Here is a 57,671-nt window from a genome sequence, read left to right as displayed (position 1 = left end):
CCGTGCACTCGGCGGTCGCCCTGCTCACCCTCACCACCGCCCGCTCCCGCGCCCTCCAGGGCGCCGAGCAGCGCCTCGGCGCGGCCGTGCTGCGGATGCTGCTCGCGGGCCAGCCCGACCATGCCCGCGCGGTCGCCGGGGACCTCTACGGCGGACTGCTCGACGCCCCCTTCCGGCTGCTCATCGCCGAGGGCCAGGACCCCTCGGCCACGGCACTCCTGGCCGACGCCCTCGACACCGCCGCCGACCGGGCGGGCGAGACCCTGCTGATGGTCCCCGAGGGCGAACGGCTCCTGGTGCTGGCCGCCGACGGCGGAGCCGCGGTGACCGCCTGCCAGGCGTACGCCGAGGCGCAGGACGAGCTGACCCCGCGCGAGCCGGCCGCCGCCCAGGCGAGTGATGTCGTGGTGGGCATGTCCGCACCGGCCGGCCCGGTCGCCGTGTCCGCCGCGTACAAGCAGGCCGAGCAGGCGCTCTCGGTGGCCCGCCGCCGGGGCCGGGCCCTGGTCGAGCACGCGGAGCTGGCCACCGGGTCCGTGCTGCCGCTGCTCGCCGACGACGCGGTGCGGGCCTTCGCGGACGGGATGCTCCGCGCGCTGTACGAGCACGACGCCAAGGGCAGGGGCGATCTGGTCGCCTCGGTGCGCGCCTGGCTCTCGCACCACGGCCAGTGGGACGCGGCCGCCGCCGACCTGGGGGTCCACCGGCACACCCTGCGGTACCGGATGCGGCGGGTGGAGGAGATCCTCGGGCGCTCGCTGGATGACCCGGACGTCCGGATGGAGCTGTGGCTCGCCCTGAAGGTCACCGCATCCCCCGGGGCCTGACCGCCGGACAGGGCCTGGCCAGTAAGGCGCACCCCGGCCCCGCTCTGCTCCACACAGGACAAACGCCAGGCGGCCCCGGCGGCCCTACCGTGGGGGCCGACACACCCCACGCCATCGAAGGGCCGGACCTCCATGACCTCCACCCACGCCTTCTGGCTGGCCGGCCGCCAGGCCACCGGCGAGGAAAGCTTCGACGTCACCAACTCCTGGGACGGGCGCCTCGTCGCGACGGTCTCCGTCCCGACCGAGGCCCAGGTCGAGGAGGCCGTCGCCGCCGCGCACGCCGTGCGCGAGGAGTTCGCCGCGACCCCGGCCCACGTCCGCGCCGCCGCGCTCGACCACGTGGCCCGCCGGCTGTCCGAGCGCACCGAGGAGATCGCCCGGCTGATCTCCGCCGAGAACGGCAAGCCCGTCAAGTGGGCGCGCGGCGAGGTCGGGCGGGCCGTGTCCGTCTTCCGCTTCGCCTCCGAGGAGGCCCGCCGGTTCAACAGCGGCGAGGCCCAGCGTCTGGACACCGACGCGGGCGGCACCGGCCGCCTCGGCCTCACCCGGCGCTTCCCGCGCGGCACGGTCCTCGGCATCGCGCCCTTCAACTTCCCGCTGAACCTGAGCGCCCACAAGGTCGCCCCGGCCATCGCCGTCGGCGTCCCGATCATCCTCAAGCCGGCCCCGGCGACGCCCGTCTCCTCGCTGGTCCTGGGCGAGCTCTTGGCCGAGACGGACCTCCCGGCCGGCTCCTGGTCGGTGCTCACGGTCCCCAACGACCGGATGCCCGCCCTGGTCCAGGACGAGCGGCTGCCCGTGATCTCCTTCACCGGGTCCGCCCCCGTCGGCTACGCGATCATGGACTCGGTGCCCCGTAAGCACTGCACGCTGGAGCTCGGCGGCAACGGCGCCGCCGTCGTCCTCGGCGACTACGCCTCCGACGAGGACCTGGACTGGGCCGCGACCCGTATCGCGACCTTCTCCAACTACCAGGGCGGCCAGTCCTGCATCTCGGTCCAGCGCGTCATCGCCGACGCCGCCGTCTACGACCGGCTGCTGCCGAGGATCGTCGCCGCGGTGGAGGCCCAGGTCACCGGCGACCCGTCCGACCCGGCCACGGACGTCGGCCCGCTCGTGGACGAGGCCGCCGCCCGGCGCGTCGAGTCCTGGGTCGACGAGGCCGTCGCGGCGGGCGCCCAGCTCCTCGCGGGCGGCAAGCGCGACGGGTCCACGTACGCCCCGACCGTCCTCGCCGGACTGCCCGACGGTGTCACCCTCGCCACCGAGGAGGTCTTCGGGCCGGTCCTGTCCGTGCGGAAGGTGAACGGCGAGGCCGAGGCGTTCGCCGCCGTCAACGACTCGCAGTACGGGCTCCAGGCGGGCGTGTTCACCCATGACATCCAGGCCGCCTTCCGCGCCCACCGCGCGCTGGAGGTCGGCGGCGTGATCATCGGCGACGTCCCCTCGTACCGCGCCGACCAGATGCCGTACGGCGGAGCCAAGCAGTCCGGCGTGGGCCGCGAGGGCGTCCGGTACGCGATGGACGACTACACCTACGAACGCGTCCTCGTCCTCACGGGCCTCGCGCTCTGACACCCACGCGGGCGCATGCCGCACCCGGCGGCGGGCAGTTGAGTGGCGCCCGACCCGATCGGCGCCCGCGGGCTGGCCGGGGTGGCAGGAATCGGGTACATACGGACGAGTAGAACCGGACAGGTACGCACGGGCGGACGGACTCCGCCGCCCGTGCGCCTGCCGGGTCCGCCCACCCGACGACGCGGCGAGGTGAGCCCTCATGTCCGCTCCATCCGCACAACAGCCCACGCCCAAGGTCACCGAACGCGAAGCGCGCCAGGTCGCCGAGGACGCCCGGGAACAGGACTGGCGCAAACCCAGCTTCGCCAAGGAGCTCTTCCTCGGCCGCTTCCGCCTGGACCTGATCCACCCGCACCCGCAGCCCGCCGGTGAGGACGTCCGGCGCGGCGAGGAATTCCTCGCCCGGCTCCGCGAGTTCTGCGAGACCCGGGTCGACAGCGCCCTCATCGAACGCGAGGCGAAGATCCCCGACGAGGTCGTGCGCGGTCTCAAGGAGCTCGGCGCGCTCGGCATGAAGATCGACGTCAAGTACGGCGGTCTCGGCCTGACCCAGGTCTACTACAACCGGGCCCTCGCCCTGGCGGGCTCCGCGAGCCCCGCGATCGGCGCCCTGCTCTCCGCGCACCAGTCGATCGGCGTGCCGCAGCCGTTGAAGACCTTCGGAACCCAGGAGCAGAAGGACACCTTCCTGCCCCGGCTGGCCCGTACCGACATCTCGGCGTTCCTCCTCACCGAGCCGGACGTGGGCTCCGACCCGGCGCGGCTCGCCACCACCGCCGTCCGGGACGGGGACGACTACGTCCTCGACGGGGTGAAGCTGTGGACCACCAACGGAGTCGTCGCGGACCTGCTGGTCGTCATGGCCCGCGTCCCGAAGTCGCCCGAAGGCAAGGGCGGCATCACCGCATTCGTGGTCGAGGCGGACGCCCCCGGCATCACCGTGGAGCACCGCAACTCCTTCATGGGCCTGCGCGGCATCGAGAACGGCGTCACCCGCTTCCACCAGGTGCGCGTGCCCGCCGCCAACCGCATCGGGCCCGAGGGCGCCGGGCTCAGGATCGCGCTCACCACGCTCAACACCGGCCGGCTCTCGCTGCCCGCGATGTGCGTCGGTTCCGGCAAGTGGTGCCTGAAGATCGCCCGCGAGTGGTCCGCCGTCCGCGAGCAGTGGGGCAGGCCGGTCGCCCGGCACGAGGCGGTCGGCTCCAAGATCGCCTTCATCGCCGCGACCACGTTCGCCCTGGAAGCCGTGGTCGACCTCGCCTCGCAGATGGCCGACGAGGACCGCAACGACATCCGCATCGAGGCGGCGCTCGCCAAGCTGTACGGCTCCGAGATGGGCTGCCTGATCGCCGACGAACTGGTCCAGATCCGCGGCGGACGCGGCTTCGAGACCGCCGCGTCCCTCGCCGCCCGGGGCGAACGGGCCGTGCCCGCCGAGCAGATGCTCCGCGACATGCGGATCAACCGGATCTTCGAGGGCTCCACGGAGATCATGCACCTGCTGATCGCCCGCGAGGCCGTCGACGCCCACCTCAAGGTCGCCGGCGACATCATCGACCCCGACAAGCCGCTCTCCGCGAAGGCGAAGGCGGGCGCCAACGCGGCCGGTTTCTACGCGAAGTGGCTGCCCAAGCTCGTCGCGGGCCCCGGCCAGCTGCCCACCACCTACGCCGAGTTCAACCCGGCCGGCCACCCGGACCTGGCCACGCATCTGCGGTACGTCGAACGAGCCTCGCGCAAGCTGGCCCGCTCCACGTTCTACGCGATGTCCCGCTGGCAGGGCCGGATGGAGACCAAACAGGGCTTCCTCGGCCGGATCGTGGACATCGGCGCCGAACTCTTCGCGATGAGCGCCGCCTGCGTCCGCGCCGAGCACCTGCGTGCCACGGACGACCACGGCCGCGAGGCGTACCAGCTCGCCGACGCCTTCTGCCGCCAGGCCCGCATCCGCGTCGAGGAGCTCTTCACCCGGCTCTGGTCCAACACCGACGACCTCGACCGGCGCGTCGTGGAGGGCGTCCTGTCCGGCACGTACGGCTGGCTGGAGGAGGGCGTGGTCGACCCGAGCGGCGAGGGCCCCTGGATCGCCGACGCCACCCCCGGCCCCTCCACCGAGGAGAACGTCCACCGCCCGGTCCGCTGAGCCCCCGAGCCGTTACCGGCGGGGCGCGTCCAGTCGCTGGACGCGCCCCGCCCGCATGCCCCGGTTCACGGCAGGATGGACGCCCGTGACCGTCATCCATGTCCCCGGCTCCAAGTCCGTCACCGCGCGCGCCCTCTTCCTGGCCGCCGCCGCGAACGGCCGCAGCACGCTCGTACGCCCGCTGAGCTCCGACGACACCGAGGGCTTCGCGGCCGGTCTGGCCGCGCTCGGCTACGAGGTCGAGCAGGAGGCGGACGCCTGGCACATCACCGGCCGCCCCGCCGGGCCCGCCGCCACCGAGGCCGACGTCTACTGCCGTGACGGGGCCACCACCGCCCGCTTCCTGCCGGCCCTCGCGGCGGCCGGCGCCCGCGGCAGCTACCGCTTCGACGCCTCCGCGCAGATGCGCCGCCGCCCCCTCGCCCCGCTCACCGAGGCCCTGCGCACCCTCGGCGTCGACCTGCGCCACGAGGAGGCCGAGGGCCACCACCCGCTGCGCATCGAGGCCGCGGGCATCAAGGGCGGCGAACTCACCCTGGACGCCGGGCAGTCCAGCCAGTACCTCACCGCCCTGCTGATGCTCGGCCCGCTCACCGAGACCGGGCTGCGGATCACCGTCACCGACCTCGTCTCCGCGCCCTACATCGAGATCACCCTCGCGATGATGCGCTCCTTCGGCGCCCGGGTCACCCGGAGCGGCCCCGACGGCACCGTCTTCACCGCGGAGCCCGGCGGCTACCGCGCCACCACCTACGCCGTCGAACCCGACGCCTCCACCGCGAGCTACTTCTTCGCCGCCGCCGCCCTCACCGGCCGCGAGGTCACCGTCCCCGGACTCGGCGAGGGCGCCCTCCAGGGGGACCTGCGGTTCGCCGAGGTCCTGCGCCGCATGGGCGCCGACGTGCACATGACCGCCGACTCCACCACGGTCCGCTCGACCGGCACCCTGAGCGGCCTCACCGTCAACATGCGCGACATCTCCGACACCATGCCCACGCTCGCCGCGATCGCCCCCTTCGCCTCGGGGCCCGTCCGCATCGAGGACGTCGGCAACACCCGCGTGAAGGAGTGCGACCGGCTGGAGGCGTGCGCGGACAACCTGCGGCGCATGGGCATCACCGTCACCACGGGCCCCGACTGGATCGAGATCCTGCCGGGCACGCCCGCGCCCGTCGAGATCGAGACCCACGGCGACCACCGCATCGTCATGTCGTTCGCCGTCGCCGGTCTGCGCACCCCCGGCATCACGTACGACGACCCCGGCTGCGTACGCAAGACGTTCCCCGGCTTCCACGAGGCGTTCGCCGCCGCCACCGGCTGAGGCGGAACGCGGGGACGGGGACACGCACGGGTCAACCCGGGACACCCTGTCCCCGCACACAGCGGGAGCGGCGACAATGGGGCGCATGACCGACAGCCCCGCCCCTCTCGCCGACCCGCACCTCGTCTTCGACGCCGTGGAAGGACGCCGGGATCTCGTCATCCTCGGCTCCACCGGGTCCATCGGCACCCAGGCCATCGACCTGGTGCTGCGCAACCCCGACCTCTTCCGCGTCACCGCGCTGTCCGCGGCCGGCGGCCGGGTCGCGCTCCTCGCCGAGCAGGCCCGCCTGCTGAAGGTGCGCACCGTCGGCGTCGCCTCGCCCGAGGCCGTACCCGCCCTCCGCGAGGCGCTGCGCCAGGAGTACGGGGCGGGCGAGCCGGTCCCCGAGATCCTCGCCGGACCCGACGCGGCGACGGAGCTGGCCGCGAGCGACTGCCACACCGTGCTCAACGGGATCACCGGCTCCATCGGCCTCGCCCCGACCCTGGCCGCCCTCAAGGCGGGCCGCACCCTGGCGCTCGCCAACAAGGAGTCCCTGATCGTCGGCGGCCCCCTGGTCAAGGCGCTGGCCGCCCCGGGGCAGATCATCCCCGTCGACTCCGAGCACGCCGCGCTCTTCCAGGCGCTCGCCGCCGGCACCCGCGCCGATGTGCGCCGTCTCGTCGTCACCGCGTCGGGCGGCCCCTTCCGCGGCCGCACCCGGAGCGAGCTGGCCGAGGTCACCCCGGAGCAGGCCCTCGCGCACCCGACCTGGGCCATGGGGCCGGTCATCACCGTGAACTCGGCCACCTTGGTCAACAAGGGCCTCGAAGTCATCGAGGCACACCTGCTCTACGACATCCCCTTCGACCGCATCGAGGTCGTCGTCCACCCGCAGTCGTACGTGCACTCCATGGTCGAGTTCACCGACGGCTCCACGCTCGCCCAGGCCACCCCGCCCGACATGCGCGGCCCCATCGCCATCGGTCTCGGCTGGCCCCTGCGCGTCCCCGACGCGGCGCCCGCCTTCGACTGGACGAAGGCGTCCACCTGGGAGTTCTTCCCGCTGGACACCGAGGCCTTCCCGTCCGTCGGTCTCGCCCGGCACGTCGGCGCGCTGGGCGGCACCGCGCCCGCCGTGTTCAACGCGGCCAACGAGGAGTGCGTCGACGCGTTCCTGTCCGGGAAGCTGCCCTTCAACGGCATCATGGACACGGTCACCGCGGTGGTGGGCGAACACGGCACACCGGAATCGGGAACTTCTCTCACCGTCGCGGACGTACTCGAAGCGGAGACCTGGGCGCGGGCCCGGGCCCGGGAACTCTCGGCCAAGGCCATTGCGGAGGCACGCGCATGAGCATGACGACGATCCTGCTGACGATTCTCGGCATCGCCGTCTTCGCGTTCGGTCTGCTCTTCTCCATCGCCTGGCACGAACTGGGCCACCTCTCCACCGCCAAGCTCTTCGGCATCCGCGTCCCGCAGTACATGGTCGGCTTCGGCCCCACCATCTGGTCCCGCAGGAAGGGCGACACGGAGTACGGCATCAAGGCCGTCCCGGCCGGCGGCTACATCCGGATGATCGGCATGTTCCCGCCCGGCCCCGACGGGAAGCTGGAGGCCCGCTCCACCTCGCCCTGGCGCGGGATGATCGAGGACGCCAGATCCGCCTCCTTCGAGGAGCTCCAGCCGGGCGACGAGGACCGCCTCTTCTACACGCGCAAGCCGTGGAAGCGCGTCATCGTGATGTTCGCCGGCCCCTTCATGAACCTCGTGCTGGCCGTCGCGATCTTCCTCGGCGTCTCCATGACCTTCGGCTTCCAGACCAACACCACCGAGGTCGCCGGCGTCCAGAAGTGCGTCATCCCGCAGAGCGCGGAGCGCACGACCTGCAAGAAGTCCGACGCGGTCTCCCCGGCCCAGGCCGCCGGGCTGAAGAAGGGCGACGTGATCGTCGCCTTCGACGGCGACCGCATCGACTCCTGGGACACCCTCTCCGACCGCATCCGCGACACCGTCGGCCCCGCCACCATCACGGTGGAGCGCGACGGGCAGGAGAAGACCCTGCACGCGGTCCTGCTGAAGAACGCCGTCCTCAAGAAGGACTCCCACGGCGAGGCGGTGGCCGGGAAGTACGTCACGGCCGGCTACCTCGGGTTCGAGGCGAACAGGGAGATCGTCCCGCTCTCCTTCGGTGACTCGGTCGTGCGCATGGGCGACATGATCGAGAACGGCGTCGACTCGATCATCGCCCTGCCGTCGAAGATCCCCGCCCTGTGGGACGCCGCCTTCAGCGACGGCGAACGCGCCGCGGACTCCCCGGTCGGCGTCGTCGGCGCGGCCCGGATCGGCGGCGAGGTGATGACGCTGGACGTTCCGGCCCAGAGCCAGATCGCGATGATGCTGTTCCTGCTGGCCGGCTTCAACCTCTCGCTGTTCCTCTTCAACATGCTTCCGCTGCTCCCGCTCGACGGCGGCCACATCGCGGGGGCCCTGTGGGAGGCACTGCGCCGGAACTCGGCCCGGGTCTTCAAGCGTCCCGACCCCGGCCCCTTCGACGTCGCCAAGCTGATGCCCGTCGCCTACGTGGTCGCCGGGGTCTTCATCTGCTTCACCCTCCTCGTCCTCGTCGCCGACGTGGTCAACCCGGTCAAGATCACCTGACCGGGGCCGGCCGGACCCGCCCGGTGCACCGCGCGTGACCGGCGGTGTGCGGGGTGCGTCCGGCGGGCCGACATTCCGTACGGGGCCGGACGCGGTGTGCTCCCGGCCGCCCCCGGTGACGTAACCTCGAAGGCCGGAGCCCGCCGATACCGGGACCTCGATCCACACCTTGGGGATGCTCAGCGCATGACTGCGATTTCTCTCGGAATGCCCGCCGTTCCGACCAAGCTCGCCGAACGGCGGGTCAGCCGGAAGATCCAGGTCGGATCGGTTGCGGTCGGCGGGGACGCGCCCGTCTCGGTGCAGTCGATGACGACGACCCGTACGTCCGACATCGGCGCGACGCTTCAGCAGATCGCCGAACTCACCGCCTCCGGCTGCCAGATCGTACGCGTGGCCTGCCCGACCCAGGACGACGCCGACGCCCTGAAGACCATCGCGTCCAAGTCGCAGATCCCGGTGATCGCGGACATCCACTTCCAGCCGAAGTACGTCTTCGCCGCGATCGACGCCGGCTGCGCGGCGGTCCGTGTGAACCCGGGCAACATCAAGCAGTTCGACGACAAGGTCAAGGAGATCGCGCGCGCCGCGAAGGATGCCGGCACGCCGATCCGGATCGGTGTCAACGCCGGCTCGCTGGACGCCCGGCTGCTCAAGAAGTACGGCAAGGCCACCCCCGAGGCGCTGGTCGAATCCGCGCTCTGGGAGGCGTCCCTCTTCGAGGAGCACGACTTCCGCGACATCAAGATCTCGGTCAAGCACAACGACCCGGTCGTGATGGTCAACGCCTACCGCCAGCTCGCCGCCCAGTGCGACTACCCGCTGCACCTCGGCGTCACCGAGGCGGGCCCCGCCTTCCAGGGCACCATCAAGTCGGCCGTCGCCTTCGGCGCCCTGCTCAGCGAGGGCATCGGCGACACCATCCGCGTCTCGCTCTCCGCGCCGCCCGCCGAGGAGGTCAAGGTCGGCATCCAGATCCTGGAGTCGCTGAACCTGCGCCAGCGCCGTCTGGAGATCGTCTCCTGCCCCTCCTGCGGCCGCGCCCAGGTCGACGTCTACAAGCTCGCCGACCAGGTCAGCGCCGGTCTGGAGGGCATGGAGGTCCCGCTGCGCGTCGCCGTCATGGGCTGCGTCGTCAACGGCCCCGGCGAGGCCCGCGAGGCCGACCTCGGCGTCGCCTCCGGCAACGGCAAGGGCCAGATCTTCGTCAAGGGCGAGGTCATCAAGACCGTGCCCGAGTCGAAGATCGTGGAGACCCTCATCGAGGAGGCCATGAAGATCGCCGAGCAGATGGAGAAGGACGGCATCGCCTCCGGCGAGCCCGAGGTCTCCATCAGCTGACCCGTCCGACCCCCGGCAGCGCCCCGCGAGGAACCCCTCGGCGGGGCGCTGCCATGTGCGGGCCCCGGCGGGTGCGCACAGCCGTTTCCGGGCACGGGCGGCGTCACTCAGGCTCTTCGGTTACAGTGCGGAAATCAGCAGACCGCATGGTGAGGCCCCCTCGTGTTGACGCACACCACTACCCGGGTCCTCGAACCCAGCGACCTCGGCGCCGCACTCGCCGTCCTGGAGAGCGAGCCCGTGGCCAACGCCTTCGTGACGTCCCGCGTGCAGATCGCCGGACTCGACCCCTGGCGCCTCGGCGGCGAGATGTGGGGCTGGTACGCAGACGGCAGGCTCCGCTCCCTGTGCTACTCGGGCGCCAACCTCGTCCCCATCTGCGCCGGCCCCGAAGCCGTCCGCGCCTTCGCCGAACGCGCCCGCCGGGCCGGCCGCCGCTGCTCCTCGATCGTCGGCCCCGCAGAGCCCACCGCCGAGCTGTGGCGCCTCCTCGAACCGGGCTGGGGCCCCGCCCGCGAGGTCCGGGCCAACCAGCCCCTCATGGTCACCGAGAGCCCGTCCGCCGAGGTGGAGCCCGACCCGCTCGTCCGCCGCGTCCGCAAGGACGAGATGGACATCCTGATGCCCGCCTGCATCGACATGTTCACCGAGGAGGTCGGCGTCTCCCCGCTCGCCGGCGACGGCGGACTCCTCTACCAGGCCCGCGTCGCCGAACTCATCGGCGCCGGCCGCTCCTTCGCCCGGATCGACGACGGCAAGGTCGTCTTCAAGGCGGAGATCGGCGCCACCACCCCGCAGGCGTGCCAGATCCAGGGCGTGTGGGTCGCCCCCGAACACCGCGGCCGCGGCCTCTCCGAGACCGGCATGGCCGCCGTGCTGCGGTACGCCCTGGCCGACGTCGCCCCGGTCGTCAGCCTGTACGTGAACGACTACAACACCCCCGCGCGCAAGGCGTACCGCCGCATCGGCTTCCGGGAAACCGGCGCCTTCATGAGCGTGCTCTTCTGACCGCCCCCCGCCAGGGGCCTCCCGGACAGTAGGGTCGGCCCATGGCAGCAGATTCCGGGGGCGCCCCCCGCACCACCGGCGTCCGGGTCGGGCCGGTCGACCTCGCGGCCCGCGTCGACGAGGCGCTGGCCGTCCAGGCCGTCGCCTTCGGCCTGAGCGCCGGGGAGGTCGAGGTCCGCCGGCACATCGTCCTCCGGCACCTCGACCACCCGCACGCGCGCGCGCTCGGCGCCCTGACGCCCGAGGGCCGGCTCGTCGGCTTCGTCTACGGCATGCCCAACGACCGCGGCCACTGGTGGTCCACCGTGGTCGAGCCCTACCTCCGCGCCACCGGCAGCGCCCACTGGCTGGACGACGCCTTCGTGATCACCGAGCTCCACGTTCACCCGGACTTCCAGAACGGGGGCATCGGCCGCACCCTGATCACCACCATCACCGACGCCGTCACCCAGCCCCGCTCGATCCTCTCCGCGATCGACACCGAGAGCCCGGCCCGCGGCCTCTACCGCTCCCTCGGCTACCAGGACCTCGCCCGTCAGGTGGTCTTCCCCAGCGCCCCCAAGCCGTACGCGGTGATGGGAGCGCCCCTGCCACTGCGCCGTACGTGAGGGAATGGATTTCCGCCCGCACGGGCCGCCCCGCTAACCTCGGGCCCATCACCCTTCCGAGCAGGAGTTCACCATGGCCCAGGTCCAGCGCATGTCCCGATTGATGATCAAGACACTGCGCGACGACCCGGCGGACGCCGAGACGCTCAACCACAAGCTCCTCGTCCGAGCCGGCTACGTACGACGCACCGCTGCCGGAATCTGGTCCTGGCTGCCGCTCGGCAAGAAGGTCCTGGAGAACGTCACCCGCGTCGTCCGCGAGGAGATGGACGCCATCGGCGGCCAGGAGGTCCTGCTCCCCGCGCTGCTGCCCAAGGAGCCCTACGAGGCGAGCGGCCGGTACGACGAGTACGGCGACCTGCTGTTCCGGCTCCAGGACCGCAAGGGATCCGACTACCTCCTCGGCCCCACGCACGAGGAGATCTTCACCCAGGTCGTCAAGGACATGTGCTCGTCCTACAAGGACCTGCCGGTCATCCTGTACCAGATCCAGACGAAGTACCGCGACGAGGCCCGCCCCCGCGCCGGTGTGCTGCGCGGCCGCGAGTTCCAGATGAAGGACTCGTACTCCTTCGACACCACCGACGAGGGCCTGGCCGAGGCGTACCAGCTGCACCGCGCCGCGTACATCCGCATCTTCGAGCGGCTCGGCCTGGACCACCGCATCGTCTCCGCCGTCTCCGGCGCCATGGGCGGCTCCGCCTCCGAGGAGTTCCTGGCCCCGGCGCCCGCCGGCGAGGACACCTTCGTGGACTGCCCGAACTGCGACTACGCGGCCAACACCGAGGCCGTCACCTTCGTCGCCGCCCCCGGCGACGCCTCGGGCACCGGCCCCGTCGAGGAGCTGGACACCCCCGACACCCCGACCATCGAGACCCTGGCCGTCCACCTCGGCGTGCCGGCCTCCGCCACGCTGAAGAACCTGCTGGTCAAGGTCGACGGCGAGATCGTCGCCGTGGGCGTGCCCGGCGACCGCGAGGTGGACCTCGGCAAGCTGGGCGAGCACCTGGCCCCGGCCGTGGTCGAGCTGGTCACTGCCGAGGACTTCGTGGGCCGCCCCGACCTCGTACGCGGCTACGTCGGCCCCCAGGGCCTGGAGAAGGTCCGCTACATCGCCGACCCCCGCGTTGCCCCCGGCACCGCCTGGATCACCGGCGCCAACAAGGACGGAAAGCACGCGAAGAACGTGGTCGCGGGCCGCGACTTCGAGGTGGACGACTACCTCGACGTCGTCGTGGTCGAGGCGGGCGACCCCTGCCCCAAGTGCGGCACCGGCCTCCAGCTCGACCGCGCCATCGAGATCGGCCACATCTTCCAGCTCGGCCGCAAGTACGCCGACATCTTCTCGCTCGACGTGCTCGGCCAGCAGGGCAAGCCCGTCCGCGTCACGATGGGCTCGTACGGCGTCGGCGTCTCCCGCGCCGTGGCCGCCCTCGCCGAGCAGACCGCCGACGAGAAGGGGCTGTGCTGGCCCCGCGAGGTCGCCCCGGCCGACGTCCACGTCGTCGCCGCGGGCAAGGCCCTCCAGACCGAACTGGCCCTGGAGGTCTCCGACAAGCTCGCCGCCGCCGGACTGCGCGTCCTGGTGGACGACCGCGCCGGCGTCTCGCCCGGCGTCAAGTTCACCGACTCCGAACTGATCGGCGTCCCGAAGATCCTCGTCGCCGGCCGCCGCTCGGCCGAAGGTGTCCTGGAGCTGAAGGACCGCCGTACCGGCGAGCGCGAGGAGCTGACGGTCGAGGAGGCCGTCGCCCGCCTCTCCGAGCAGCAGGACTGACGCTCTCCACACGCAGGGGCCCCGCACGGAAGTTCCGTGCGGGGCCCCTGCGCTCGTTCACAGCCAGCCGGCGAACTCCAGGGTCACTTCCCCCTCCTGGCGGCGCCCGGCCGCCAGGGCCCGGGTGCCCGATTCCACGGCACGGAACAGTGTCCAGCCGTGCAGCCGCTCCTGGTCCACGTCCAGCGAGTCCGCGAGCTTCTTGACCCTGCGCCGTGCCGTCGTCGCCCCGGCGGGCGACGCGATCAGGTCCTCCACCCGGTCCCGGACGAGCCGCGCCAGGTCGTACGCCCGCTCACCGACCAGCGGCTCGGGCCCGACCGTCAGCCAGGGCGCCCGCTCACCCGCGAGGACCTTGCTCTGCCGGAAGTTGCCGTGCAGCAGCAGCGTCTCCGGGGGCCCGGCGACCAGCTCGTCCCGGGCCGCCAGCGCGGCGGTGACCAGGGGCTCCAGCGCGGGGTCGGACGCGGCGGCGGCGCGCATGGCGTCCACGCGCCGTCCGGTCCGCTCGGTGACCGTCTCAAAGCCGTGCCCGGCCGGCGGGTCGACCCACAGCCGGCGCACCGTCCCGGCCGCTTCGAGGAGCGCCTTCGCCTCCGGCAGCGACCGCAGGGACATCTCGGGGTGCAGCCGCTCCAGGAGCAGCGCGCCCGGCACCGGCCGCCCGCCGTCCGCGGGATCGAGCAGCCGCACCGCGCCCCAGCCGTTCCAGTGCGCCAGCGCCGCCTGTTCGAGCCCCGGCGCGGCACCGGACGGGGCCAGCTTCAGGGCGGCCGGGGTGGAGTCGGCCCCCCGGACCAGCAGAACCAGGCTGCTGCGCCCGCCGGGGGCCGCGACCCGCTCCACGACCGGGGCGCGGCCGGTCGCGGCCAGCGCCCGCTCGGTCAGTGCGGGCAGCCCCGCGAGCCATTCCCCGGCGGCCGTATCCCCGTACGACTCGCCGAGCGCTCGCACCAGACGCTGCGGCGGTTCAAAACCCATACGTGCTGTGTTCCCTTTCAAGCCTTCTGCGGTGCGCGCCCATGTCAGTGGCCGGAGCCGGTCCCGGCCCGCTCGGCGAGCCCGGGAAAGGGTACGCCGCTGCCCCGCCAGCGTGCCGCGCGTACCGCGGCCTCCCGCAACGCGTCCGCCGCGCTGCGCCGCAGAGACCCGTCGGCGGCCCGGACCAGGTCGGAGTAGACGTACCCGACGCGGTCCTCCAGGACGGCGGCGAGCCGGACCGCCGCGGCGGCGTCCGGCACCGCGAACGGCAGAGCGTACGCGGCGTCCGAGGCCACCGGCTCTCCGCCCAGGTCCCGGACCGTGCGCACCAGGGCGTCCCGGCGGGCACGGTGGGCGTGGAACGCGGCGGTGGCCTCGGTCCGGCGCTCCGCCGCGACCCGGCCGCCCGCCACCCCGTAGCCGTAGACGGCGGCGTGCTCGGCGGCCAGCGCCGCCTGGGCCGCTTCCAGCGGGCCGTCGCTCTTGCCGTCGCTCATGCCGGGGTCTCCTTGGCCAGTTCGGTCAGCAGGTAGGCGTGTGCCGCGCAGGCCGCGGCGACCGAGGCCAGCAGCCGGGCCAGCTCCCCGGGCGCCTCCGCGAGCAGCGCGGTGTAGGCGTCCGCCGCGGAGCGCTCGGCCGCCGCCAGCTCCTTGACCGCGGCGGCGGGTCCGGCGGCGCGCGAGCGGGCCATGCCGAGCGCGGGGGTCTTCTCCGGGGAGAGCGCCTTGAGGTGGGCGCGGACCGCGTCGCGCAGGGGGGTGAGGGCCGTCGCCGTCGCCGGGTGGGCCCGGAGCACGTGTTCGTAACCGGCGAGCAGGGTCGCCGTGGTGCGGGTGGCACCGGTGCGCAGCGTCTTCTCCGTGCGCACCGGGGACGCCCCGTCGGCGGCGGTCCGCGCGCCGCCGTGCGCGGAGCCCTTGGTGCCCCCACCGGTGTCGTCGCCGCTTCCGCAGCCGGACAGCACCGCCCCTGCGGCCAGCGCGCCGGTCGCCGCGAGCGCGCCCCTGCGCGTCGTCCCCGTACGCCGCACTTGCTCTCCTTCGGGCTGGACCTGTCTTGACTGGATCTGTCCGGAAGTGATCACCGCCTGTGAGCGTACCCGCGCTCGGGGGACCGGCTGACAGCAACACCCCTTGCGACCGGATACCCTTTGACCAGACACGCGAGATCCCCACAACAGCACACGCGGCCGAGGAGTCACCCGGATGAGCACCACCCAGAGCGAGAAGCTGCGCGGGCTGGTCGAACCACTCGTCAGCGCCGAGCAACTGGAGCTGGAAGAGATCGAAGTCTCCCGGGCAGGCCGCCGCAGAGTGCTGCGGATCGTCGTGGATTCCGATGAGGGTGTCGAGCTGGACACCTGCGCGGAGCTGAGCCGCGCGATCTCCGCGAAGCTGGACGAGACCGATGTGATGGGCGAGGACGAATACGTCCTGGAAGTCAGTTCGCCCGGCGCCGACCGCCCGCTCTCGGAGCACCGCCACTACGTACGCGCCACCGGGCGCCTCGCCAGGCTGACCCTGCGCGAGGGCGGCGAGCTGGTGGCCCGCATCCTCGCGGTGGACGAGGACGGTCTCGATCTGGAGGTGCCGGGCGTCAAGGGCCGCAAGCCCACCGCCCGCCGGATCGCCTTCGACGAGATCGCCAAGGCTCGCGTGGAGCTGGAATTCAACCGCAAGGACAAGAAGGAAGAGGAGGCGTAGCCGTGGACATCGACGTGAAGCTGCTGAAGGGCTTGGCGCAGGACAAGGAGATCCCGTTCGACGTCCTCGTCGAGGCGATCGAGTCGGCCCTCCTCATCGCGTACCACCGCACTGACGGCAGCCACCGCCGGGCGCGTGTCGAGCTGGACGAGCGCGGCCATGTGACGGTGTGGGCCAAGGAGGACCCGGCCGACCTGGAGGAGGGGCAGGAGCCCAAGGAGTTCGACGACACCCCGTCGGGCTTCGGCCGGATCGCCGCGACCACCGCCAAGCAGGTCATCCTCCAGCGTCTGCGCGACGCCGAGGACGACCGCACGTTCGGCGAGTACGCGGGCCACGAGGGCGACGTCGTCACCGGCGTCGTCCAGCAGGGCAAGGACCCGAAGAACGTCCTGGTCGACATCGGCAAGCTGGAAGCCATCCTGCCGGTGCAGGAGCAGGTGCCCGGCGAGGAGTACACCCACGGCCTCCGGCTGCGCACCTACGTGGTGCGCGTCGCCAAGGGCGTGCGCGGTCCCTCCGTCACGCTGTCGCGGACCCACCCCAACCTGGTGAAGAAGCTCTTCGCCCTGGAGGTCCCGGAGATCGCCGACGGTTCCGTCGAGATCTGCGCGATCGCCCGCGAGGCCGGCCACCGCACCAAGATCGCGGTCCGCTCGACCCGCTCCGGCCTCAACGCCAAGGGCGCCTGCATCGGCCCGATGGGCGGCCGCGTGCGCAATGTCATGGCCGAGCTGCACGGTGAGAAGATCGACATCGTGGACTGGTCGGACGACCCGGCGGAGATGGTCGCCAACGCACTGTCACCCGCACGGGTGAGCGAGGTTGAGGTCGTTGACCTCGGCGCCCGCTCCGCCCGGGTGACCGTGCCGGACTACCAGCTCTCCCTGGCGATCGGCAAGGAGGGGCAGAACGCCCGCCTGGCCGCCCGGCTCACGGGCTGGCGCATCGACATCCGCCCGGACACCGAGACCGACGCCGAGCGCGACGTCGCCGACCGTGAGCGGGCCGAGCGGGCCCGGGAGCGCTCGGACCGGCGCTGACGCACCCTGAGCGGCGTCCGGGGAATAGATCCCGTCGGCCGGTCGCTGAGATCACGACAACGTCCGTTCGATTTTTGCCCCAAAGGGGTGAGGTCGGTGCGGGGAGGTAGACTTAGCCGTGTCTGGCCGGACGCACGCCCGCGCTTGCCCTGAGCGAACCTGTGTGGGATGCCGGGAGCGGGTGGCCAAGAACGAGTTGCTGCGCATCGTCGCGGACGGGGACGCCTGCGTCCCCGATCCTCGCGGTACGCTGCCCGGCCGGGGTGCCTATGTGCATCCCGTCCCCGACTGTCTGGACCTGGCGGTTCGCCGCCGGGCATTCCCCCGGGCCTTCAAGGCCAAGGGGCCGTTCGACCCGACCGCGGTACAGCGGTTCGTCGAGCGGGTGACACCGTAAGAAATGAACGGCACGGGTCCCCGTGCGGTCAGGTACCTCGCGAGTTGGAAGTAGGTCGAGATTGCGATGAGCACTCGATGAGTACGCGATGAGTACGCCCATGAAGTAGCGACGGTCCGGCGGTAACCCGGACCTAAAAGGAGCGAAGTGGCTAAGGTCCGGGTATACGAACTCGCCAAGGAGTTCGGCGTAGAGAGCAAGGTCGTCATGGCCAAGCTCCAAGAACTCGGTGAATTCGTCCGTTCGGCGTCCTCGACGATCGAGGCGCCGGTCGTGCGCAAGTTGACTGACGCACTGCAGGGGCCCGGCGGCAACGCCGGCAAGCCCGCTGCCAAGCCGGGCGCGCCTCGCAAGGCCGCCCCCGCCAAGCCCGCGGCGCCGTCTCCGGCCGCCGCGGCACGTCCCGCTGCCCCGAAGCCCGGCGCCCCGGCCCCCAAGCCGGCCGCCGCCGAGGCCCCGAGCAGCACCCCCTCCGCCCCGTCGGCGCCGGCTCCCGGCCCGCGTCCGGGCCCGAAGCCCGCGCCGAAGGCCCCGGTCACGCCGGTGCCCGCCGCGGAGTTCTCGGCCCCGGCCCCGGCCCAGCCGTCCGCGCCGCAGGCCCCGCGCCCCGCCGGCGCGACCCCCGGCCCCCGTCCCGCGCGTCCGGCTCCGTCCGGTCAGCAGGGTGGCGGCCAGCGCGACGGCGGCCGTGGCGGCGAGCGCCCCGCGCGTCCCGCCGGCCAGGGCGCCCCGCGCCCCGGCGCCCGTCCGGCCGGTCCCCGTCCGGGCAACAACCCCTTCACCTCCGGTGGCTCGACGGGCATGTCCCGTCCGCAGGCACCCCGTCCCGGCGGCGCCCCGCGCCCCGGTGGCGGCCAGGAGCGCCCCGGCGCCCCGCGTCCGCAGGGCGGCCCCGGTGGCGCCCCGCGTCCGCAGGGCCAGGCCGGCGGTGCCCCGCGTCCGACTCCGGGCGGCATGCCCCGGCCGCAGGCGCCCCGTCCGGGCGGCGGCCCCGGTGGTAACCGACCCAACCCGGGCATGATGCCGCAGCGTCCCGCTGCCGGCCCGCGTCCCGGTGGTGGCCCCGGCGGTGGCCGCGGTCCCGGCGGCGGCGGTCGTCCGGGCGGCGCCGGTCGTCCCGGTGGCGGCGGCTTCGCAGGCCGTCCGGCCGGTCCCGGCGGCGGTGGCGGCGGCTTCGCCGGCCGTCCCGGTGGCGGCGGCGGCGGTGGCGGCGCGGGCCGTCCCGGCGGTGGCGGCGGCTTCGGTGGCCGTCCCGGCTTCGGTGGCCGTCCCGGCGGTCCCGGTGGCCGCGGTGGCACGCAGGGCGCCTTCGGCCGTCCCGGCGGTCCCGCGCGTCGTGGCCGCAAGTCGAAGCGGCAGAGGCGCCAGGAGTACGAGGCCATGCAGGCCCCGTCGGTCGGCGGCGTGATGCTGCCTCGCGGCAACGGACAGGCCGTCCGGCTGTCGCGCGGTGCCTCGCTCACCGACTTCGCCGAGAAGATCAACGCCAACCCGGCTTCGCTGGTCGGCGTCATGATGAACCTCGGCGAGATGGTCACCGCCACGCAGTCCGTCTCCGACGAGACGCTGAAGCTCCTCGCGGACGAGATGAACTTCGTCCTGGAGATCGTCAGCCCGGAGGAGGAGGACCGCGAGCTGCTCGAGTCCTTCGACATCGAGTTCGGCGAGGACGAGGGCGGCGACGAGGCCCTGATGCCGCGTCCGCCGGTCGTGACCGTCATGGGTCACGTCGACCACGGTAAGACGCGACTCCTGGACGCGATCCGCAAGACGAACGTCATCGCGGGCGAGGCCGGCGGCATCACCCAGCACATCGGTGCCTACCAGGTCTCCGCCGACGTCAACGGCGAGGACCGTCGGATCACCTTCATCGACACCCCGGGTCACGAGGCGTTCACCGCCATGCGTGCCCGTGGTGCGAAGTCGACCGACATCGCGATCCTCGTGGTGGCGGCGAACGACGGTGTGATGCCCCAGACGATCGAGGCGCTGAACCACGCCAAGGCGGCCGACGTGCCGATCGTGGTCGCGGTCAACAAGATCGACGTCGAGGGTGCCGACCCGACCAAGGTGCGCGGCCAGCTCACCGAGTTCGGTCTGGTGGCCGAGGAGTACGGCGGCGACACGATGTTCGTCGACATCTCCGCCAAGCAGGGTCTGCACATCGACCAGCTGCTGGAGGCCGTCGTCCTCACCGCCGACGCCTCGCTCGACCTGCGGGCCAACCCGGAGCAGGACGCGCAGGGCATCGCGATCGAGTCCCACCTCGACCGCGGCCGCGGTGCCGTCGCGACCGTCCTGGTCCAGCGAGGCACCCTGCGGGTCGGCGACACGATGGTGGTCGGCGACGCCTACGGCCGTGTCCGCGCGATGCTCGACGACAAGGGCGAGAACGTCGAGGAAGCGGGTCCGTCGACCCCCGTCCTCGTGCTGGGTCTCACCAACGTCCCGGGCGCCGGCGACAACTTCCTCGTCGTGGACGAGGACCGTACGGCCCGCCAGATCGCCGAGAAGCGTGCCGCTCGCGAGCGCAACGCCAACTTCGCCCGCAAGGGTGTCCGGTTCTCCCTGGAGAACCTGGACGAGGCGCTCAAGGCCGGTCTGGTCCAGGAGCTCAACCTCATCATCAAGGGCGACGCGTCCGGTTCGGTGGAGGCCCTCGAGTCCTCGCTGCTCCAGCTCGACGTCGGTGAAGAGGTCGACATCCGGGTCCTGCACCGCGGTGTGGGTGCGGTCACCGAGTCGGACATCGACCTGGCGACCGGCTCCGACGCCATCGTGATCGGCTTCAACGTGCGCGCCGCCGGGCGTGCGCAGCAGATGGCCGACCGCGAGGGTGTGGACGTCCGCTACTACTCGGTCATCTACCAGGCGATCGAGGAGATCGAGGCGGCCCTCAAGGGCATGCTCAAGCCGGAGTACGAAGAGGTCGAGCTCGGTACGGCGGAGATCCGCGAGATCTTCCGCTCGTCCAAGCTGGGCAACATCGCCGGTGTGCTCGTCCGGTCCGGCGAGGTCAAGCGCAACACCAAGGCGCGCCTGCTGCGCGACGGCAAGGTCGTCGCGGAGAACCTCACCATCTCCGGTCTGCGCCGCTTCAAGGACGACGTCACCGAGATCCGCGAAGGCTTCGAGGGCGGTATCAACCTCGGAAACTTCAACGACATCAAGATCGACGACGTCATCGCGACGTACGAGATGCGCGAGAAGCCGCGAGGCTGACCCGTACCTCAACAGTCGGGGCCGGTCGACGGGACCTATTTCCGTCGATCGGCCCCGGCCGTTCCGTGTACGGTTCTTGTGTCCCCGCCGATCATCGGCGGGGCGCGAACCCGAACCGGCGGGACATCCGGGCATACATGTATGTGGGGACACTGTCCTTCGACCTGCTTCTCGGCGACGTACGGTCGCTGAAGGAGAAGCGTTCCGTGGTCCGTCCGATCGTCGCCGAACTCCAGCGCAAGTACGCGGTGAGCGCGGCGGAGACGGGCGGCCAGGACCTCCACCGCAGGGCCGAGATCGGCCTCGCCGTGGTCTCCGGGGACACCCGGCACCTCACAGACGTACTCGACCGGTGCGAGCGCCTCGTCGCCGCCCGGCCGGAAGTGGAGCTGCTGTCCGTACGACGGCGGCTGCACAGCGACGAAGACGATTGAGCAAGCCAAGAAGGAGACGGACCAGTGGCCGACAACGCGCGGGCTAAGAAGCTGGCGGACCTCATCCAGGAGGTGGTCGCCGGGAAACTGCAGCGCGGCATCAAGGACCCGCGCCTGGGGACCCACGTGACGATCACGGACGTCCGCGTCACCGGCGACCTGCGGGAGGCCACGGTCTTCTACACGGTCTACGGCGACGACGAGGAGCGGGCCAGCGCGGCGGCCGGTCTGCAGAGCGCCAAGGGCATCCTGCGGTCGGCGGTCGGCTCGGCGGCGGGGACGAAGTTCACCCCGACGCTCACGTTCGTGGCCGACGCACTCCCGGAGAACGCCCGGGCCATCGAGGACCTGCTCGACCGGGCGCGGGCCTCGGATGCCAAGGTGCGCGAGGCGTCCTCGGGCGCCGCGTACGCCGGCGACGCGGACCCGTACCGCAAGCCGGAGGACGAGACCGACGAGGACGCAGCCTCCGAATGACGCAGAACAAGACGCCGGACGGACTTGTCATTGTCGACAAGCCGTCCGGCTTCACTTCGCACGACGTCGTCGCCAAGATGCGCGGCATCGCCCGCACCCGCCGCGTCGGCCACGCCGGGACCCTGGACCCGATGGCGACCGGTGTGCTCGTGCTCGGCGTCGAGAAGGCCACCAAGCTGCTCGGCCACCTCGCGCTGACCGAGAAGGAGTACCTGGGCACGATCCGGCTCGGCCAGAACACCGTCACGGACGACGCGGAGGGCGAGACCACCTCGTCCGCCGACGCCTCCGGGGTGACCCGCGAGGCGATCGACGCCGGGGTCGCCGCCCTGACCGGCGACATCATGCAGGTGCCGTCGAAGGTCAGCGCCATCAAGATCGACGGCAAGCGGTCCTACGCGCGGGTGCGGGGCGGCGAGGAGTTCGAGATCCCGGCCCGGCCGGTGACCGTCTCGTCCTTCCGCGTCTACGACGTCCGGGAGGCCGTCGCCGAGGACGGTACGCCGGTGCTCGATCTGGTCGTCTCGGTGGTCTGCTCCTCGGGGACGTACATCCGGGCCATCGCCCGTGACCTCGGCGCCGGGCTCGGAGTGGGCGGCCATCTGACCGCCCTGCGGCGGACCCGGGTCGGCCCGTACGGGCTGGACGCCGCGCGCACGCTGGAGCAGCACCAGGAGGATCTGTCCGTGATGCCGGTGGCCGAGGCCGCCGCGTCGGCGTTCCCCCGCTGGGACGTGGACGAGAAGCGGGCGAAGCTGCTGCTGAACGGCGTACGGCTGGACATGCCCGGCTACCCGCAGGGGCCGGTCGCCGTCTTCGGGCCGGACGGGCGGTTCCTGGTGCTGGTCGAGGAGCAGAAGGGCAAGGCCAAGAGCCTCGCCGTCTTCGGCTGACCGGACGCCGGCGCCTCCGCCGGACCATCATCGTGGAGCGGGCAGAACCCCCGGTGCCCGCTCCACGACCCCCCACCCATTTCTGTCCGGCGAACGCCCTGGATTCACCCCAACGGGCAGGCGCTCGGAGTGAATCAGGGGGGTGACGGGGGCGCTTTCGCCCGGAGTGGTCCGCGCGGGGATCTTCGGCGGCCTACCGTCGGATCATGGGATGCGGGGACCGGGCGACGCTGGTACGACTGTGCGATCCGGCCGGCCGGCCGCGGGGGACCGGCTTCGTCGCCGACGACCGGGGGACGGTCGTCACCAGCCACGAGGCCGTCGACGGCCTTCCGTACCTCCTGCTGCACGGCACGGACGGCCGCAGCCACCGCGTCGAGGCCGCCGACATCACCGCCGTGCCGGAATGGGACCTCGCCCTCCTGCCCACCGGCGGCCCCGACACCCTCGGCGTCCGGCCGCTGCCCATGTGCGTACGCGAGCGCATCGACCCCGGTACGTATGTGACGGTCGCCGCGCACGGCCTGCGCGAGGCACGCGTCCTGGGCCGCACGCCGGTCACGTACACCAGTCGCGGCCGCACCCACCGGATCGACCGGGCGCTGGAACTGGCCCTCGGTACGGACGGCAGCGACGCGCTCCGGCTGGGCGGCGCGGCGGTCGGCGGGCCCGTGCTCGACCCGGACAGCGGGGCCGTCATCGCCGTCATCGGGCTCGCCCTGCGCGCCTCCCACGCCACCGCCGGCTGCGCCGCGCCGCTGGCCGGGGCGCCCGCCGACGGGCCGCTGGGCGAGCTGCTGCGGCGCAACGCCGCGACCGTCCCCGGCTACGGCCCCGATCTCAACCTCGCCGGAGCCCTCCAGCTCACCGCCATGTCCGTCGGCTCGGCGGGCGGCCCGGACGAGCGGCACGACCCGGTGGAGCGGCCCGACGTCCGCGACGAGACCGAGGCGTTCGCCGCGGCCGGACCGGACGCACCCGCCGTGGTCCTCGGCCTCGTCGGCGAGCCGGGCACCGGCCGCACCACCGAGCTCGCCGCCATCGCCGCGCGCCGGGCGACCGGGCCGGTGCCCGCGCCCACGCTGTGGCTGCGCGGCGCCGACCTCCTCGCGGACGACACCTCCGTCGCCGACGCCGTCGCGCGCACGCTCCAGCGGGCCGGGCGCATCGTCGGCGCCGCCGGAGCCCCGGGAGACATGACCCTCGCCACGCCCGAGCGGGTCGCCCGGCTGGCCGCCGCCTCCGGCGTGCCACTGCTGGTCCTGCTGGACGCCCCGGAGGAGATGCCGCCCGTCCTGGCGCACCGGCTCGCCGACTGGACCACCGGCACGGTCGGCTGGCTCCGCGAGAACGGCGCCCGGCTCGTCGTCGGCTGCCGCCCCGAGCACTGGGAGACGGCCGGCGCGCTCTGCCCGCCCGAGGCCCTGCACCGGCCCGCCAGGACCGCGCGGCGGCTCCCTCCGGCGGTCCGCGTCACCGACTTCACCGCCGGCCAGGCCGAACGCGCCCGGGAAGGGCTCGGCCTCCCGCCCGACGCCCTCGCCCCCGGCCACGACCGCCATCCGCTGACCCTCCGCCTGCTCGCCGAGGTACGCGAGGCCCTGCCGCCGGACACGGCCGGGCGCCCCTGCACGGACGAGGTCTTCGCCGCCCACCTCGACCTGATGTGCCTGCGCATCGCCGTCCGGATCGCCGCCGGGAGCCGCCCCGGACCCACGGCGGTGCGGCGCCTGGCGGCCCGGGTGGCCGGACAGGTCCACGAGGCGGCCCGGCGCTGCCTCGGCCCGGGACAGGGCGAGCTGGACCGGGCCGCCTTCGAGGAGCTGTTCCCCTGGCGCACGGGGTGGGCCCCGGCGGTCCTCACCGAAGGGCTCCTCGTCCCGGCCGGCGCCGGCTACCGCTTCGCCCACGAAGAGGTGGGGGACTGGATCCAGAGCACGCACCTCGATCTGGACGCGGCCCTGCGGGCGCTGGTGCACCGGTGGCACGCGGAGCCGGCGGAGGACGACGGCCGGGTGCCGCGCCCCCGCCGGGGCGGACCCGCGGAGGACCCGGCGCCCGCCGGACCGCGCAGCCTCCCCGTCCCCCGGCACCGGATCGGCCCGGTCATCCAGGCCCTCCTGCTGCTGGCCCGCCGCCACGGCACGGCCGCCCTGGCCCACCGGCTGGCCGACCTCATCGAGGCGCTTGACCGGTTGCCGGAGGGGTCCGCCGAGGCGGTCGGCGGTGACCGGGCGTTCTCCGACCCGCGTTGGTGGGCCGCGCGCCTGCTCGCCGAGACGCTGCTGAGGGTGCCCGACGCCCGGCCGTACCTCGGCGTGCTCCGGCTGCTCGCCGGGCGGGTCGTGCGGAGTTCCGCCGAGGCGGGCGGGGGCGGCGCGTGCGGGGCGTACGCGGAATTCGGCCCCTGGTTCTGGCGGGGGCCGCGGCTGCCCGAGACGGACCGGATGGACCTCTTCCGCCGCCTCGTCCCGGCGGACGGGCCGCCGGGGGAGGGGGACGGCGACACGCGTTTCCTCGACGCCGTCGCCCGGCGGCTCGCCGCCCATCCGCGCACGGTGCAGCCCCTCCTGTGCATGTGGTTCACGGACGAACGGGCGCTCGCCGCGGCCCCGGACTCCTCCGTGCGCCCCTCCGTCGCCGCCGCCGCGCAGGCGCTGTTGTACGCCCGCCGCGACCTCGCCGTCGATGACCTGGCCGACGCGCTCGCCGCCGCCGGGCACCCCCGGGCCGAGGAACTGCTCGCCGCGCTCGCCGAGGACGAGCCCGCCGCGCTCTGCCGGGCCGTCGAGCGGTGGGCCGGGGACGAGGACCGGCGCGCCCGCCGGGTCGCCGCCGTCTCGTACGCGACGCTCCTCGCCCCCCGGCTGACCCTGGACGAGGACCGCGACCGGGTGCGCCGGGCCGTTCTCGCGGTGCTGGCCCGCCCGGCCGACAGCGAACTGCACGGGCCGGTCCTCGCCCTCCTCGTCGCGGACCCCCGGACCCGGGCCAGGTATCTCCCGCAGGCCGTCCGGGCCTTCGTCGCCGAGGGCCCGCAGGACGTCCGGGTGCCCGCTGCCGCGCTCGCCGCCGCCCTGCCCACGCACGCGGACATCGTGGTGACCGCCTACCGGGACCGGCTCGCGCGGCCGGACCAGGGCGCGGGCGAGGTGCTGCGGGCCCTGGCGGGGATCGACGCCCCGGAGCTGGCGCTGCACGCCGCCGGACTCGTACGCGCCTACGCCGAGGGCCACCCGGAGGACACGGCGCACACCGCCGCCTACCTCGACCGCCGCCTGGAGCACGGGCCCGCCGCCCGCGCCCTGCTGCTGCCGCTGCTGACCGGGCTGCTCCGGGACCGCCCGGCGGCCGCGCCGGTCCGGGGATCGCTGGCAGCGGTGCTCGCCTCGCCCGGCAGCCCCGCCTCGCAGCCCACCCGGGACGAGCTCCTGGAGGTGCTGCTGGAGGCCGAGCAGCGCGGGGGGACCCCGGACCCGGTGGTCCTGGAGGCCCTGCTGCGGGCCGCCGCGGCCGGGTGCGCCGGGCGGTCGCCGGTGCGCACCAGGGCGCTGGTGCACCGGACCGGGATGCTCCTCGTGCGTACCCCCGAAGGAGCCGCCCTGTTCGACCGGCGGCTCGTCGCGCTGGTCCGCGAGGTGCCCGGGTTCGGTGCCCTGGTCGCGGGCTGGCTCGCCGAGGCGCCGCAGGAGTGGGCGGCCGTCGTGGGGCCCAGCGCGCGGCGCACGGTGGAGGCGCTGCGGGCGCCGATGACCATGCCGATGCAGGCCGCAGGGCGTGAGCATGGCAGTCTTAGACCTGCGTAAGCGAGATATCCACGTACACAGGTTCGGGCGAGGAGCGGTCAGAGTGCAGCGCTGGCGAGGCTTGGAGGACATCCCCCAGGACTGGGGGCGCAGCGTCGTCACCATCGGCTCGTACGACGGGGTGCACCGCGGACACCAGCTGATCATCGGCCGCGCCGTCGAACGGGCCCGTGAGCTGGGCGTGCCGTCGGTCGTCGTGACCTTCGACCCGCACCCCAGCGAGGTCGTCCGGCCCGGCAGCCACCCCCCGCTGCTCGCCCCGCACCACCGGCGCGCCGAGCTGATGGCGGAGCTGGGCGTGGACGCGATGCTGATCCTGCCGTTCACCACGGAGTTCTCCCGGCTCGCCCCGGCCGACTTCATCGCCAAGGTGCTCGTGGACAAGCTGCACGCCCAGCTGGTCATCGAGGGCCCCAACTTCCGTTTCGGCCACAAGGCCGCGGGGAACGTCGAGCTGCTGGCCGAGCTGGGCGCCGAGCACGACTACCGCGTCGAGGTCATCGACCTGCGGGTGAGCGGCGCGGCGGGCGGCGGTGAGCCGTTCTCCTCCACGCTCACCCGGCGCCTGGTCGCCGAGGGGGATGTGGCCGGGGCCGCCGAGATCCTGGGCCGCCCGCACCGCGTCGAGGGCGTCGTCGTCCGGGGCGCGCAGCGCGGCCGCGAGCTGGGCTTCCCCACCGCCAACGTCGAGACACTCCCGCACACCGCGATCCCCGCCGACGGCGTCTACGCGGGCTGGCTGCACGCCGACGGCGAGGCGATGCCCGCCGCGATCTCGGTGGGCACCAACCCGCAGTTCGACGGCACCGAGCGCACGGTGGAGGCGTACGCGATCGACCGCGTCGGCCTCGACCTGTACGGCCTGCACGTGGCCGTCGACTTCCTGGCGTACGTGCGCGGGATGCTGAAGTTCGACACGATCGACGACCTGCTGGTGGCGATGGCCGCCGACGTGAAGCGGTGCAGCGAGCTGGTCGCCGCCGCCGAGGCCGGACAGGACTGACCGCGCGGGGTTTCCCGGCCGGGGCGGCCGGGAAACCCGAACCGTCCGTCAGACGGTCGGCGCGGCCACCTTCGCCGTGGCCCAGTGGCACGCCACCTGTGTCTCCCCGCCGCCCGACAGGACCGGCAGGTCCTGCGTACGGCAGGCGTCCGCGACACCCGCCCGCTCCGCCTCGCCCGAGGCCAGTACCTGGCAGCGGGCGTGAAAGCGGCAGCCGGACGGCACCCGGGACGGGTCCGGCGGCTCACCCGTGAGCACCACCGGATCGCCGGGCGCCTCCGGCAGCACCGACAGCAGCGCCTGGGTGTACGGATGGCGCGGAGCCGTCAGGATCTGTTCGACGGCACCCGTCTCCACGATGCGGCCCAGATACATCACCGCGACCCGGTCCGCGATGTTCCACGCCAGCCCGAGGTCGTGCGTCACGACGAGCGCGGAGAGCCCCAGCTCCTCGCGCAGCTTCAGCAGCAGCGCCAGGATCTCGCCGCGCACCGACGCGTCCAGCGAGGCGACCGGCTCGTCCGCCACGATCAGTTCCGGTTCCAGGACCAGCGCCCCCGCGATCACGACGCGCTGGCGCTGACCGCCCGACAGCTCGTGCGGGTAGCGCAGGAAGAACCGCTCCGGCGGACGCAGCCCGGCCCGGGACAGCGCGTCGTGCACCGCCTGCCGCTCGTCGCCGGTGTAGCCGTGGATGCGCAGCCCCTCGGCCACCGCGTCGTACACCGTGTGGCGCGGGTTCAGCGAGCCACTGGGGTCCTGGAGGACCAGCTGGGCGCGCTTGCGGTACGCCTTGAGCGCCCGGCTCCCGTAGTCCAGCGGCTTCCCGTCGAACGTGATCCGACCGGCCGTGGGCGGGACCAGGCCCAGCAGGGAGCGGGCCAGCGTCGTCTTGCCGCACCCCGACTCGCCCACCAGGGCGACGATCTCGCCGGGCCGGATGTCCAGGTCGACCCCGTCCACCGCACGCGCGGGCGCTGCGCCGTGCCGGCCGGGGAAGGTGATCCGGAGCCCCTGCGCGCTGAGCAGGTCCACGGGGGTCGTCGTCATGATGTGCTCCTTGCTTCCTCGGCGCCCGGCAGGACCGGCGTCGCCCCCTCCGGACCCACCAGCACGCACGCGGCCTGCCGTCCCGGGCCCGCGTCCCGCAGCTCCTGGTCCTGCGTGGCGCAGGAGTCCAGGGCCAGGGCGCAGCGCGGGTGGAAGGTGCAGCCGGCCGGCAGCGCCGACGGGTCGGGCGGGTCGCCGGGCAGGCCCTGCGGTGCGAACCGGGACGACAGGTCCCCGATGCGCGGGAAGGCGCCCGACAGGGCCCTGCTGTACGGGTGGTGCGCGCTCTCGTAGACCTCGGACGCCGGGCCCTCCTCGACGACCCGGCCCGCGTACATCACGGCGAGCCGGTCGCAGGTGTCGGACAGCACCGCGAGGTCGTGGCTGATCATGATCAGGCCGAGGTCCTGCTCGGAGACCAGCTCCTCGATCAGGCGCAGGATCTGGGCCTGGATCATCACGTCCAGGGCCGTCGTCGGCTCGTCCGCGATGATCAGGCCCGGGTCGCAGGCGAGCGCCATCGCGATCATCACGCGCTGCCGCTGCCCGCCGGACAGCTCGTGCGGATAGGCGTCCACCCGGGCGGCGGGCAGCCCCACCTGCTCCAGCAGCTCACCGGCGCGTTTGCGCGCGGCGGCCTGGGTGACCTTCTTGTGCAGCAGGATCGGCTCGGCGATCTGGTCCCCGATGCGGTGCACGGCGTTCAGCGAGTGCATCGCGCCCTGGAAGACGATGGACGCGCCCGCCCAGCGGACGGCCCGGACCTGGCCCCACTTCATCGCGAGGACGTCCTCGCCGTTCAGCAGGATCTCGCCGGTCACCTTCGTGCCCGCGGGCAGCAGCCGCAGCAGGGCCAGCGCGAGTGTGGACTTGCCGCAGCCGGACTCCCCGGCGATGCCCAGCTTGCGCCCGGCCTCCACCCGGAGGTTCACGCCGCGGACGGCCTGCGCCCCGCCGGCGTACGTCACCGTCAGGTCGCGTACCTCCAGAAGAGGCGTCTTGCAGATGCTCGTCGTGCTCAACGGGCCACCCCCAGCTTGGGATTGAGGACGGACTCGATCGCGCGGCCGCACAGCGTGAAGGCCAGGGCCACCAGGGCGATGGCGATGCCGGGCGGTGCCAGGTACCACCAGTCGCCGGCGCTCACCGCGCCCGCGGCCCGCGCGTCCTGGAGCATGCTGCCCCACGAGGTGATGGTCGGGTCGCCGAGGCCGAGGAAGGCGAGGGTGGCCTCGCTGAGGATCGCGCTGGAGATGGCCAGCGTGGTCTGGGCGAGCACCAGCGGCATCACGTTCGGCAGGACGTGCCGCAGCATGACGTGGCCGTGGCCGCCGCCCAGCGCGCGGGCGCGCTCGATGTACGGGCGGGACTCCACGGCGAGGGTCTGCGCGCGCACCAGGCGTGCGGTGGTCGGCCAGGTCGTGACGCCGATCGCGATGATGATGGTCCACAGGGAGCGGTCCATCACCGAGGCGAGGGCGACCGCGAGGACTAGCGTCGGCATCACCAGGAACCAGTCGGTCACCCGCATCAGCACGGTCGAGTACCAGCCGCGGAAGTGGCCCGCGACGATGCCCACGATCGTGCCGATGGCGACGCACAGGAACGCCGCGAGCAGCCCCACGGTCAGCGAGACGCGCGCGCCCCACACCAGGAGCGCGAGCACACTGCGCCCGAACTGGTCGGTGCCGAGCGGATACTCGCCGCTCGGCGATTCGAGCGCGCCGCCGGACGCCTCGGTGACGCTCTGCGAGTCGGCGCCGACCAGTTGGGGCGCGGCCAGAGCCACCAGGGCGATCAGGATCAGGGCGGCCAGGCCCCACATGCCGCCCTTGTGGCGGCGGTACTCCCGCCAGAAGCGGGCCGCGGACTGGCGCTTGCGCGCCCGGGCCAGGGCGCGGGCGCTCCGGACGGGCTCGGGCGGGGCCGACGCAGGGGTCGGCGTGGGCATGGAATCGGTCGTGGTCATCGGCCCACCCGGGGATCGAGCAGCGGATACAGCACATCGGCAAGGGTGTTCGCCAGGATCACCGCGGTGGCGAAGACGAAGAACAGGCCCTGGACGAGTGGCAGGTCGGGGGTGCTGAGGCCCTGGTAGAAGAGGGAGCCGAGGCCCGGCCAGGAGAACACGGTCTCCACCAGGATCTGCCCGGCGACCACATGCCCCAGGTTGACGAACATCAGCGTGAAGGTGGGCAGCATCGCGTTGGGCACGGCGTGCTTGCGGCGCACGGCGTCGTCCCGCAGCCCCTTGGCGCGGGCCGTCGTCAGGTAGTCGCTGCCCATCTCGTCCAGCAGCGAGGACCGCATCACCAGCAGCGTCTGGGCGTACCCGACCGCCACCAGTGTGATCACCGGCAGCACCATGTGATGCGCCACGTCGATGACGTAGTCAAAGCCGCTCGTGTCACCCGATGACATCCCGCCCGTCGGGAACATGCCCGGGATCGGGCCGACGCCCACCGAGAAGATGATGATCAGGAGCAGCCCGAGCCAGAACGACGGCACCGAGTACAGGGTGAGCGCGAGCGCGGTGTTGAAGCGGTCGCCTGCCGAGCCGTTGCGCCAGGCGGTGCGGGTGCCGAGCCAGAGGCCGATGAGGCTGTAGAGGACGTAGGCGGTGCCGGTGAGCAGCAGGGTCGCCGGCAGCTTCTCGACGATCTTGTCGATGACCGGCGCGTGGTAAGCGTACGAGTCACCGAAGTCGCCTGTGAGCGCGTCCCCGATGTAGCTGGTGAACTGCTGCCACATCGGCTGGTCGAGCCCGAACTGGTGGCGCATCGATTCCAGCTGCTCGGCCGAGACGCGCCGGCCGCCCGTCATCTGCTTGACCGGGTCGCTCGGAATGAGCCGGAAGAGGAAGAAGCTGGTGACCAGAACCGCGAACAGCGAGACGACGGCGCCCGCGATCTTGGCGGCCACATATTTCAGATAGGCCGTGGTGTTGCGCGCCCGTGGACCGGGTGCGGCCGAGGGGCCGGCCGGAGGGCCGTCCGTGGCCGCGTCCGCCTGTTGCACGAGCGCCGGAGTGCTGTCAGCTGTCATGGGGAACTCTCGTTACTCGTGTCGTTCCTGGAAAGAACCGGCCGGCGCGGGTCGGTACCGCACCCGCGCCGGCCGGTTCCTCGCATCCCGTTCGAGAACCTACTCGCGATCGTCCGCGGTGGTGCGGCGGCGCCGCGAGATCAGGAAGCCGCCACCTGCGAGGACCACGACGGCGACGACGATGCCGATGATCACACCGGTGGAGGAGCCGGAGCTGCTGCCCTCGGAGCCACCGTTGCCGCTCGCCGGCACGGCCGACCACCAGCTCCAGTAGCCGTCCTGGCCGTAGATGTTGCCGGCCGCCTCGGGCATGGTCGTGATCGACTTGATCTGGTCGGTGCGGTACGCCTCGACCGCGTTCGGGTACGCCATCACGTTCATGTACCCGGAGTCGTACAGCCACGACTGCATCTGCCCGACGATCTCGGCCCGCTTGGCGGGGTCGTACTCGGCGAGCTGCTTCTTGTACAGCTCGTCGTACGACTTGTCGCAGATGAAGTTGTCGGTGGCCGCGCTGGCCTTGGCCTTGGTGGGCAGGGCGGCGCAGGTGTGGATGCCGAGGACGAAGTCCGGGTCCGGGTTGACCGACCAGCCGTCGAAGGCGAGGTCGTACTCACCGGCGTACCAGGGCACGGAGACGTCGTCCAGGCAGTCGACCTTCAGGCCGATGCCGAGCTTGCCCCACCACTCCTTCAGGTACTTGCCGACCGCCTTGTCGTTCGGGTCGGTGGCGTGGCACAGGATGCGCAGGTCGAGCGGCTTGCCGTCCTTGCCCACGCGCTGGTCGCCCTTGAGCTTGTAGCCCGCCTCGTCCAGCAGCTTCGCCGCCTTGTCGGGGTCGTAGTTCATCGCCTGGTCGGCGGAGGGCTCCCAGGCGTACGCGGAGAAGCGCGGCGGAATGTAGCCCTTGCCCTCGACGGCGTGCCCCTGGAAGACCCTGTCAATGATCGTCTCGCGGTCGATCGACAGGAACAGCGCCTGGCGCACCTTCTGGTCCAGCAGCGCCTTGTTGCCGTTGCCGAACTTCTTGCCGTCCTTGGTCCGCGCCCCGGGGTTGGTGGCCAGCGCGTAGAAGCGGCGGCCGGGACCCTCGTTGACCTTGATGTTCTTGTCGCCCTTGAGCGAGTTCGCCTGAGCGGGCGTCAGCGCGGGCGAACCGGCGACGAAGGAGACCTCACCCTTGCGGAGAGCGGCGACGGCGGCGTCCTGGTCCTTGTACGTCTTGAAGACCAGCTCGTCGAACTTGGGCTTGCCGCGCCAGAAGTCCGGGTTGGCCTTGAGCTTCACGTACTGGTCGACCTTGTAGTCCGTCAGGATGAACGGGCCGTTGCCGACGACGGGGAACTTCGTGTCGTTGTTGAACTTCGAGAAGTCCCCGACCTTCTCCCACACGTGCTTCGGCACTATCGGCACGTCGAGCGCGGCCATGGTGGCCTGCGGCTCCTTGAGCTCGATGACCAGCTTGGTGGGGCTCGGGGCGGTGACCTTCTTGAAGTTGGTGACGAAGCTGCCGTTGGCCTGGGCCGCGGCCTCGTCGTCCATGATCTTGTTGAACGTCCAGGCGGCGTCCTCGGCGGTCGCCTGCTGCCCGTCGGACCACTTCGAATCGCTCCGAATGGTGTACGTCCACGTCAGCTTGTCGGCGGAGGGCTCCCACTTGGTCGCCAGGCCGGGGATGGCGTGGTTGTCCTTCGCGTCGTAGTTCGTCAGGAAGTCGTACATGAGCCGCGAGACGCTGGTGCTCAGCAGCTTCTGGGCGAGGAACGGGCTCAGGGAGTCGACGCTCTGCGCGACCGCGACAGTAAGCGTCTTGTTGCCGCTGTCGGCGGCCTGCGCCTGCTGGGGCGCGGCCCCGAGGGGCATGCCCGGCACGATGGACCCGGCTGCGAGAGCGAGGGCGGCGGCACCGGAGGCCAGGAGCACACGCAGGCGTGAGCGTGGCGGGGCGGAGGACGGTGGAACTCTTACGACCATGGTCTGGGACCTCGCGTCATGACTCGCACGGGAAAGGCGTGTTGAACTTCGGTTCGCCGGCTGGTGTTGCGAAGGTTTATCAGCGGTGGTCGAGCCGCGTCAACGGTCCCCGAAACGGCGTGTGGTCTGCGGATATGCCAAAAGGGTCCGCATCGCGGAGGCGATGCGGACCCTCATTGGTTCAGACCTCTGACGCCTTACTGCTGAGGCGCTGGCGGCGGCTGCTGCTGCCACCCGGCGGGCGGTACGGGGCCCTGCAGCTCGGGGTGGGCGGGCTGACCGGGCTGGTCACCCGGGGGCTGGGGCTGCTGGTACGGCTGCTGCGCCTGCGCCGGGGGCTGCTGCTGCCAGTCCTGCCCGGCACCGGGGCCCGGCTGCGGGGGATAGGGCTGCCGGCCGCCGTACGGCTGAGGCTGCTGCGGCTGCTGGTAGGGCTGACCGGGTTGCTGTGGTGCGTACGGCTGTCCGGGGTACTGGGGCTGGCCGGGGTACTGGGGCTGGCCGGGCTGCTGGGGTGCGTACGGCTGCTGGCCCGGGGCCTGCTGACCGGGGATCTGCCGGCCCGGCAGCGGGGGGGCGGACTGCGGCGGCGGACCGCTGCCGTCCGACGTCCACAGCCCCTGCTGCTGCTGGGCGCGCGCGAAGTCCTCGGCGACCAGGGCGGAGAGGTTGAAGTACGCCTCCCTGGTCTTCGGCCGCATCATGTCGAGGTCGACCTCCGCACCGGCCGACAGGTGCTCGTCGAACGGCACGACGACCACCCCGCGGCAGCGCGTCCGGAAGTGCTGGACGATGTCGTCCACCTTGATCATCTTGCCGGTCTCGCGGACGCCGGAGATCACCGTGAGGGACCGCTGGACCAGCTCCGCGTACCCGTGGGCCGACAGCCAGTCCAGCGTCGTGGACGCGCTGGAGGCGCCGTCGACCGAGGGCGTCGAGATGATGATCAGCTGATCGGCCAGGTCCAGCACGCCGCGCATCGCGCTGTACAGCAGGCCGGTGCCGGAGTCCGTGAGGATGATCGGGTACTGCTTGCCGAGCACATCGATCGCGCGCCGGTAGTCCTCGTCGTTGAAGGCCGTGGAGACCGCCGGGTCCACGTCGTTGGCGATGATCTCCAGACCGGAGGGCGCCTGCGAGGTGAACCGCCGGATGTCCATGTACGAGTTGAGGTGCGGGATCGCGTGCACCAGGTCGCGGATGGTCGCCCCGGTCTCGCGGCGCACCCGCCGGCCCAGCGTTCCGGCGTCCGGGTTGGCGTCGATGGCGAGGATCTTGTCCTGCCGCTCGCTGGCCAGGGTCGCCCCGAGCGCGGTGGTGGTCGTGGTCTTGCCGACGCCGCCCTTGAGGCTGATCACCGCGATCCGGTAGCAGGACAGCACCGGCGTACGGATCAGCTCCAGCTTGCGCTGCCTCTCCTGCTCCTCCTTCTTGCCGCCCAGCTTGAAGCGCGAGGCGCCCGAGGGGTTACGGCTGCTCCGGGTCTTCTGCTTCCCCCTGATGAGCCGGTCGGAGGTGAGCTCCACGGCCGCGGTGTAGCCCAGCGGGGCGCCGGGCGCGGAACGCGGGGCGGGGGTGGGCCAGGAGGTGCCGGCCCGGGGGTCGACGGGCTGCTGGGGCTGCTCGGGCTGCTGCTGGTGGGGCTGCGGCTGGGGCTGGGGCTGGACCTGGGCGGGGAGGTTCGGGGCGCCGGTGCCCTGGGCCGGGGTGCCGTTGGCCGGGGTGCCCTGCGCCGGGGGCTGGGTGCCCTGCGGGAAGCCGTAGCCGCCTTGGGGCTGGGTCTGCTGGGGCTGCTGCTGTGCGGACCAGGGGGCCTGCGGCTGCGGGGCCTGCGGGGCCTGGGGCGCGGCCTGCTGCGGGCGTTGCGCCGGGAGGCCGGCGGCCGGGAGGGGCTGCGGGGCCTGCGGCGCCTGCTGGGGGAAGCCGTAGCCGGACTGCGGGGTGGAGGGCTGAGGCTGGGCGGGCCCGGGCTGCGGGGCCTGCGGCTGCTGTGCCTGCGGCTGCGGGGCGGCCGGCTGGAAGGCGGGCGGCAGCGGCGGGAGTCCGTCCTGCGCAGGCGCGGCCGGCGCCCAAGGGGACGGTGAGGGGTCCTGCGGCGCGCTGTCCGCCGGTACGTCGCGGGGCGCCGCGTCCGGGGTGGCGTCGTTCACCGGAGCGCCGCCGTCCGGCTCGGGGGAGTCCGCTTCGGCGGAGGGCACGGGGGCCTCGGCGGGGGGCACGGCGTCGGACGGTTCCGCGTCGGACGCTTCCGCGTCGGACGCTTCCGCGACGGGCGGTTCCGCGATGGGCGACCTCGGGCTGTACGGCTCCGAGGACGAGTCGGCCGACGCGAGGTCGGCGCGGTCGCCCTGCTCGCTGTCCGTGGTCGCCGGCATGTCGCCGGTCCCGTCCGAGGGCTTCGGCGTCGCCGCCGCCTCCTCGGGCTCGAAGTCGAAGACCCTTCCCAGGACGTCGTCCCAGGACTCCTCCGGGTCCGCGCCGGGCGTACCCGCCTCCTCGTCGTCCGAAACGGCGCCGGCGGTCCTGGAGGCGTCGTCGGCGTCGGACGGCGCGGTGCCGTCCACCGCCTCGTCGTCCGTCTCCGCCTCGCGCGCCGCCCGCTCCCGAGCCGCCCGGTCCCGCTCCTCGATCTCCCGCTTCAGCGCGGAGGCCGAGAACCGCATCGTGGCGCCGCTGTCGAGGTCACCGGTGTCCGGGACGCCCGTGTCCACGGGCTCCGCCGGGGCGGGGGTCCAGCCGGGGTCGAAGCCGCGCCGCGCCGGGGGCGGGGGGAGGGGCACGGGGTCCCCGCTCGGCGGCGGGGGCGATGCCGGCGCCGCACCGGCGCCGGCCAGGGAGTCGCCCGGCGCGTTCTGCGTGTACCAGGCGGGCGGGGTGTAGTCGATGGTGAACTCACCCGTCGTCTCGGCGGGCTCCGCGTCGGACGACTCGTCGACGGGCTTGTCCCAGCCCCCGCGCATTTCGTCCCGATCGCCGTTCACTTTGCCTCCTGGTGTGGTCGAGCACCCTTGTGCCGTGGTGGGTGGGGGCGTTCCCGTAACGCGAACCGCCCGGCTCTCCCCCTGGGACGCACATGGCCTGCCCACAGGTTCTCCGCCGCGTCCGGACCCAGCCTAAACGCCATGGGCCCCGCCACGGCAGGCCGCACGGCGTCGCGAACGCTGTCCCCTACGTCACGTAGTGCACCCAAGTGGACCGAGTGCGACGGGAAGTGAAACCCAAAGCGGTCAAATGAGTACAACTGCCCCGTGATTTGCGTCCGTCGCGCCTCGGAGTGCGCCCTCGCGATCCCTGGGCGTACGCCCGTCAGTCCACCCGGCGCGCGGCGCCCAGCAGTCCCGTCTCCGCGTCGGTCGCCCGGGTCGTCACAAGGCGGCTCTCCCGCCGCGTGCACCAGAGGGTGGCCCCGTCCGCGAGGGCGGGCAGCGCGCGGACCGCGCCGCCCGGAAGTCGCAGGAGCCGCCCCGCCTCCTCGGCCTCGTCGGGTGACACCCGCTGCACGCCCACCAGCGACGCCTTCTCGACCGGGCCGGACGCGGCGGGGCCCAGATACGGCAGCACGGTCAGCACCGACTGCCAGGGCACGGACACGGCCCGCCCGGGCGGCGGGCGCATGCCGCAGTCCCGTACGACGACGACCGGCGAGGCCGCCGAGGGGACCAGTGGCGGGACCCGGCCGACCTCGTGCAGGGCGACGCGCCCGCTGCCACCGGCGGCCCGGGCCAGGCTCGCCCAGGCATGCGCCCGCCCCGTCTCCACCGCGATCCGCGCACCCGTCGCCGCTGCCCGCAGCGCGAGCACCTGCGCCGTCCACAACCCGCCGATGAGCGTGATCTCGTACGGAGAAGGGCGGTTGAGGCCGAGTACGGCGGGGAAGCCGTCCTCGTCCACACCGATCACCACGCCGTCGTCGCCCACCGGCACGTCCAGCGAGGCGAGTTGCTCCGGCCCGATGGTGTAGCGCCGTCGGCGCGGACCGACCGGCCCGAACCCCAGCCGTCCCCGCACCCGCCCGGGCGCCGCCATCAGCGGGCCCCGCCCAAGGGCAGGGTGGCGAGCACCCCGGGCAGCTGCTCGCGGTCCAGCCGCACGAGCGAGACCCGCACCCCGCGGGCGACCCGTTCCAGTTCGCGCCGCGCGGCCCGGAGTTCCTCATCGGTGCGCGCGCTGACCCGCAGGTGTCCCGCCGCGGCGACCTCCTGCCGGTCGCCCCGCGCCAGGGTCAGGCTGAACGTCGTGGCCAGCGCCGGGACCGAGGTGAGTAGCGCGACCAACCGGGGCATCGGCGCCTCGCCGGAGCGCGGCCACCTGCGCACCCAGTACACGGTGTGCCGGCGCCCGTCGCAGCTCCATGTCCGCGCGGTCTCCCGGGTGCGACGGGCCGTCCGCGCGGACCCGTCGGCACGGGGCGCGCCGGTCGCGTCCACGCAGGCCGCGGTGGTGAGCGCGGCCCCGAGCTCCTGCTCCGTCAGCACGGTCACGCCGAACCCCGCCCCGGTCAGCCGGCCGGACAGCTGGTCGGCCGCCCGCACCAGACACCGCTGCGCCCCGGTGAGGCCACCGCCGCGCATGCGTACGGCCTCCGGGCAGAGCTCCGGGTCGAGCGTCAGCGTGACCCAGGTCAGTCGCACGGCCGGTGACCCCGTACGAGCCTGGAGGGGCGCGTAGTTGAGCGTGGCGACCGCGTCCCCGTCGAGGTGCGGGGCCGGGGCGGGCCGGGTGTGCTGCACGATCCGCGCCGACTCCAGCCGGATGCCGTCGACGTCCATCACCTCCCGGACGAGCCCCGGCGACAGCGGCCGCACGGTCCGGTCCGCCCGTAGCACCGTGTCCTCCGCGTCCACCCGCACCACCGCCGTGAGGTGCGTACCGTCGATGGCCATGCCCACCGGTCGCCGGTCCCGGTGCGTGAACGAACAGGTGCGCAGGGCCGGTACGCACTCCGTCAGCGCGCCCACCGGGGACGCGCCGGCCGGCATGCGCGAAGCGGCCCTCCGGTTTCGCAGCCGGAACGCGACGACGGTGGCCAGCCAGGCCGGAAGCGAACGGCGGCGCCTGCGCACCACGGCGAGGGCCACGAGCAGCGCCGCCGCCATGCCCGCAGGCCCCAGGAGCGCGGGCCCGCCGACCTGCGCGCACAGCAGGACCGCCATCGCGACTTCGAACAGAACCAGCTGTTGCAATCGAAAAGTGCCGATCGGTCCGGACCGCCGGTTCAGTCGTGCCCCGCCCCTGTACGCCATCGCGCCCCGCCCCTGTCCGCGCCGTTCCGGCCCGTGCCGCACCCGTCCCCACCGAGCTCTGCGGCGGAAGCGCCCAGCGTACCGGCCCACGGTCAACACCCAGTTCCGGACGGCATAGTGGGCACCGGCAGCGGGAAGCCCCGCCGAAGCGCAGGCGGTGAGCGTCCCCAGGTGTGCGGTGCGGGCGGAGAGGGAAGGCGGGCCGGGGCATGGTGACCCGACGGGACGAGTTGAACGCGTACACATTTGCGAAGAGAAGGGCCCTCGCCGCCTTCCTCCAGCCCTTACCGGACGGCTCCGACGACGGCGCCCCGCGCCCTCTGCGCGCCGTCCTCCCCGGGGTGCTCACCGGCGCCCTGCTCCTCGCCGGGTTCGGCGCGTACGGCATGTTCCGTCCGGTCGCGCCCAAGGGCTGGGACCGCCCCGGCGCCAAGGTCGTCGTCGGCAGGACGTCGACCACCCGCTACGTGGTGCTCACCACCGGCCGCGGCGCCCATCGCCGTACCCGGCTGCACCCCGTCCTGAACCTCGCGTCCGCCCGGCTGCTGCTCGACCCCGGCGACTACGGCGTCGTCCAGGTCGCCGACGACGTCCTCGACGCGGGCAGCCCCCCGCGCGGACCGGTCATCGGCATCCCGTACGCCCCCGACCGGCTGCCCGGCGAGCGGGACGCGGGCACCGCCAAGCGATGGGCCGCGTGCGTACGGCCAGGAGGCGGAGGCGACGGGGTACGGAAGGCGGGCTTCGTCCTCGCCGCCCGCGACCACCGGCTGACGGAAGGCCCGAACCGGCTCACCGGCGGCCAGGTCCTCTACGTACAGGACCCGCACGGCACCCGGTACCTCGTGGACGCCCGGGGCACCAAATACCGCGTGGACGAGCGGCCCGGCGATCTCGGACACCTCACCGACGCCCTGGTCGGCCGCGCCCGTCCGCGACGCGTCACCGGCGACTGGCTCGCCACCCTGCACACCGGCAGCCCCGTCGCCTTCCCCGTCGTCCCGGGCGAGATCGGCGCCCCCGCCCACGTCGAGGGCCACCTGTCCGCCCGCGAGAACCGCGTCGGCGCGGTGCTGCGGACCCGGACCGGCGCGGGCACGGCGTACCACGTGGTGCTCGACGGCCGGGTCCGGCCGGTCTCCGAGTTCACCGCCTGGCTCATCGTCAACTCCCCGCAGACCGCCGCTCTCGACCAGGCCGGCACCGCCTACCCGGCCGGGCTCCAGGACTTCGTGCCCGACCTCGCGCCCTTCGCCGGCCAGGCCGCGCACTGGCCCGCCCGCAAGGCCGTCCGCGTCGACACCGCGCACCGGAGCACCGTCTGCTCCGTACTGCGCGCGACGGACGACAGAGGGCGCACCACCCTGAGCACCTGGGCCGGCACCACGTATCCCGCCGCCGTCGGCGCGGGCGGCACCAGCGCCTATGTCACCCCCGGCAGCGGGCTCCTCTACACCGAGGTCGGGGACCGGCGGACCAGGCCCGGCGGATCACTCTTCCTGGTGACGGACAGCGGATTGCGGTACGCGGTTCAGGGGAACGGCGACGGCGGTCCCGGGCACTCCGCGCTCCCTGCCGGCGGCACTCCGCACGGTCCGGAGCGGGCGGGCGAGGCACAGACCCGGCTCGGCTACGAGGACGTGGAGCCCGCCCTCGTACCGGCCGAATGGCCGGAGTTCCTTCCCCGCGGTCCACGGCTCGACACCACCGGCGCGCGCCGCCCGCAGGGTTCCTGACCTGGCGGCGATCCGGCCGGGAGGGGACGCCGGAGTGGCTAGCCTGAGCCGCCCGCACGGCCCAGAGAGAGGACCTCGTATGACCAGCCCCACAAGTGGATTCGCACTCGCCGACGATCCGGTCGTCCAGGCCAGGAACAAGATCGTCCACACCGCCGAGGCGGTGTCCCGGCAGGCCCGGGAGCTGGCCGACGTCCTCGCGACGGTGGGCGCCGGCTGGACCGGTGCCGGCGCCTCGGGGTTCACGTCCGCGCAGCTCGTGGTCAACGAGGACCATGACGAGATCCGGCGCCTCCTCGGCGTCCTGCTCAACGCCGTCGACGGCACCAGGAACCTCAGCAACGCCAACGACGAGGAGGTCCGCGCGGCCTTCAAGGCGGTACGGGAACCGGCCTCCACGGGCGGTACCTCCGCCCTGAACGGCGTCTGAACCGGACGCCGTTCCCCCGACACGACCAGAGGATTCCCGATGGGGTACGACCCGCACACCAAGGTCAGGTACGAGAGCGTCCAGGAGGTCGCCAACCGCATCCGCGCCGTCTCGCGGAACATCTGCCGGGACCTGGAGGAGATGGACGGCGCGCTCAAGGTCGTCACCGACACCTGGGACGGCCAGGCACACGCCGAGTACGTCGCCCTCCAGCGCAAGTACCGGAACAAGGCCGACCACATGAGGGCCCGCCTCGACGAGGTCGCGAGACTCATCGAGACCGGCAAGGACCACTACCGGGCGACGGACCTGCGATCCTCACGCCTGTTCACCGAGGCCTACTGACCGGGGCGAGGCGTACCGGCGCCGGACATACGAAAGGGGCACGTTCACCCGAACGTGCCCCGCGCCTGCCCCGCGACGACTACGGAAGGTCGAACTCGCCGTCGCGGGCGCCCAGGACGAACGCCTCCCACTCGGCCTCCGTGTACCTGAGCACCGTGTCCGGGTCCAGGGAGGACCGCATGGCCACCGCGCCACCGGGCAGGTGCGCGATCTCGACGCGCTCCTCCTCCTGCTCCGTGCCGGGAGCGCACAGCCACTTCACCCCCGAGATGTCGAGTGCGTACAGCTCGTCCTTCTCCGCCTGCGTGCCCATCGTGAGAGCTCCTTTCATACCTGGCTCTGCACGGCACCGTACAGGCAACACGGCGGGCGGGGAGCCGCTCCGCCAAACCCCTTGACCGCCCCCGCGCTCAGCCCCGTTCCGGCAGCCAGCCGGTCTGCACGAGGCTCTTCCCACCGCGCCGGGTCGCCATGCACGCACGCCCCGGCGGCATCGGGCGGGCACGCACCGAGCCGACCAGATCGCCTTCCGCCGGATCGCCCGACAGCACCACGCCCTGCGCGCCCAGCTCCTTGATCCGTTGCAGGAACGGCTCGTACATCGCACGCGAGGCCCCGGCGCAGTTGCGCGCGAGGACGAAGCGCACCCCCGTGTCCCGTGCGAACGGCAGACAGTCCGCGAGCGCGGCGAGCGGGCTGCCCGTACCCGTGGCGACGAGGTCGTAGTCGTCCACGACGACGAAGATCCGCGGACCCGTCCACCAACTGCGCTCCCGCAACTGCCGGGGCGTGACATCCGCCGGCGGCCGGCGCCGCGCGAACACCCCGGCCAGCGCCTCCATATGCGTCGTCAGCGAGTCCGGTGTCGGCGCGTACTCCAGCAGATGGCTCTCCGGCAGGGCGCCCAACAGCCCCCGCCGGTAGTCCCCGACGACGAGCTTCGCCTCGTCGGGGGAGTAGCGGCGGGCGATCTGCCGGGCGAGCAGCCGCAGCAGAGCGGTCTTCCCCGATTCGCTCTCCCCGAACACCAGAAGGAACGGATCGGCGTCGAAGTCCACGAAGACCGGACCGAGATCGGTCTCGGCGATGCCGATCGCGACACCCCGCTCCGGGAACTCGTCCCCCTTGGGCAGCCGCTCGGCAGGAAGCACGGCGGGCAGCAGCCGTACGGGTGGGGCCGGCGGACCCGCCCAGTCCGCCCGGACCCGCCCGGCCAGCGCCGCCGTACGCTCGGGGAGGCCGGCCGCGCTCTCCACCGGGCCGAGGCACGGTGCCGCGGCCAGGAAATGCAGCCCCTCCGCCACCTGGCCCCGGCCCGGCACACCGGCGGGCACCTGGGCGGCGACCCTCCGGTCGAACTCGGAGTCCGACACGTCACCGAGCCGCAGTTCGAGCCGCCCGGTCAGCTGGTCCTTCAGCGCCGCCCGCACCTCCAGATGACGGGCGGCGGTGAGCACCACGTGCACCCCGTGGCCGAGCCCCCGGGCCGCGATGTCGGCGATGACCGGCTCCAGCTCCTCGTACTCCGCACGGAAGCCGCCCCAGCCGTCCACGACGAGGAAGACATCGCCCCACGCCTCACCGGACAGACCGCCCCGGGCCCGCTCGCGCCGGTACGCGGCCATGGAACCGATGCCCCGCGCCCGGAACAGCTCCTCACGGGCCCGCAGCACCCCGGCCACCTCCGCGACCGTACGCCGCACCCGCTCGGGATCCAGCCGCGAGGCGACCGAGCCGACGTGCGGCAGGTCCGACAGCGACGCCAGCGCGCCACCGCCGAAGTCGAGCCCGTAGAACTGCACCTCGCCCGGTGTGTGGGTGAGCGCGAAGGACATCACCAGCGTGCGCAGCACCGTGGACTTGCCGGACTGCGGCCCACCGACCACCAGCATGTGGCCCGCCGCCCCGGAGAAGTCCTGGAACAGCACCTCCCGCCGCTGCTCGAACGGCTTGTCCACGAGCCCGAGCGGAACGACCAGCCCACCGCGAGGGCCGTCCCCCGCACCGGTGAATCCACGCTCCGGGTCCGTACCGAGGTCCGGCAGCAGCTCGTCCAGCCCGGGCGACCGGTCCAGCGGAGGCAGCCACACCTGGTGGGCGGGCACTCCCTGCCCCTCAAGCCGCCGCACCACCACATCGAGTACCGACTCCGCGACCGCGCCTTCCTCACCCACCTCCGCCACGGACCCGGGCACGGGAACAGGCGCGCGCACGGACACCGGCACCGGCAGCGCGCCGAACAGCGCAGCCGCGAGGGCGCCCGACTCCTCCCCCGCGGCCCGCCCGGTGCCACCCGGCCGGTACGGCCCCGAGACGTACGCCGCCTTGAAACGCGTCAGTTCCCGCGTGCCGGTCTTCAGAAACCCCGAACCGGGCACCGGCGGAAGGCCGTACGCGTCCGGCACACCCAGTGCGGCCCGCGACTCCTCCGCCGAGAACGTGCGCAGCCCGATCCGGTACGAGAGGTACGTCTCCAGGCCCCGCAGCCTGCCCTCCTCAAGACGCTGGGACGCCAGCAGCAGATGCACGCCCAGCGAACGGCCGATGCGGCCGACCCGGATGAACGTGTCGATGAAGTCGGGCCTGGCGGTGAGAAGTTCGGAGAACTCGTCGATCACCAGCACCAGCGTGGCCAGCGGTTCCAGCGCCGCGCCCGCCGCCCGCGCCCGCTCGTAATCGTGGACGCTCGCGAAGTTGCCCGCGGCCCGCAGCAGTTCCTGACGGCGCTGGAGCTCACCTCGCAGCGCGTCACCCATCCGGTCGACCAGCGCCAGGTCGTCGGCCAGGTTCGTGATGACGGCGGCCACGTGCGGCATCCCCGCCATCCCCGCGAACGTCGCCCCGCCCTTGAAGTCCGCGAGCACGAAGTTCAGCGTTTCGGAGGAATGGGTGACGGCAAGACCGAGGACCAGCGTCCGCAGCAGCTCGGACTTCCCGGAACCGGTCGCACCCACACACAGCCCGTGCGGCCCCATCCCGTCGAGCGCCGACTCCTTCAGGTCGAGCACCACCGGGAGACCGTCCTCACCCACTCCGATGGGCACCCGCAGCCGCTCCGCGGCCGGACGGGTCCGCCAGGTCCGTTCCACCTCCACCGCACCCGCGTCACCCAGGTCCAGCAGGTCCGTGAAGTCGAGCGCGGCCAGCAGCGGCTCCTCCCCGTCCCGCCCACCCGGCCGCAGCGGAGCGAGCCGCCGCGCCAGCGCCTCCGCCGCCGGCAGCGACAGCGCGTCCGGCACACCCGCCCCGCACTCCGCCTCCAGCGCACCCGGACGCACCCGTACGCACAGAGCCCCGTGCGGCCCCTCCGCGTCACCCGGGGCCACCTCGACCAGCGTCACCCCCTCCACGCCCGCCGACGCCCCCAGCACCGAACCCGGAGCCACCCCCGCCCCGTCCAGCACCACGACGACATGCGGCCGGTCCGGCAGCGGCGCCCCCTCCGGTACGAAGCGCCCCCGCCCCTCCAGCAACGCGCCGAGCAGTGGCTCCAGCCCAGCGACATCACGCGCGAACAGCCTCCTCGTACCGGCCCCGTCCACCTCACCGGGGACCTGGACATGCGGCAGCCACTTCACCCACTCCCAGCACACCCCCGCCTCCCGCGCGGCCACCACCGCCACCACCAGGTCCCGGGGCGAGTGCAGCGTCACCAACTGCGCCACCAACGCCCGCGCCACCGCCCTGACCGGCTCCGTCGCACCACTCAGCCGCACCCGGTACGCCGCCCGCAGCGGAACGCACAACGGCAGGCCGTCCAGCGAGCCGTGCACCGCCACGAACCGCCGCACCGCGTCCGCGCACACCGGATCCGGCTCACCCGGAGCGTGCTCCGGCACGGTCAACGGCGTCGCGAGCCGCTGCCTGCCGAGCCCGATCCGCACCACCCCGAAGTCCGGGTCGCCGGGCCGCCGCTCCCACACCCGGCTCCCGCCCGCGACCACCGACCACAGCTGACCGGGGGCGGGATGGGTGAACAGCAGACCGTCGCGCTGGGCCCGCGCCGTCCGCCGCACCGCACGGCGCGTCCGCGCCAGCCTGGCCAGATGGTCGCGCCGCACATCGGCCGCCCGCCCCTGCGTACCGCGCCGGTACCGCACCACCTGGGCCACCACCATCGCCAGCGTCGACACCAGCATCAGCACACCCATGACCCGCATGAACGGCGGCGCCTGCGGCGAGAAGAAGAACACCACCGACGACGCCATGCCCAGCACGGGAAGAAGCTGCATCAGCACCCCCTCGCGCTGCCCGCGCGGCCCCACCGGAGGAGGCTCCAACAACACCTCTTTCGTGGGAACTTCCGGCGGCAGCAGACGGGGCGGACGCTTCACGACGATCTGACTCACCGGTGCATCGATCCTTGGGTGCGGGCGGGTGTGGGACGGGGCGGAGAGGGGAACGGCGCTGCCGACGCGTGCGCACATCGGAGGGACACCCTCTGCCCGAGGCGCCCGCGATCCTACGCACTGTCAGCCTTCGCCCCGATCCGCCCGATAACGTGGCCCGCCCATCGTGCGGACACCGCCGACCAGCGACGAACAGGGGCCCCCGACACGTGAGTCCGACCGCAACGACCGGCTTCTGCCGCGTCACCGTCGTCACGCCCGACAGCCGCATCGACGTCGCCCTGCCCGAGGACATCGCCGTCGCCGACATCCGGCCCGAGATCCTGCGCCTCACCGGACCGGCCGCACCCGGCACCGCGCCCCCCGGCCACCACCTCGTACGGCTCGACGGAACGGTCCTGGACGGCGACCGCACCCTCGCCGCACAACGTGTCCTCGAAGGCGAGATCCTCACCCTGCGCCCCTTCTCCGTCTCGCTCCCCCCGCCCGTCTTCGACGACGTCGCCGACGCCATCGCCTCGGCCACCCGCCGCGACCGCCACCTGTGGAGCGACGACCTGCTGCGCGGCGCCGCCCCTGCCGCCGGCGCGTTGCTCCTCCTCCTGGCGGCCCTCGTCCTGTGGCGGGCCGACCCGGTCCGCCACGACCTGCACGGACCGCCCGGAGCCGTCGCGGGCGCCGCCGGACTCCTGTCGGCCACCGCCGCCGCCGTACGCGCCCGGGTCCACGCCGACCGCGTCACCGCCGCCGCGCTCGGCCTGGGCGCCCTGCCGCTCGTCCTCCTCGGCGGCTCCGGCCTCGTCCCCCCGGAGCCGGGCGGGGGAGCGGGCCGGCTTCAGCTCCTGCTCGGGTGCGCCGCTGTCCTCGCCGTCTCGGCGGCCCTCACCGCGCTCGCCCCGGGCGGCGACGCCCCCTTCGCGGGCGCCGCCCTCCTCGCCGGTGCCGGAGCGGTGGCCGCGTTCGCCGCGATCCTCACCGAGGCGTCCGCCACCGCGACCGCCGCCGTCTGCGTCCCCGCCGCCCTCGGCCTCATCGCGTTCCTGCCCGGCCTCTCCGCCCGTTTCGCCCGGCTTCCGACCGGGTACGCAGCGCCCCGGCCGGCCGGCCCCTTCAGTGACGACCACGACGAGCACGACGAGCACGAGGACGCGGACGCCGCCCCCGTCGACACCCGCCTCGTCGCGGAGCGGGCCAGGCGCGGCCACGAACTGCTCCTCGGCCTGGCCGGGGGCTGCGCGGGCCTGGCCGCCATCTCGGCCGCCGTCCTCGCCGCCTCGGGCAACACCTGGGCCAGGCTCCTCGCGCTCGCCGCCGGGCTCGCGCTGCTGCTCCGCGCCCGCCTCTTCCGCTACACCGCCCAGGTCGCCTGCCTGCTGGTCGCGGGCATCGGCGCACTCGCCGCCCCGGTCGCCGGCCTCGCCCTCGACGTCCAGAGAGACGACCCGGCCCTGTATCCCCGTACGGCCGGACTGTGCGCCGCGCTCGTCGCCGGCGCCCTGCTCCTCGCCGCCGCCGGGGCGACCGTCCCGCGCAAGGGCCTCTCCCCGTTCTGGGGCAGATTCCTGGACCTGGCCGAGAGCGCGCTCCTGCTCTCCCTCGTCCCGCTCTGCCTCGCGGTCCTGGACCTCTACGCGCGCGCGAGGGCGCTCACCGGCTGACGGCCGGCGGGGGCGGGTCCGGGCGGCTGGTAGTCTGGCTGTGGCCGTTTGTGTACGCGTTCCCGGTTAGCTCTGGGAGCTGCGCTCATCGGACCCTCGCTCCCGAGTCACCCAAGCTCCCCTGAGAACCAGACCAGGGGCACTCGTGGGCGCATCGAAGACCCAGAGGAGTACCGCGTGCCGCTCGACGCCGCTACGAAGAAGCAGATCATGACCGAGTTCGCGACGAAGGAGGGCGACACCGGTTCCCCCGAGGTCCAGGTCGCCATGCTCTCGCGCCGCATCTCGGACCTGACGGAGCACCTCAAGACGCACAAGCACGACCACCACTCCCGTCGTGGTCTGCTGATCCTGGTCGGCCAGCGTCGCCGCCTCCTGCAGTACCTGGCCAAGAAGGACATCCAGCGCTTCCGTGCGCTCGTCGACCGCCTCGGCATCCGCCGCGGTGCGGCCGGCGGCGCCAAGTAAGACCGCTGCGCAAGGGAGCGGTTCCCTCACTCAGGGAGCCGCTCCCTTTGCCGTACGTGCGGTACCGGGGGCAACCTCAGTAACCTGGACGTACAACAACAGACGAGGAGAGGCGCCGCGCAGCCGCCGCCGGTCCTCGGTAGTGGCCCCCGGGACAACGCCCGGGAGCTTCGATCGAAGACCGGCCCCGCACAGACGGCGCGCTTCTCCGCTCCGTCCGGCGCCACACGGGCGCCCGGACGAAAGACGACGAGTATGGAGAATTCACTAGTGGAGAACGAGACCCACTACGCCGAGGCCGTCATCGACAACGGCACCTTCGGCACCCGCACCATCCGCTTCGAGACGGGCCGCCTGGCCAAGCAGGCCGCCGGCTCCGCCGTCGCGTACCTGGACGACGACACCATGGTGCTGTCGGCCACCACCGCCTCCAAGCGGCCCAAGGACAACCTCGACTTCTTCCCCCTCACGGTGGACGTCGAGGAGCGGCAGTACGCCGCGGGCAAGATCCCCGGCTCGTTCTTCCGCCGCGAGGGCCGCCCCTCCGAGGACGCGATCCTCACCTGCCGCCTGATCGACCGCCCGCTGCGCCCGTCCTTCAAGAAGGGCCTGCGCAACGAGATCCAGATCGTCGAGACGATCATGGCGCTCAATCCCGACCACCTGTACGACGTGGTCGCGATCAACGCCGCGTCCGCCTCCACGATCCTGGCGGGCCTGCCCTTCTCCGGCCCGATCGGCGCCACCCGCGTCGCCCTGATCAAGGGCCAGTGGGTCGCCTTCCCGACGCACACCGAGCTTGAGGACGCCGTCTTCGACATGGTCGTCGCGGGCCGCGTCCTGGAGGACGGCGACGTCGCGATCATGATGGTCGAGGCCGAGGCCACCGAGAAGACCATCCAGCTCGTCAAGGACGGCGCCGAGGCCCCGACCGAAGAGGTCGTCGCCGCCGGTCTGGAAGCCGCCAAGCCCTTCATCAAGGCGCTCTGCAAGGCCCAGTCCGACCTCGCCGCCAAGGCCGCCAAGCCCACCGGCGAGTTCCCGGTCTTCCTCGACTACCAGGACGACGTCCTGGAGGCCCTCACCAAGGCCGTCAGCACCGAGCTCGCCAAGGCGCTCACCATCGCCGGCAAGCAGGAGCGCGAGTCGGAGCTCGACCGCATCAAGGAGATCGCGGCCGAGAAGCTCCTCCCCGAGTTCGAGGGCCGCGAGAAGGAGATCTCCGGCGCCTACCGCGCGCTGACCAAGAAGCTGGTCCGCGAGCGCGTCATCAAGGACAAGGTCCGCATCGACGGCCGCGGCGTCACGGACATCCGTACGCTCGCCGCCGAGGTCGAGGCCATCCCGCGCGTGCACGGCTCCGCCCTGTTCGAGCGTGGCGAGACCCAGATCCTGGGCGTCACCACCCTCAACATGCTCCGCATGGAGCAGCAGCTGGACACCCTCTCCCCGGTGACCCGCAAGCGCTACATGCACAACTACAACTTCCCGCCGTACTCCGTCGGCGAGACCGGCCGCGTGGGCTCGCCCAAGCGCCGCGAGATCGGCCACGGCGCGCTCGCCGAGCGCGCGATCGTGCCGGTCCTCCCGTCCCGCGAGGAGTTCCCCTACGCGATCCGCCAGGTCTCCGAGGCCCTGGGCTCCAACGGCTCGACGTCCATGGGTTCGGTCTGCGCCTCCACCATGTCCCTGCTGAACGCCGGTGTGCCCCTCAAGGCCGCCGTCGCCGGCATCGCCATGGGCCTGATCTCCCAGGAGATCGACGGCAAGACCCACTACGTCGCCCTCACCGACATCCTCGGTGCCGAGGACGCGTACGGCGACATGGACTTCAAGGTCGCCGGTACGAAGCAGTTCGTCACGGCGCTCCAGCTCGACACCAAGCTCGACGGCATCCCCGCCTCGGTCCTGGCCGCCGCGCTGAAGCAGGCCCGCGACGCCCGCCTCCACATCCTCGACGTGATGAACGAGGCCATCGACGTCCCGGACGAGATGTCCCCGAACGCCCCGCGGATCATCACCGTCAAGATCCCGGTGGACAAGATCGGTGAGGTCATCGGCCCCAAGGGCAAGATGATCAACCAGATCCAGGAGGACACCGGCGCCGACATCACGATCGAGGACGACGGCACCATCTACATCGGTGCTCAGCAGGGCTCGCAGGCCGAGGCCGCCCGCGCCACGATCAACGCGATCGCCAACCCGACCATGCCGGAGGTCGGCGAGCGCTACCTGGGTACGGTCGTCAAGACCACCACCTTCGGTGCGTTCGTCTCGCTCATGCCGGGCAAGGACGGCCTGCTGCACATCTCGCAGATCCGCAAGCTGGCCGGTGGCAAGCGCGTCGAGAACGTCGAGGACGTTCTCGGCGTCGGCGCCAAGGTCCAGGTCGAGATCGCCGAGATCGACTCCCGCGGCAAGCTCTCCCTCGTCCCCGTCATCGAGGGCGAAGAGGACGAGAAGAAGGACGACACCGACAAGTGACGTCCCGTAGTTCCGCGACGACGGCCCGCCCCTCCTCGGAGGGGCGGGCCGTCGCCCGTACCCAAACGCTTCTCAAGGGCAGCAACGGCATCGGCACGGTCCGCCGTACGGTCCTCCCCGGCGGCCTCCGCGTCGTCACCGAGACCCTGCCCTCCGTACGCTCCGCCACCTTCGGTATCTGGGCGAACGTCGGCTCACGCGACGAGACGCCCGCCCTGAACGGCGCGACGCACTACCTCGAACACCTCCTCTTCAAGGGCACCGCCAAGCGCAGCGCCCTCGACATCTCCTCCGCCATCGACGCGGTCGGCGGCGAGATGAACGCCTTCACGGCGAAGGAGTACACCTGCTACTACGCGCGGGTCCTCGACACGGACCTGCCGCTCGCCATCGACGTCGTCTGCGACATGCTGACCGGCTCGCTGATCGCCCCCGAGGACGTCGACGCCGAGCGCGGCGTCATCCTCGAAGAGATCGCGATGACGGAGGACGACCCGGGCGACTGCGTGCACGACCTGTTCGCGCACACCATGCTCGGCGACACCCCGCTCGGCCGCCCGGTCCTCGGCACCGTGGACACGATCAACGCCCTGAACCGCGGCCAGATCGCCCGCTTCTACAAGAAGCACTACGACCCGACACGCCTCGTCGTCGCCGCCGCGGGCAACATCGACCACGCCACCGTCGTGCGCCAGGTCCGCAAGGCGTTCGACAGGGCCGGCGCCCTCTCCCGTACGGACGCGGTCCCGACCGCGCCCCGCGAGGGCTCCCGCGCCCTGCGCACCGCCGGCCGGGTCGAGGTCCTGGGCCGCAAGACGGAGCAGGCCCACGTGGTCCTCGGCATGCCCGGCCTGGCCCGCACCGACGAACGGCGCTGGGCCCTGGGCGTCCTCAACACCGCCCTCGGCGGCGGCATGAGCTCCCGCCTCTTCCAGGAGGTACGGGAGAAGCGCGGCCTCGCCTACAGCGTGTACTCGTACACCTCCGGCTTCGCGGACTGCGGCCTGTTCGGCGTGTACGCGGGCTGCCGCCCGAGCCAGGTGCACGACGTCCTCAAGATCTGCCGCGACGAGCTCGACCGGGTCGCGTCGGACGGGCTGAGCGACGAGGAGATCAGCCGCGCCATCGGCCAGCTCTCCGGCTCCACCGTCCTCGGCCTGGAGGACACCGGCGCGCTGATGAACCGCATCGGCAAGAGCGAGCTGTGCTGGGGCGAGCAGATGTCGGTGGACGAGATGCTGGCCCGTATCAGTGAGGTGACACCGGACGACATCCGCTCCGTCGCGGGCGAGATCCTCGGACACCGTCCCTCGCTGTCCGTCATCGGACCGCTCAAGGACAAGCAGGCCGCCCGTCTCCACGAAGCGGTCTCCTGAAACTCCTAAGGAAGCAGAGCAATGAGCAAGCTGCGCGTGGCCGTCCTCGGCGCCAAGGGCCGTATCGGAGCCGAAGCGGTACGAGCCGTCGAGGCCGCCGAGGACCTGGAGCTGGTGGCCGCCCTCGGCCGGGGCGACAAGCTGGAGACCCTCGCCGAGACCGGCGCCCAGGTCGCCGTGGAGCTGACCACTCCCGCCTCGGTGATGGAGAACCTCCAGTACTGCGTCGGCCACGGCATCCACGCGGTGGTCGGCACCACCGGCTGGACCGACGAACGGCTCGCGCAGCTCGACGGCTGGCTCTCCGCCTCCCCGGAGACCGGTGTGCTCATCGCGCCGAACTTCTCCATCGGCGCGGTTCTCACCATGAAGTTCGCCCAGCAGGCGGCCCGCTACTTCGAGTCCGTCGAGGTCATCGAGCTCCACCACCCCAACAAGGCCGACGCCCCCTCGGGGACCGCCGCCCGCACCGCCCAGCTCATTGCCGCGGCCCGGCGCGACGCGGACTGCGCCCCGCAGCCGGACGCCACCAGCACCGCACTGGACGGGGCACGCGGCGCCGACGTCGACGGCATCCCGGTCCACTCGGTCCGCCTCCGCGGGCTCCTGGCCCATCAGGAGGTGCTGCTCGGCGGCGAGGGCGAGACCCTCACCATCCGGCACGACTCCCTGCACCACAGCAGCTTCATGCCCGGCATCCTGCTCGGCGCCCGCCGCGTGGTGACCACTCCCGGCCTCACGTTCGGCCTGGAACACTTCCTCGACCTGAACTGACTGGCCCCGCCATGCGCGCAAAGATCACTTACGTCGTCACCGCTGCCGTCCTGGTCTTCTACTTCGTCCTGGTCGGCAGCCGTGGCGTCCTGCTCATCAAGCACGGCACCCTCATCACGGTGACCTTCGGGATCGCCGTGCTGGTCCTGCCCGCGATCGGCGTGTGGTTCCTGTGGAAGAACACTCAGTTCGTCCGCAGGGCCAACGCCCTGGCCGCCGAGCTGGACGCGGAGGGCGGCCTCCCGGTCGACGAACTGCTGCGCACACCCAGCGGCCGCATCGACCGCGCCTCCGCCGACGCGGTGTTCGAACGCCGCCGGGAGGAGACGGAGGACACCCCGGACGACTGGCGCTGCTGGTTCCGCCTGGCAGTGGCCTACCAGGACGCCCGGGACACCCCCCGGGCCCGCAAGGCCATGCAACGAGCGATTGCGTTGCACCGCGACACCCGGCCGGACGAGCACCCCAGCCCGTCCGGCGTCTGAGGACAAAAAGAGAGCCGTCCGGCGATTGAGGACACCTCAGTCACCGGACGGCTCCCCGCCGCGAAACCACTACCGCGACCGGTATTCATCCCCCCACGCCTCGATCGTGTCGGCGGCACGATCAAACGCCTCCCCCCGCGCAAGAAAATCCGCGTTGGAGTCCGTGAGCAACGGCGGCACCGCGTCCCCGCCCTTACGGACGACGATCAGCGCCTGGCCCTGCACGGTACGTGGGAACCCGAGCCACTTCACCGGCTGCTGCACCGTCCGCACGGCAGCGGCCCGGCTCCACGGAACGGTCGTCGTACGGAAGAAGGCCACCCGGCGCACACCGTGCCGGCTCACCCACGCGCCGATGCGCAGCATCCGCAGCGCGCACAGGATGATCGCGAGCCCGAGCGCGAGACACGCCCCCGCACCGGGCAGCGCCCCGGCGAACGCGATGATCATCCCCGCGAACAGGATGAACGAGGCGAGCAGCAGCAGACCTGCCGCGGCGGCGACCCGCCAGGGACCGGGACGATAGGGCCGCCGCCAGCTGTCGTGGTCGTCGAACGGCAGCGCGACGTCCTCCGCGTTCGCGTCAAACGCGCGGTCGGCCGTCAGAAAGGGCAGGGGCACGACTGATCCTCACTCACAAGCACGCTCGATTGCTGTGCCCGGTGAGGCTACCGAGGAGATGCCCGGACCGACCACCCCAGGGGGTCCGTCCGGGTCAGCGCCCCTGCGCCGCTTCGGTCTGCTGCGTGTGCGCCGGCGCCTGCTCGGGGCCCAGAGCAGGCAGGCCGAGGAGCAGGGAGCCCGCGATGCCCCCGACGACGACGAGGCCTATCAGGGCACGTCCCGCCCGCTCGGAGACCGTGCTGCGGGGGCGGGGAGGCGGTGTGACGTTACTGCGGAACCGCTCGGACTCGGCTACGAACGAGAACGGGACGGATTCACGCCGGCGGAACATGGGGTGGCTCTCCTTGAAATCTTTCGGGTGGTGCTACCGAGTCAGACGCACGACTGCCCCATTCGGTGCCCCGAATCGCCCGGCGAAATCAGAAAAAACCGGAAAGACGTTCCCGCACAGCCGTGGGTGATCGGGTTGAGCCCGGCCCGTAGAGTGGACGCCGCCCGAGCGACGCCATTGGAAGGACCCTGCCGGTGACCGACGACACCCCCGAGCCCACGAAGGCCCATTTCCGGAGCGACGTCACTGTCGACCTGGTGAAATCCGCTGCCGGCGACGCCGACGTGCTGTTCGCCGCCCGCGTGTCCACGGCCGGTGAGCAGTCCCTGGAGGAACTCGCCAAGGACCCCGAGCGCTCGAAGGGCCTCATCAACTATCTGATGCGGGACCGGCACGGCAGCCCGTTCGAGCACAACTCGATGACCTTCTTCGTCAGCGCCCCGCTCTTCGTGTTCCGCGAGTTCATGCGGCACCGCGTCGGCTGGTCGTACAACGAGGAATCGGGCCGCTACAGGGAGTTGCAGCCCGTCTTCTACGTCCCCGACACGTCCCGCAAGCTCATCCAGCAGGGCCGCCCGGGCAAGTACGAGTTCGTGGAGGGCACGCCGGAGCAGCACGCGCTCACCACCCGCGCCATGGAGGACTCGTACCGGCAGGCGTACGAGGCGTACCAGGAGATGCTGGCGGCGGGCGTTGCCCGCGAGGTGGCCCGCGCGGTGCTTCCGGTCGGCCTGTTCTCCACGATGTACGCCACGTGCAACGCGCGCTCCCTGATGCACTTCCTCGGCCTGCGCACGCAGCACGAGATGGCGAAGGTGCCCTCGTTCCCGCAGCGGGAGATCGAGATGGTGGGCGAGCAGATGGAGGCCCACTGGGCCCGGCTGATGCCGCTCACCCATGCAGCCTTCAACAAAAATGGACGTGTCGCCCCATAGGGCGGTGTCCGTATTGCGGCGTTTCGAGAAGTTCATCTAGGCTGATCAAACGGACCCGGCACTGCTTGAACCCCCGAGCAGGCAGTGCCGGGCTCCTCTTGCTTGTCCCCCCGAGGGGGCACCGTGCGTCGAGCAGCGAGTAGCGTGTTACCCATGGCTCCGATCTCCACTCCGCAGACCCCCTTCGGGCGGGTCCTCACCGCTATGGTCACGCCGTTCACGGCGGACGGCGCTCTCGACATCGAGGGCGCGCAGCGGCTCGCCACCCACCTGGTGGACGCAGGCAACGACGGCCTGATCATCAACGGCACCACCGGCGAGTCCCCGACCACCAGCGACGCGGAGAAAGACCAGCTCGTCAGGGCCGTCCTGGAAGCGGTGGGGGACCGGGCGCACATCGTCGCCGGCATCGGCACCAACGACACCCGGCACAGCATCGAGCTCGCCCGCACCGCCGAGCGCAGCGGCGTTCACGGCCTTCTCGCCGTGACCCCGTACTACAACAAGCCGCCACAGGAGGGCCTGCTGCGGCACTTCACCGCCATCGCGGACGCCACCGGCCTGCCGGTGATGCTCTACGACATCCCGGGCCGCAGCGGTGTGCCGATCGACACGGAGACGCTCGTACGGCTCTCCGAGCACCCCCGGATCGTCGCCAACAAGGACGCCAAGGGCGACCTGGGGCGCGCGAGCTGGGCCATCGCCCGCTCGGGCCTCGCCTGGTACTCCGGCGACGACATGCTGAACCTTCCGCTGCTCTCCGTCGGCGCGGTCGGTGTGGTCTCCGTCGTCGGCCATGTCGTCACCCCGGACCTGCGGGCGCTCATCGAGGCCCACCTCGGCGGGGATGTGCAGAAGGCCACCGAGATCCACCAGAAGCTGCTGCCGGTCTTCACCGGCATGTTCCGCACCCAGGGCGTGATCACCACCAAGGCCGCGCTGACGCTGCAGGGCCTCCCGGCGGGCCCGCTCCGGCTGCCCCTGGTCGAGCTGACCGCGCAGGAGACGGCCCAGCTCAAGATCGATCTCGCCGCCGGCGGGGTAGAGCTCTGACAACGGACTTCACAACTGAATACGCGAAACACAGCTGAACACGCGGGGAATCCCGCACAGCACCACCAAGACAACAGCAAGTGCACGAATGACATGCGCGCCACGTGCCCAAGCGGTACGTGGCGCGCGTGGTAAGGAGAGTCTTTTGAGTCATCCGCATCCTGAACTCGGCACCCCGCCGAAGCTCGCGAAGGGCGCCCTGCGGGTCACCCCGCTCGGCGGCCTCGGCGAGATCGGCCGGAACATGACCGTCTTCGAGTACGGCGGCCGCCTGCTCATCGTCGACTGCGGTGTCCTCTTTCCCGAGGAGGAGCAGCCCGGCATCGACCTGATCCTGCCGGACTTCACGACCATCCGGGACCGCCTGGACGACGTCGAGGGCATCGTCCTCACGCACGGCCACGAAGACCACATCGGTGGCGTCCCGTATCTGCTTCGCCTGAAGCCGGACATCCCGCTCATCGGTTCCAAGCTGACCCTCGCTCTGATCGAGGCCAAGCTCCAGGAGCACCGCATCCGTCCGTACACCCTGGAGGTGGCGGAGGGGCAGCGCGAGCGCATCGGAGTCTTCGACTGCGAGTTCGTCGCGGTCAACCACTCCATCCCGGACGCCCTCGCGGTTGCCATCCGGACCCCCGCGGGCATGGCCGTCGCCACCGGTGACTTCAAGATGGACCAGCTCCCGCTGGACGGCCGCCTCACCGACCTGCATGCCTTCGCCCGGCTGAGCGAGGAGGGCATCGACCTCCTGCTCTCCGACTCCACGAACGCCGAGGTCCCGGGCTTCGTACCGCCCGAGCGGGACATCCAGAACGTCCTGCGCAACGTCTTCGCCAATGCGCAGAAGCGCATCATCGTGGCGAGCTTCGCCAGCCATGTGCACCGCATCCAGCAGATCCTGGACACGGCCCACGAGTACGGCCGCCGGGTCGCCTTCGTCGGACGCTCGATGGTCCGCAACATGGGCATCGCCCGTGACCTGGGCTATCTGAAGGTCCCCGCCGGGCTCGTCGTGGACGTCAAGACCCTGGACGACCTGCCGGACGACGAGGTCGTGCTCGTCTGCACCGGTTCACAGGGCGAGCCGATGGCGGCCCTCTCACGGATGGCCAACCGCGACCACCAGATCCGCATCGTCCAGGGCGACACGGTCATCCTGGCCTCTTCCCTGATCCCGGGGAACGAGAACGCGGTCTACCGCGTCATCAACGGCCTCTCTCGCTGGGGCGCCAACGTCGTCCACAAGGGCAACGCCAAGGTCCACGTCTCGGGCCACGCCTCGGCCGGCGAGCTGCTGTACTTCTACAACATCTGCCGCCCGAAGAACCTGATGCCCGTCCACGGCGAGTGGCGCCATCTGCGGGCCAACGCCGAGCTCGGCGCCCTGACCGGCGTGCCGAAGGACCACATCGTCATCGCCGAGGACGGCGTGGTCGTCGACCTGATCGACGGCAAGGCGAAGATCGTCGGCAAGGTCCAGGCCGGTTACGTGTACGTCGACGGTCTCTCCGTCGGCGATGTCACGGAGACCTCGCTCAAGGACCGCCGCATCCTCGGCGACGAGGGCATCATCTCGGTGTTCCTCGTGGTCGACAGCACCTCGGGCAAGATCGTCGGCGGCCCGCACATCCAGGCCCGCGGTTCCGGCATCGAGGACGCTGCGTTCACCGCGGTCGTTCCGAAGATCGAGGAGGCGCTCAACAAGTCCGCCCAGGACGGCGTGATGGAGCCGCACCAGCTCCAGCAGCTGATCCGCCGCACGGTGGGCAAGTGGGTCTCGGACACCTACCGCCGGCGCCCGATGATCCTCCCCGTCGTCGTCGAGGTCTGACCCTCCGACAGGCGCGAACTCCGGAGCGGGGCCCCCGATTTGCATCAGGGCGCCCCGCTCCAGTACGTTTACGTCTCCACCTCGCCGGGAAGCAGCGAGCGCACCTGTGCGCCCCGAAGCATCCAAGAGGGGGTGGGAATTCCGACTCAGAACTTCTGATAAAGTCGGAGCCGCCGGAAAGGGAAACGCGAAAGCGAAGAACTGGAAAGCGAAAATCGCTTGACCCGCTTCGACCGGGAATCGGACACGAAAGAGTCTGATAGAGT

46 protein-coding genes (1 of these 46 running past the window's edge) are annotated in these 57,671 nt (G+C 72.4%); 31 read left to right on the top strand and 15 right to left on the bottom strand.

The window, feature by feature from the left end:
• The 10 genes from ACZ6C6_RS32225 to ACZ6C6_RS32180 form a co-directional block, all read left to right on the top strand.
• Positions 1–827, top strand: partial view of a PucR family transcriptional regulator gene (locus tag ACZ6C6_RS32225; RefSeq protein WP_469208022.1) — the 3' portion only. It extends 742 nt beyond the left edge of the window; 827 of the gene's 1,569 nt are visible here — the last part of the coding sequence; the start codon falls outside the window, past its left edge; the stop codon is at positions 825–827.
• Positions 828–959: 132 nt separating this feature from the next.
• Entirely contained in the window at positions 960–2,405 is a 1,446-nt protein-coding gene (locus ACZ6C6_RS32220; protein ID WP_469208020.1) for an aldehyde dehydrogenase family protein, read from the top strand.
• A 202-nt stretch (positions 2,406–2,607) separates the two neighbouring features.
• Positions 2,608–4,554 carry an acyl-CoA dehydrogenase family protein gene (locus tag ACZ6C6_RS32215; protein WP_469208018.1) on the top strand — a complete coding sequence of 649 codons (1,947 nt, stop codon included), beginning with the start codon at positions 2,608–2,610 and terminating at the stop codon, positions 4,552–4,554.
• 85 nt (positions 4,555–4,639) lie between these two features.
• Positions 4,640–5,875: a 3-phosphoshikimate 1-carboxyvinyltransferase gene (aroA, locus tag ACZ6C6_RS32210; protein ID WP_469208016.1), complete on the top strand. Its 1,236-nt coding sequence runs from the start codon at positions 4,640–4,642 to the stop codon at positions 5,873–5,875.
• A 76-nt stretch (positions 5,876–5,951) separates the two neighbouring features.
• Positions 5,952–7,214 carry a 1-deoxy-D-xylulose-5-phosphate reductoisomerase gene (gene dxr, locus ACZ6C6_RS32205; protein ID WP_469208015.1) on the top strand — a complete coding sequence of 421 codons (1,263 nt, stop codon included), beginning with the start codon at positions 5,952–5,954 and terminating at the stop codon, positions 7,212–7,214.
• Positions 7,211–8,521, top strand: coding sequence for a M50 family metallopeptidase (locus tag ACZ6C6_RS32200; protein ID WP_469208013.1), 1,311 nt, complete (start codon positions 7,211–7,213; stop codon positions 8,519–8,521). The genes dxr and ACZ6C6_RS32200 overlap by 4 nt, the downstream gene beginning before the upstream one ends.
• 186 nt (positions 8,522–8,707) lie before the next feature.
• Positions 8,708–9,862 (top strand): flavodoxin-dependent (E)-4-hydroxy-3-methylbut-2-enyl-diphosphate synthase, encoded by a 1,155-nt coding sequence (gene ispG / locus ACZ6C6_RS32195; RefSeq protein ID WP_469208011.1) that lies wholly within the window; start codon positions 8,708–8,710, stop codon positions 9,860–9,862.
• A gap of 162 nt (positions 9,863–10,024) precedes the next feature.
• Entirely contained in the window at positions 10,025–10,870 is an 846-nt protein-coding gene (locus ACZ6C6_RS32190) for a GNAT family N-acetyltransferase (RefSeq protein WP_469208009.1), read from the top strand.
• 41 nt (positions 10,871–10,911) lie between these two features.
• Positions 10,912–11,478 (top strand): GNAT family N-acetyltransferase, encoded by a 567-nt coding sequence (locus ACZ6C6_RS32185; RefSeq protein WP_469208007.1) that lies wholly within the window; start codon positions 10,912–10,914, stop codon positions 11,476–11,478.
• A 73-nt stretch (positions 11,479–11,551) separates the two neighbouring features.
• Entirely contained in the window at positions 11,552–13,255 is a 1,704-nt protein-coding gene (locus ACZ6C6_RS32180) for a proline--tRNA ligase (RefSeq protein ID WP_469208005.1), read from the top strand.
• Positions 13,256–13,312: 57 nt separating this feature from the next.
• Here ACZ6C6_RS32180 and ACZ6C6_RS32175 read toward each other — a convergent pair whose 3' ends face one another.
• From ACZ6C6_RS32175 to ACZ6C6_RS32165, 3 genes are read right to left on the bottom strand one after another with little or no spacing between them, the layout of a single operon-like run.
• On the bottom strand, positions 13,313–14,236 hold the full coding sequence (locus ACZ6C6_RS32175) for an aminoglycoside phosphotransferase family protein (protein ID WP_469208004.1): 924 nt from the start codon (positions 14,234–14,236) through the stop codon (positions 13,313–13,315).
• Between the two features lie 44 nt (positions 14,237–14,280).
• Positions 14,281–14,733: a ferritin-like domain-containing protein gene (locus ACZ6C6_RS32170; protein ID WP_469208003.1), complete on the bottom strand. Its 453-nt coding sequence runs from the start codon at positions 14,731–14,733 to the stop codon at positions 14,281–14,283.
• Entirely contained in the window at positions 14,730–15,266 is a 537-nt protein-coding gene (locus ACZ6C6_RS32165; protein ID WP_469208001.1) for a hypothetical protein, read from the bottom strand. Before ACZ6C6_RS32165 ends, ACZ6C6_RS32170 begins: the two co-directional genes overlap by 4 nt.
• A 175-nt stretch (positions 15,267–15,441) precedes the next feature.
• Here ACZ6C6_RS32165 and rimP point away from each other — a divergent pair, with 175 nt between their 5' ends.
• The 9 genes from rimP to ACZ6C6_RS32120 all read left to right on the top strand — a co-directional run bounded on the left by rimP (position 15,442) and on the right by ACZ6C6_RS32120 (position 27,214).
• On the top strand, positions 15,442–15,939 hold the full coding sequence (gene rimP / locus ACZ6C6_RS32160) for a ribosome maturation factor RimP (protein ID WP_469207999.1): 498 nt from the start codon (positions 15,442–15,444) through the stop codon (positions 15,937–15,939).
• Positions 15,940–15,941: 2 nt separating this feature from the next.
• A complete protein-coding gene (gene nusA, locus ACZ6C6_RS32155; protein WP_018102330.1) occupies positions 15,942–16,982 on the top strand; it encodes a transcription termination factor NusA in 1,041 nt (346 codons plus the stop codon).
• 118 nt (positions 16,983–17,100) lie between these two features.
• Positions 17,101–17,379, top strand: a complete 279-nt coding sequence (locus ACZ6C6_RS32150) for a YlxR family protein (protein WP_469207997.1) — start codon at positions 17,101–17,103, stop codon at positions 17,377–17,379.
• Positions 17,380–17,526: 147 nt separating this feature from the next.
• Positions 17,527–20,601 (top strand): translation initiation factor IF-2, encoded by a 3,075-nt coding sequence (gene infB, locus ACZ6C6_RS32145; protein ID WP_469207995.1) that lies wholly within the window; start codon positions 17,527–17,529, stop codon positions 20,599–20,601.
• A 137-nt stretch (positions 20,602–20,738) separates the two neighbouring features.
• A complete protein-coding gene (locus ACZ6C6_RS32140; RefSeq protein ID WP_018521454.1) occupies positions 20,739–21,035 on the top strand; it encodes a DUF503 domain-containing protein in 297 nt (98 codons plus the stop codon).
• A gap of 24 nt (positions 21,036–21,059) precedes the next feature.
• A complete protein-coding gene (gene rbfA / locus ACZ6C6_RS32135) occupies positions 21,060–21,512 on the top strand; it encodes a 30S ribosome-binding factor RbfA (protein WP_018521455.1) in 453 nt (150 codons plus the stop codon).
• Positions 21,509–22,405 (top strand): tRNA pseudouridine(55) synthase TruB, encoded by an 897-nt coding sequence (gene truB, locus ACZ6C6_RS32130; RefSeq protein WP_469207992.1) that lies wholly within the window; start codon positions 21,509–21,511, stop codon positions 22,403–22,405. The genes rbfA and truB overlap by 4 nt, the downstream gene beginning before the upstream one ends.
• A 206-nt stretch (positions 22,406–22,611) precedes the next feature.
• Entirely contained in the window at positions 22,612–26,211 is a 3,600-nt protein-coding gene (locus tag ACZ6C6_RS32125) for a trypsin-like peptidase domain-containing protein (protein WP_469207990.1), read from the top strand.
• 43 nt (positions 26,212–26,254) lie between these two features.
• Positions 26,255–27,214 (top strand): bifunctional riboflavin kinase/FAD synthetase, encoded by a 960-nt coding sequence (locus tag ACZ6C6_RS32120; protein WP_026171414.1) that lies wholly within the window; start codon positions 26,255–26,257, stop codon positions 27,212–27,214.
• A gap of 48 nt (positions 27,215–27,262) precedes the next feature.
• On the opposite strand, the gene ACZ6C6_RS32115 is transcribed toward ACZ6C6_RS32120, so the two are convergent.
• The 8 genes from ACZ6C6_RS32115 to eccE form a co-directional block, all read right to left on the bottom strand.
• The gene (locus ACZ6C6_RS32115; protein ID WP_469207987.1) at positions 27,263–28,264 is read right to left on the bottom strand and encodes an oligopeptide/dipeptide ABC transporter ATP-binding protein; all 1,002 of its coding nucleotides are present in this window, start codon (positions 28,262–28,264) and stop codon (positions 27,263–27,265) included.
• A complete protein-coding gene (locus ACZ6C6_RS32110; RefSeq protein ID WP_469207986.1) occupies positions 28,261–29,286 on the bottom strand; it encodes an ABC transporter ATP-binding protein in 1,026 nt (341 codons plus the stop codon). Before ACZ6C6_RS32110 ends, ACZ6C6_RS32115 begins: the two co-directional genes overlap by 4 nt.
• Complete coding sequence (locus tag ACZ6C6_RS32105) at positions 29,283–30,233, bottom strand: ABC transporter permease (protein ID WP_469207984.1); 951 nt, start codon at positions 30,231–30,233, stop codon at positions 29,283–29,285. The genes ACZ6C6_RS32110 and ACZ6C6_RS32105 overlap by 4 nt, the downstream gene beginning before the upstream one ends.
• Complete coding sequence (locus ACZ6C6_RS32100; protein WP_469207982.1) at positions 30,230–31,309, bottom strand: ABC transporter permease; 1,080 nt, start codon at positions 31,307–31,309, stop codon at positions 30,230–30,232. Before ACZ6C6_RS32100 ends, ACZ6C6_RS32105 begins: the two co-directional genes overlap by 4 nt.
• Positions 31,310–31,408: 99 nt before the next feature.
• Positions 31,409–33,283, bottom strand: coding sequence for an ABC transporter substrate-binding protein (locus ACZ6C6_RS32095; protein ID WP_469207980.1), 1,875 nt, complete (start codon positions 33,281–33,283; stop codon positions 31,409–31,411).
• Positions 33,284–33,480: 197 nt separating this feature from the next.
• Positions 33,481–36,264 (bottom strand): SCO5717 family growth-regulating ATPase, encoded by a 2,784-nt coding sequence (locus ACZ6C6_RS32090; protein ID WP_469207978.1) that lies wholly within the window; start codon positions 36,262–36,264, stop codon positions 33,481–33,483.
• A 325-nt stretch (positions 36,265–36,589) separates the two neighbouring features.
• Entirely contained in the window at positions 36,590–37,309 is a 720-nt protein-coding gene (locus tag ACZ6C6_RS32085) for a hypothetical protein (protein ID WP_469207976.1), read from the bottom strand.
• Positions 37,309–38,466, bottom strand: coding sequence for a type VII secretion protein EccE (eccE, locus tag ACZ6C6_RS32080; RefSeq protein ID WP_469207974.1), 1,158 nt, complete (start codon positions 38,464–38,466; stop codon positions 37,309–37,311). The genes ACZ6C6_RS32085 and eccE overlap by 1 nt, the downstream gene beginning before the upstream one ends.
• 269 nt (positions 38,467–38,735) lie before the next feature.
• Here eccE and eccB point away from each other — a divergent pair, with 269 nt between their 5' ends.
• The 3 genes from eccB to ACZ6C6_RS32065 all read left to right on the top strand — a co-directional run bounded on the left by eccB (position 38,736) and on the right by ACZ6C6_RS32065 (position 41,037).
• The gene (eccB, locus tag ACZ6C6_RS32075) at positions 38,736–40,262 is read left to right on the top strand and encodes a type VII secretion protein EccB (RefSeq protein WP_469207972.1); all 1,527 of its coding nucleotides are present in this window, start codon (positions 38,736–38,738) and stop codon (positions 40,260–40,262) included.
• 79 nt (positions 40,263–40,341) lie between these two features.
• Positions 40,342–40,692, top strand: a complete 351-nt coding sequence (locus ACZ6C6_RS32070) for a hypothetical protein (RefSeq protein WP_469207970.1) — start codon at positions 40,342–40,344, stop codon at positions 40,690–40,692.
• 39 nt (positions 40,693–40,731) lie between these two features.
• Entirely contained in the window at positions 40,732–41,037 is a 306-nt protein-coding gene (locus tag ACZ6C6_RS32065) for a WXG100 family type VII secretion target (protein ID WP_469207968.1), read from the top strand.
• Between the two features lie 79 nt (positions 41,038–41,116).
• Here ACZ6C6_RS32065 and ACZ6C6_RS32060 read toward each other — a convergent pair whose 3' ends face one another.
• Both ACZ6C6_RS32060 and eccCa read right to left on the bottom strand, forming a co-directional pair.
• Entirely contained in the window at positions 41,117–41,350 is a 234-nt protein-coding gene (locus ACZ6C6_RS32060) for a DUF397 domain-containing protein (RefSeq protein WP_328902700.1), read from the bottom strand.
• A 97-nt stretch (positions 41,351–41,447) separates the two neighbouring features.
• Positions 41,448–45,386 (bottom strand): type VII secretion protein EccCa, encoded by a 3,939-nt coding sequence (gene eccCa / locus ACZ6C6_RS32055; RefSeq protein WP_469207965.1) that lies wholly within the window; start codon positions 45,384–45,386, stop codon positions 41,448–41,450.
• 209 nt (positions 45,387–45,595) lie between these two features.
• Here eccCa and eccD point away from each other — a divergent pair, with 209 nt between their 5' ends.
• The 6 genes from eccD (at position 45,596) to ACZ6C6_RS32025 (ending at position 52,631) form a co-directional block, all read left to right on the top strand.
• Complete coding sequence (gene eccD / locus ACZ6C6_RS32050; protein ID WP_469207964.1) at positions 45,596–47,044, top strand: type VII secretion integral membrane protein EccD; 1,449 nt, start codon at positions 45,596–45,598, stop codon at positions 47,042–47,044.
• Positions 47,045–47,221: 177 nt separating this feature from the next.
• Positions 47,222–47,512, top strand: coding sequence for a 30S ribosomal protein S15 (gene rpsO, locus ACZ6C6_RS32045; protein WP_018102307.1), 291 nt, complete (start codon positions 47,222–47,224; stop codon positions 47,510–47,512).
• A 270-nt stretch (positions 47,513–47,782) separates the two neighbouring features.
• A complete protein-coding gene (locus ACZ6C6_RS32040) occupies positions 47,783–49,996 on the top strand; it encodes a polyribonucleotide nucleotidyltransferase (protein WP_469208193.1) in 2,214 nt (737 codons plus the stop codon).
• Complete coding sequence (locus tag ACZ6C6_RS32035) at positions 49,993–51,372, top strand: M16 family metallopeptidase (protein ID WP_469207961.1); 1,380 nt, start codon at positions 49,993–49,995, stop codon at positions 51,370–51,372. Before ACZ6C6_RS32040 ends, ACZ6C6_RS32035 begins: the two co-directional genes overlap by 4 nt.
• Positions 51,373–51,393: 21 nt before the next feature.
• On the top strand, positions 51,394–52,146 hold the full coding sequence (dapB, locus tag ACZ6C6_RS32030; RefSeq protein ID WP_469207959.1) for a 4-hydroxy-tetrahydrodipicolinate reductase: 753 nt from the start codon (positions 51,394–51,396) through the stop codon (positions 52,144–52,146).
• Between the two features lie 11 nt (positions 52,147–52,157).
• Positions 52,158–52,631, top strand: coding sequence for a hypothetical protein (locus ACZ6C6_RS32025; RefSeq protein WP_469207957.1), 474 nt, complete (start codon positions 52,158–52,160; stop codon positions 52,629–52,631).
• A 69-nt stretch (positions 52,632–52,700) separates the two neighbouring features.
• On the opposite strand, the gene ACZ6C6_RS32020 is transcribed toward ACZ6C6_RS32025, so the two are convergent.
• Positions 52,701–53,252 carry a hypothetical protein gene (locus ACZ6C6_RS32020; RefSeq protein WP_469207955.1) on the bottom strand — a complete coding sequence of 184 codons (552 nt, stop codon included), beginning with the start codon at positions 53,250–53,252 and terminating at the stop codon, positions 52,701–52,703.
• 94 nt (positions 53,253–53,346) lie between these two features.
• Positions 53,347–53,586: a hypothetical protein gene (locus ACZ6C6_RS32015; protein WP_469207953.1), complete on the bottom strand. Its 240-nt coding sequence runs from the start codon at positions 53,584–53,586 to the stop codon at positions 53,347–53,349.
• Between the two features lie 194 nt (positions 53,587–53,780).
• Between ACZ6C6_RS32015 and thyX the strand changes: the two genes are divergently transcribed.
• From thyX to ACZ6C6_RS32000, 3 genes are all read left to right on the top strand, one after another.
• Positions 53,781–54,521 carry an FAD-dependent thymidylate synthase gene (gene thyX / locus ACZ6C6_RS32010; protein WP_469207951.1) on the top strand — a complete coding sequence of 247 codons (741 nt, stop codon included), beginning with the start codon at positions 53,781–53,783 and terminating at the stop codon, positions 54,519–54,521.
• Between the two features lie 153 nt (positions 54,522–54,674).
• Positions 54,675–55,574, top strand: coding sequence for a 4-hydroxy-tetrahydrodipicolinate synthase (gene dapA, locus ACZ6C6_RS32005; protein ID WP_020207390.1), 900 nt, complete (start codon positions 54,675–54,677; stop codon positions 55,572–55,574).
• Between the two features lie 145 nt (positions 55,575–55,719).
• Positions 55,720–57,405, top strand: coding sequence for a ribonuclease J (locus tag ACZ6C6_RS32000; RefSeq protein WP_469207949.1), 1,686 nt, complete (start codon positions 55,720–55,722; stop codon positions 57,403–57,405).
• Positions 57,406–57,671 lie beyond the last annotated feature (266 nt).

This window comes from Streptomyces sp. NPDC041814, from assembly GCF_055590565.1.
Note: the sequence above shows the minus strand (reverse complement) of the source record. Positions and strands in the feature narration are given on the sequence as shown.

Coding starts and splice junctions, on each gene's coding strand:
- dxr (WP_469208015.1), top strand. CDS start 5,952: ATGGGGCGCATGACCGACAGCCCCGCCCCTCTCGCCGACCCGCACCTC.
- ACZ6C6_RS32105 (WP_469207984.1), bottom strand. CDS start 30,233: ATGACCACGACCGATTCCATGCCCACGCCGACCCCTGCGTCGGCCCCG.
- ACZ6C6_RS32015 (WP_469207953.1), bottom strand. CDS start 53,586: ATGTTCCGCCGGCGTGAATCCGTCCCGTTCTCGTTCGTAGCCGAGTCC.
- ACZ6C6_RS32125 (WP_469207990.1), top strand. CDS start 22,612: ATGGGATGCGGGGACCGGGCGACGCTGGTACGACTGTGCGATCCGGCC.
- ACZ6C6_RS32140 (WP_018521454.1), top strand. CDS start 20,739: ATGTATGTGGGGACACTGTCCTTCGACCTGCTTCTCGGCGACGTACGG.
- ACZ6C6_RS32095 (WP_469207980.1), bottom strand. CDS start 33,283: ATGGTCGTAAGAGTTCCACCGTCCTCCGCCCCGCCACGCTCACGCCTG.
- dapA (WP_020207390.1), top strand. CDS start 54,675: ATGGCTCCGATCTCCACTCCGCAGACCCCCTTCGGGCGGGTCCTCACC.
- ACZ6C6_RS32085 (WP_469207976.1), bottom strand. CDS start 37,309: ATGGCGGCGCCCGGGCGGGTGCGGGGACGGCTGGGGTTCGGGCCGGTC.
- ACZ6C6_RS32100 (WP_469207982.1), bottom strand. CDS start 31,309: ATGACAGCTGACAGCACTCCGGCGCTCGTGCAACAGGCGGACGCGGCC.
- ACZ6C6_RS32170 (WP_469208003.1), bottom strand. CDS start 14,733: ATGAGCGACGGCAAGAGCGACGGCCCGCTGGAAGCGGCCCAGGCGGCG.
- ACZ6C6_RS32200 (WP_469208013.1), top strand. CDS start 7,211: ATGAGCATGACGACGATCCTGCTGACGATTCTCGGCATCGCCGTCTTC.
- ACZ6C6_RS32220 (WP_469208020.1), top strand. CDS start 960: ATGACCTCCACCCACGCCTTCTGGCTGGCCGGCCGCCAGGCCACCGGC.
- dapB (WP_469207959.1), top strand. CDS start 51,394: ATGAGCAAGCTGCGCGTGGCCGTCCTCGGCGCCAAGGGCCGTATCGGA.
- ACZ6C6_RS32115 (WP_469207987.1), bottom strand. CDS start 28,264: ATGACGACGACCCCCGTGGACCTGCTCAGCGCGCAGGGGCTCCGGATC.
- ACZ6C6_RS32175 (WP_469208004.1), bottom strand. CDS start 14,236: ATGGGTTTTGAACCGCCGCAGCGTCTGGTGCGAGCGCTCGGCGAGTCG.
- rimP (WP_469207999.1), top strand. CDS start 15,442: ATGAGCACCACCCAGAGCGAGAAGCTGCGCGGGCTGGTCGAACCACTC.
- truB (WP_469207992.1), top strand. CDS start 21,509: ATGACGCAGAACAAGACGCCGGACGGACTTGTCATTGTCGACAAGCCG.
- ACZ6C6_RS32025 (WP_469207957.1), top strand. CDS start 52,158: ATGCGCGCAAAGATCACTTACGTCGTCACCGCTGCCGTCCTGGTCTTC.
- ispG (WP_469208011.1), top strand. CDS start 8,708: ATGACTGCGATTTCTCTCGGAATGCCCGCCGTTCCGACCAAGCTCGCC.
- ACZ6C6_RS32060 (WP_328902700.1), bottom strand. CDS start 41,350: ATGGGCACGCAGGCGGAGAAGGACGAGCTGTACGCACTCGACATCTCG.
- ACZ6C6_RS32065 (WP_469207968.1), top strand. CDS start 40,732: ATGGGGTACGACCCGCACACCAAGGTCAGGTACGAGAGCGTCCAGGAG.
- ACZ6C6_RS32215 (WP_469208018.1), top strand. CDS start 2,608: ATGTCCGCTCCATCCGCACAACAGCCCACGCCCAAGGTCACCGAACGC.
- ACZ6C6_RS32185 (WP_469208007.1), top strand. CDS start 10,912: ATGGCAGCAGATTCCGGGGGCGCCCCCCGCACCACCGGCGTCCGGGTC.
- ACZ6C6_RS32180 (WP_469208005.1), top strand. CDS start 11,552: ATGGCCCAGGTCCAGCGCATGTCCCGATTGATGATCAAGACACTGCGC.
- ACZ6C6_RS32070 (WP_469207970.1), top strand. CDS start 40,342: ATGACCAGCCCCACAAGTGGATTCGCACTCGCCGACGATCCGGTCGTC.
- eccB (WP_469207972.1), top strand. CDS start 38,736: ATGGTGACCCGACGGGACGAGTTGAACGCGTACACATTTGCGAAGAGA.